The organism is uncultured Bacteroides sp. (assembly GCF_905207245.1).
Classification (GTDB): domain Bacteria; phylum Bacteroidota; class Bacteroidia; order Bacteroidales; family Bacteroidaceae; genus Bacteroides.
Genome location: NZ_CAJLKP010000008.1, coordinates 57,672 through 115,342, shown reverse-complemented (window position 1 = coordinate 115,342; position 57,671 = coordinate 57,672). Strand labels below are relative to the sequence as shown.

48 protein-coding genes (2 of these 48 cut by a window edge) are annotated in these 57,671 nt (G+C 39.8%); 12 read left to right on the top strand and 36 right to left on the bottom strand.

Translation table 11 applies throughout. The features are described from left to right. The 4 genes from QZ135_RS04570 to QZ135_RS04555 all read right to left on the bottom strand — a co-directional run. On the bottom strand, positions 1-935 hold the 5' portion of the coding sequence (locus QZ135_RS04570) for a phage tail sheath C-terminal domain-containing protein (RefSeq protein ID WP_294606290.1). 886 nt of this gene lie to the left of the window's left edge; only the first 935 of its 1,821 coding nucleotides appear in the window; its start codon is at positions 933-935; its stop codon lies beyond the left edge, outside the window. A gap of 44 nt (positions 936-979) precedes the next feature. Further along, the gene (locus tag QZ135_RS04565) at positions 980-1,873 is read right to left on the bottom strand and encodes a hypothetical protein (protein ID WP_294606288.1); all 894 of its coding nucleotides are present in this window, start codon (positions 1,871-1,873) and stop codon (positions 980-982) included. Positions 1,874-1,887: 14 nt separating this feature from the next. After that, positions 1,888-2,418 carry a Pvc16 family protein gene (locus tag QZ135_RS04560; protein ID WP_294606286.1) on the bottom strand — a complete coding sequence of 177 codons (531 nt, stop codon included), beginning with the start codon at positions 2,416-2,418 and terminating at the stop codon, positions 1,888-1,890. A gap of 134 nt (positions 2,419-2,552) precedes the next feature. Then, a complete protein-coding gene (locus QZ135_RS04555; protein ID WP_294606284.1) occupies positions 2,553-4,316 on the bottom strand; it encodes a helix-turn-helix domain-containing protein in 1,764 nt (587 codons plus the stop codon). Positions 4,317-4,559: 243 nt separating this feature from the next. On the opposite strand from QZ135_RS04555, the gene QZ135_RS04550 reads away from it, so the two are divergent. From QZ135_RS04550 to QZ135_RS04530, 5 genes are all read left to right on the top strand, one after another. After that, entirely contained in the window at positions 4,560-5,000 is a 441-nt protein-coding gene (locus QZ135_RS04550; protein WP_294606282.1) for a MarR family transcriptional regulator, read from the top strand. Further along, the gene (locus QZ135_RS04545; RefSeq protein WP_294606280.1) at positions 4,978-6,303 is read left to right on the top strand and encodes a TolC family protein; all 1,326 of its coding nucleotides are present in this window, start codon (positions 4,978-4,980) and stop codon (positions 6,301-6,303) included. Before QZ135_RS04550 ends, QZ135_RS04545 begins: the two co-directional genes overlap by 23 nt. 23 nt (positions 6,304-6,326) lie before the next feature. Beyond that, complete coding sequence (locus QZ135_RS04540) at positions 6,327-7,394, top strand: HlyD family secretion protein (protein WP_294606278.1); 1,068 nt, start codon at positions 6,327-6,329, stop codon at positions 7,392-7,394. 12 nt (positions 7,395-7,406) lie between these two features. Next, positions 7,407-9,002: an MFS transporter gene (locus QZ135_RS04535; RefSeq protein WP_294606276.1), complete on the top strand. Its 1,596-nt coding sequence runs from the start codon at positions 7,407-7,409 to the stop codon at positions 9,000-9,002. An 884-nt stretch (positions 9,003-9,886) separates the two neighbouring features. Then, a complete protein-coding gene (locus tag QZ135_RS04530; RefSeq protein ID WP_294606274.1) occupies positions 9,887-10,123 on the top strand; it encodes a hypothetical protein in 237 nt (78 codons plus the stop codon). Between the two features lies 1 nt (position 10,124). Here QZ135_RS04530 and QZ135_RS04525 read toward each other — a convergent pair whose 3' ends face one another. Next, positions 10,125-11,129: a class II fructose-bisphosphate aldolase gene (locus QZ135_RS04525; protein WP_294606272.1), complete on the bottom strand. Its 1,005-nt coding sequence runs from the start codon at positions 11,127-11,129 to the stop codon at positions 10,125-10,127. A 280-nt stretch (positions 11,130-11,409) separates the two neighbouring features. After that, positions 11,410-12,417 carry an endonuclease/exonuclease/phosphatase family protein gene (locus tag QZ135_RS04520; RefSeq protein ID WP_294606270.1) on the bottom strand — a complete coding sequence of 336 codons (1,008 nt, stop codon included), beginning with the start codon at positions 12,415-12,417 and terminating at the stop codon, positions 11,410-11,412. A 258-nt stretch (positions 12,418-12,675) separates the two neighbouring features. Here QZ135_RS04520 and QZ135_RS04515 point away from each other — a divergent pair, with 258 nt between their 5' ends. The 3 genes from QZ135_RS04515 (at position 12,676) to QZ135_RS04505 (ending at position 16,696) form a co-directional block, all read left to right on the top strand. Continuing rightward, positions 12,676-12,930, top strand: a complete 255-nt coding sequence (locus QZ135_RS04515; protein ID WP_007212861.1) for a type B 50S ribosomal protein L31 — start codon at positions 12,676-12,678, stop codon at positions 12,928-12,930. Between the two features lie 216 nt (positions 12,931-13,146). Continuing rightward, positions 13,147-15,051 carry a HAMP domain-containing sensor histidine kinase gene (locus tag QZ135_RS04510; RefSeq protein ID WP_294606268.1) on the top strand — a complete coding sequence of 635 codons (1,905 nt, stop codon included), beginning with the start codon at positions 13,147-13,149 and terminating at the stop codon, positions 15,049-15,051. Between the two features lie 124 nt (positions 15,052-15,175). Further along, positions 15,176-16,696 (top strand): M48 family metallopeptidase, encoded by a 1,521-nt coding sequence (locus QZ135_RS04505; RefSeq protein WP_294606266.1) that lies wholly within the window; start codon positions 15,176-15,178, stop codon positions 16,694-16,696. 68 nt (positions 16,697-16,764) lie between these two features. On the opposite strand, the gene gcvT is transcribed toward QZ135_RS04505, so the two are convergent. From gcvT to QZ135_RS04490, 3 genes are all read right to left on the bottom strand, one after another. Beyond that, on the bottom strand, positions 16,765-17,850 hold the full coding sequence (gcvT, locus tag QZ135_RS04500) for a glycine cleavage system aminomethyltransferase GcvT (RefSeq protein WP_294606264.1): 1,086 nt from the start codon (positions 17,848-17,850) through the stop codon (positions 16,765-16,767). Between the two features lie 19 nt (positions 17,851-17,869). After that, on the bottom strand, positions 17,870-19,093 hold the full coding sequence (gene pepT / locus QZ135_RS04495; protein WP_294606262.1) for a peptidase T: 1,224 nt from the start codon (positions 19,091-19,093) through the stop codon (positions 17,870-17,872). A 138-nt stretch (positions 19,094-19,231) separates the two neighbouring features. Beyond that, positions 19,232-20,644: an amidophosphoribosyltransferase gene (locus tag QZ135_RS04490; protein ID WP_294606306.1), complete on the bottom strand. Its 1,413-nt coding sequence runs from the start codon at positions 20,642-20,644 to the stop codon at positions 19,232-19,234. 170 nt (positions 20,645-20,814) lie between these two features. Between QZ135_RS04490 and QZ135_RS04485 the strand changes: the two genes are divergently transcribed. Beyond that, on the top strand, positions 20,815-22,212 hold the full coding sequence (locus tag QZ135_RS04485; RefSeq protein WP_294606259.1) for an MFS transporter: 1,398 nt from the start codon (positions 20,815-20,817) through the stop codon (positions 22,210-22,212). A 116-nt stretch (positions 22,213-22,328) separates the two neighbouring features. Continuing rightward, entirely contained in the window at positions 22,329-23,648 is a 1,320-nt protein-coding gene (locus tag QZ135_RS04480) for an ATP-binding protein (RefSeq protein ID WP_294606257.1), read from the top strand. Between the two features lie 118 nt (positions 23,649-23,766). Here the strand turns inward: QZ135_RS04480 and QZ135_RS04475 are convergent, their stop codons facing one another. The 22 genes from QZ135_RS04475 to QZ135_RS04370 form a co-directional block, all read right to left on the bottom strand. Continuing rightward, positions 23,767-24,354, bottom strand: coding sequence for a sugar transferase (locus QZ135_RS04475; RefSeq protein ID WP_294606305.1), 588 nt, complete (start codon positions 24,352-24,354; stop codon positions 23,767-23,769). After that, on the bottom strand, positions 24,354-25,574 hold the full coding sequence (locus QZ135_RS04470) for a DegT/DnrJ/EryC1/StrS family aminotransferase (RefSeq protein WP_294606255.1): 1,221 nt from the start codon (positions 25,572-25,574) through the stop codon (positions 24,354-24,356). Before QZ135_RS04470 ends, QZ135_RS04475 begins: the two co-directional genes overlap by 1 nt. 16 nt (positions 25,575-25,590) lie before the next feature. Continuing rightward, on the bottom strand, positions 25,591-26,346 hold the full coding sequence (locus QZ135_RS04465) for a YjbH domain-containing protein (protein ID WP_294606253.1): 756 nt from the start codon (positions 26,344-26,346) through the stop codon (positions 25,591-25,593). Next, entirely contained in the window at positions 26,343-27,167 is an 825-nt protein-coding gene (locus tag QZ135_RS04460) for a glycosyltransferase (RefSeq protein ID WP_294606251.1), read from the bottom strand. The genes QZ135_RS04465 and QZ135_RS04460 overlap by 4 nt, the downstream gene beginning before the upstream one ends. A gap of 2 nt (positions 27,168-27,169) precedes the next feature. After that, complete coding sequence (locus tag QZ135_RS04455; protein WP_294606250.1) at positions 27,170-28,297, bottom strand: hypothetical protein; 1,128 nt, start codon at positions 28,295-28,297, stop codon at positions 27,170-27,172. 117 nt (positions 28,298-28,414) lie between these two features. After that, positions 28,415-29,374, bottom strand: a complete 960-nt coding sequence (locus tag QZ135_RS04450) for a glycosyltransferase family 2 protein (RefSeq protein WP_294606248.1) — start codon at positions 29,372-29,374, stop codon at positions 28,415-28,417. Between the two features lie 3 nt (positions 29,375-29,377). Continuing rightward, positions 29,378-30,454: a glycosyltransferase gene (locus QZ135_RS04445; RefSeq protein ID WP_117706634.1), complete on the bottom strand. Its 1,077-nt coding sequence runs from the start codon at positions 30,452-30,454 to the stop codon at positions 29,378-29,380. Then, entirely contained in the window at positions 30,447-31,586 is a 1,140-nt protein-coding gene (locus tag QZ135_RS04440; protein WP_294606246.1) for an EpsG family protein, read from the bottom strand. The genes QZ135_RS04445 and QZ135_RS04440 overlap by 8 nt, the downstream gene beginning before the upstream one ends. Before the next feature lie 101 nt (positions 31,587-31,687). Continuing rightward, complete coding sequence (locus tag QZ135_RS04435; protein WP_294606244.1) at positions 31,688-32,218, bottom strand: acyltransferase; 531 nt, start codon at positions 32,216-32,218, stop codon at positions 31,688-31,690. 4 nt (positions 32,219-32,222) lie between these two features. Beyond that, entirely contained in the window at positions 32,223-33,206 is a 984-nt protein-coding gene (locus QZ135_RS04430; RefSeq protein WP_294606242.1) for a glycosyltransferase, read from the bottom strand. A 120-nt stretch (positions 33,207-33,326) separates the two neighbouring features. Next, complete coding sequence (locus QZ135_RS04425) at positions 33,327-34,400, bottom strand: aminotransferase class V-fold PLP-dependent enzyme (protein ID WP_117706642.1); 1,074 nt, start codon at positions 34,398-34,400, stop codon at positions 33,327-33,329. Between the two features lie 44 nt (positions 34,401-34,444). Beyond that, entirely contained in the window at positions 34,445-35,788 is a 1,344-nt protein-coding gene (locus tag QZ135_RS04420) for a Gfo/Idh/MocA family oxidoreductase (RefSeq protein WP_294606239.1), read from the bottom strand. Between the two features lie 27 nt (positions 35,789-35,815). Further along, a complete protein-coding gene (locus QZ135_RS04415; protein ID WP_117706644.1) occupies positions 35,816-36,553 on the bottom strand; it encodes a LicD family protein in 738 nt (245 codons plus the stop codon). Positions 36,554-36,558: 5 nt separating this feature from the next. Then, the gene (locus QZ135_RS04410; RefSeq protein ID WP_294606236.1) at positions 36,559-37,017 is read right to left on the bottom strand and encodes a GNAT family N-acetyltransferase; all 459 of its coding nucleotides are present in this window, start codon (positions 37,015-37,017) and stop codon (positions 36,559-36,561) included. 6 nt (positions 37,018-37,023) lie between these two features. Further along, a complete protein-coding gene (locus tag QZ135_RS04405; RefSeq protein ID WP_117706648.1) occupies positions 37,024-38,307 on the bottom strand; it encodes an ATP-grasp domain-containing protein in 1,284 nt (427 codons plus the stop codon). After that, entirely contained in the window at positions 38,307-39,419 is a 1,113-nt protein-coding gene (locus QZ135_RS04400; RefSeq protein ID WP_044534995.1) for a DegT/DnrJ/EryC1/StrS family aminotransferase, read from the bottom strand. Before QZ135_RS04400 ends, QZ135_RS04405 begins: the two co-directional genes overlap by 1 nt. 20 nt (positions 39,420-39,439) lie before the next feature. Next, positions 39,440-40,885: a lipopolysaccharide biosynthesis protein gene (locus QZ135_RS04395; RefSeq protein ID WP_294606233.1), complete on the bottom strand. Its 1,446-nt coding sequence runs from the start codon at positions 40,883-40,885 to the stop codon at positions 39,440-39,442. A gap of 10 nt (positions 40,886-40,895) precedes the next feature. Beyond that, positions 40,896-42,209: a UDP-glucose/GDP-mannose dehydrogenase family protein gene (locus QZ135_RS04390; RefSeq protein ID WP_294606231.1), complete on the bottom strand. Its 1,314-nt coding sequence runs from the start codon at positions 42,207-42,209 to the stop codon at positions 40,896-40,898. Positions 42,210-42,230: 21 nt separating this feature from the next. Then, the gene (locus tag QZ135_RS04385; protein WP_294606229.1) at positions 42,231-43,283 is read right to left on the bottom strand and encodes an NAD-dependent epimerase; all 1,053 of its coding nucleotides are present in this window, start codon (positions 43,281-43,283) and stop codon (positions 42,231-42,233) included. Positions 43,284-43,346: 63 nt separating this feature from the next. Beyond that, positions 43,347-43,820 carry a UpxZ family transcription anti-terminator antagonist gene (locus tag QZ135_RS04380; RefSeq protein ID WP_294606227.1) on the bottom strand — a complete coding sequence of 158 codons (474 nt, stop codon included), beginning with the start codon at positions 43,818-43,820 and terminating at the stop codon, positions 43,347-43,349. 32 nt (positions 43,821-43,852) lie between these two features. Then, positions 43,853-44,401 carry a UpxY family transcription antiterminator gene (locus QZ135_RS04375; protein WP_294606226.1) on the bottom strand — a complete coding sequence of 183 codons (549 nt, stop codon included), beginning with the start codon at positions 44,399-44,401 and terminating at the stop codon, positions 43,853-43,855. An 879-nt stretch (positions 44,402-45,280) separates the two neighbouring features. Next, on the bottom strand, positions 45,281-47,437 hold the full coding sequence (locus QZ135_RS04370) for a glycoside hydrolase family 97 protein (protein WP_294606223.1): 2,157 nt from the start codon (positions 47,435-47,437) through the stop codon (positions 45,281-45,283). A 224-nt stretch (positions 47,438-47,661) separates the two neighbouring features. Here QZ135_RS04370 and crcB point away from each other — a divergent pair, with 224 nt between their 5' ends. Together crcB and eno are read left to right on the top strand one after the other, a co-directional pair. Continuing rightward, positions 47,662-48,033: a fluoride efflux transporter CrcB gene (gene crcB, locus QZ135_RS04365; RefSeq protein WP_294606221.1), complete on the top strand. Its 372-nt coding sequence runs from the start codon at positions 47,662-47,664 to the stop codon at positions 48,031-48,033. Between the two features lie 88 nt (positions 48,034-48,121). Next, positions 48,122-49,402, top strand: coding sequence for a phosphopyruvate hydratase (gene eno, locus QZ135_RS04360; protein WP_294606220.1), 1,281 nt, complete (start codon positions 48,122-48,124; stop codon positions 49,400-49,402). Positions 49,403-49,502: 100 nt separating this feature from the next. Here the strand turns inward: eno and QZ135_RS04355 are convergent, their stop codons facing one another. From QZ135_RS04355 to QZ135_RS04335, 5 genes are all read right to left on the bottom strand, one after another. Continuing rightward, entirely contained in the window at positions 49,503-51,755 is a 2,253-nt protein-coding gene (locus QZ135_RS04355) for a glycoside hydrolase family 3 N-terminal domain-containing protein (RefSeq protein ID WP_294606218.1), read from the bottom strand. 72 nt (positions 51,756-51,827) lie between these two features. Next, on the bottom strand, positions 51,828-53,183 hold the full coding sequence (locus tag QZ135_RS04350; protein WP_294606216.1) for a family 16 glycosylhydrolase: 1,356 nt from the start codon (positions 53,181-53,183) through the stop codon (positions 51,828-51,830). Between the two features lie 125 nt (positions 53,184-53,308). After that, positions 53,309-54,748 carry a hypothetical protein gene (locus QZ135_RS04345; protein WP_294606214.1) on the bottom strand — a complete coding sequence of 480 codons (1,440 nt, stop codon included), beginning with the start codon at positions 54,746-54,748 and terminating at the stop codon, positions 53,309-53,311. Positions 54,749-54,778: 30 nt separating this feature from the next. Then, entirely contained in the window at positions 54,779-56,359 is a 1,581-nt protein-coding gene (locus QZ135_RS04340; RefSeq protein WP_294606212.1) for a RagB/SusD family nutrient uptake outer membrane protein, read from the bottom strand. A gap of 21 nt (positions 56,360-56,380) precedes the next feature. After that, positions 56,381-57,671, bottom strand: the end of a protein-coding gene (locus QZ135_RS04335) for a TonB-dependent receptor (protein WP_294606211.1). Its footprint extends 1,928 nt past the window's final position; only the last 1,291 of its 3,219 coding nucleotides appear in the window; the start codon falls outside the window, past its right edge; the stop codon is at positions 56,381-56,383.

Sequence of the window (57,671 nt, the reverse complement as noted above, 5' to 3'; positions counted from 1 at the left end):
AACTGGCTGTCAATCTGCGAGAATTTTACTATATTGGCGTATACATCCGCATTCATAGTCCATGAGAACATTCCACCATCCAAATCCCTGTCACCCAAAACTGAAGTATTCAACCACGGATAGTAAGCCGCCCCATAAGACAAGTAATTACTGCCGATATTTCCTTGGAAAGTTTCTACACGGGTATCCAACGGACTATTGTCGGGATACTTAGGCGGCATATCCAAAATAGTAAAGCGGTTACCCATTTCTCCACAATGTTTCAGCATTAATTGTTGAATGTTACTGCAGGTCTCAGTTTCTACTGCCTCCGGTACTACAATCATGGTCACTTCCTGTATTTTCTTCAAAGCATTCAAAGCTATTTCCACTTTCTTATCATCCAGCTTATTTTTACTGTCACCATAATCTCCCATGGATACTACATAACAAGTGCTGCCGCCATTAGCAAAGAACAGCATCATATTGTAGTACAAAGTATATTTGTTTTCTCCATCTACATAGAAAGCATATCCGACAGGTGTGTCTTCTCCATTTCCCCCTGCTTCTGTTTCCGTACCAACATTGGCTGTATCGAATGTCACTTTCCCGGCTTCTCCCTCAGGACATACACAATATTTAAATATTTTGGATACAGGTTCTACTAAAGTTTTCTTCAATGTCTTCTTAGGTTCAGCCCTTTTCTGGCCTTCCGACAGATAGAAAAACTTTTTTATATCCACATTGAACTTCAGTTCCGGCGCTCCGCCAAAATACTGTAAATACTCCGTCATCGACGATATTTTCCAAGGAATACCAGTCAGATCATCATTCCCACTCTGAGCCTTTTCCGTTATGCCGATAAAAGCCGGAATAGCGGTCGGCGCTTCTACCACCGAGTTCGGAAAGGCGTTCTTCTCTATGATATAAACGCCGGGTGTTTTCATGTTTCCCATACAATTTTATTTTAGTAAGATTAAACCAGTATAGCCAATATCTTTTAGATATAACAGATTTCCCGGATGCAGCCCCGTTGTTTCGTTTGGAATTTCCCTGGCTGCGGACAGGAAATGAATCGGCTTACAATCCGTTTTTTCAGCGATTTATCAGCAAGAATCTTGGGAAGTAACCCAGACAGTTCTTTAAGTGGCAAACTAAAAAAGTCCTTCGGTTGTATATCTCTGGAAAACGCATTAGAAAGCTGTTTGGAGAGTTCTTCCGTCAGCACCTCAGACAGTTGAAGATCACAATCCTGATATTTTCGGCACACAATGGGGGACGTAGAAAAAAACCGCCACACCATTCCTCCGAAAGAGGGATTTGTGTGTTTTTCAGGAAGTGTAAAGAAAACCTTCCCTTTGAGATCTTCCAGCAAAAACGTCTTTGACTCGTCTATGTTCCCAGGACGGGGTACAAACAAGTATTCCCACCAGTAAGCTGCCTTACGAAAGCCAAGCAAGTATTCCAGTGGTATTCCAGCTTTTGCTTCTTCCAGCATCTTGTCTGTCAGCTTGATAGTAATGTGGCAAAAATAGGATATCTTCTTTTGTTCTTTCGTAGGCACAAGGGCAGAAATTACATCTATTTCCTGACTATCTTCCGACAAATCCAACCAGTAAAACGCTTGCGGACGATAATCGTCCAATTGCGTTACAAGAGCAAAATTGTTATCTTGTATCTGCAAAGCCAGCTCCAATTCATCACCACTTAGAAATCCGGCACAACCGTCTTCTATCAGAAACTGGCAACCTTTTTGGGTATGTCGAATCAACACTCCCCGATTACGCATCAGCCTTTCTGTTTCTGCCATAGGCCGAAACAGAAAGCAACCCGGCATGTCGCTATAGTAACCATGTACTACCCTTATATCAATGAATGTAACAAATCGCTCCATGTCCTTTCTTTATTTCAGAATTTTATATCCGGCTGTTTCATTGTTGTCCCGCTATCTTTCACTTCCTTCGCATCTATAACCAGTCTGCGCAACTTGCACATTACCGATGGATAATATTGCCCACCCAGTGTGGTCCAGATGTTATTAATATCCTGCGCCGACAACGTTACAATTTCTACCGTATATTTCTGCCCGTCCAGTTCGAAAGAGGGATGCGACTGGATAAAAAGTAATGCTTCATGCAGAACGGACAATGATTCGGCATACCGTTTCTCGTCATATATGGCAGCAAGCATCAAGTCCAAGTTCAGTAACAGCGGCGGATAAGTCCGCACATAATCCGAACCGCCACGACTGAAACCTGCTGAAATGCCTCCTGCCGTTTCGCGTTCGATGTTAACAAGTGACACAATCAGTTTGCAAGGCTTTTCATCAGTACTACTGCTGATAACTCCTACTTCTGCCACACCTTCGGGTTGCAGGAACTTCCGGCGAAGGTACTCATCCAAATAGGAGATATAGGATGTCATAATTTTCTTTATCATAAGCCGTTCCGTTTTTTATTGCTACAGGCGAAAATACGGAAATAGATTGAGAGAACAACAATTTAAAAGATTCTTGTTCGGTCATATTGTCCTCAATTTCGGTCATATTGTCACGAGAACTGGAAATCAACGCATTACAAAGTGCGTCTATAATCGTTTGGAGTCATCTTATACTTATTTTTGAACACCCTATTAAAGGTAGAAACACTAATTCCGCACTGTTCCGCTACAATAGCAATATTATATTCGGGATGCTCTTTTAGCAATTCGACGGCATACTCCAGACGTTTACTGTTGATGTACTCCGTTGAATCGGAATCCACATTCTGCTTCAGAATCCTTATCATCCGGTTTTTGCCCACACCTATACATTTCATCAACCCCTCGCGCGAGAAATCTGGATGGATAAATAACTTTTCGGTCGTGACGACACGGTCGAGTTTGCGGAACAAGGCTACATTCTCTTCTGCTTCTTTATCAATAATGCAGGAGCCCCTTATGCCATCTTGATCATCCGTAACTGGAACGCTTACCAGATACGCTTTGAGTAAACGGGCATTCTCTGCTTTCTGGGCTGCCAGTTCCTCTTCTGTCTTGTACAGAGTGTCACGGTATACAAGCAATTCCCGTATAGTAGCTGACATACCGATATTCTTTTCGTGGACAGTACGAGCATACTGCATATTCCTCACGAACAACACCAGCAAGATAACAAAGACTCCCCAGAAAGAGAGTAGTATCACATTGCGCATCCTCACTTGTTCTGTCTGTTCATGCAATTCAGCTTCCCGTTCATGCGTTTCATATACCGTGGCGAGTTCGATAGCGGAACTTTTCTGTTCCCGCGCCTTCAGGCTGTCCGTCAGAATAGCGAGTGCCTCATAATATTGTGATGCCAATTTGTAGTCTCCTTTGCCCTCATAGGCTTTGGCAAGCGAACGTTTCACCGCCATCATGTGATAATTAATGGTATCCTTGTTTGCGTATAGGAACGCTTCACGCGGTGTATACATTTCAATCACCTTATCATACTGTTTTCTGTCCATCAAATAGGGGACAATCAGATAATCATCTTTAGTGTATGCTTCCCCAATGGCCTTCCATGCCTCGTATGCCTCATCCGCTTCCTTTATTCGCCCCAACCGGGAGAGAACAACTGCCCGTTGCGCGTACATGGTTTTCTTCTCCTTTTCCGCCAAATTTTCAATACCGGGTTCTTCATTGGTAGCCTCGGTTACCACCTCTTCCAGTTCTTCCAGCGTTTGCAGCGCCTCCTCATAACGTTTGTCCCGTTGCTGTATAATAAGCAGCGAATTATAATTATACCGTAGATTGTCATACTTGTATTTATAGTCCGTCTGCTTCATCAGGGAAATAGCCTCCTTTATCATCTCGCAGCCCCGTAGCTTATCTTCCTGGTAATAAATCATCTTTCCCATATTGAAAAGGGCGATGGATTTCATCTCCATGTTACCACACTGCTCAGCTTTCTGCAATAGCATCCGTACATAACTGGCTTTCTTCGCTTCATCGTGCAAGCAGTCATAGCAGGAAATCATGCGGTGCACCTGCTCCATATATTCCTTATCGTTGTTGCGTACAGAATCGCTTGCCAACACCCGCTTATAGTATTTCAGCGCTTGCAAGTATTTACCTGTATTAAAATACAAATCGCCTTCTGTCACATCCATACGGAATTGTGAGTAGGTATTTCGCTTTCGAAGTTCTTTCATAATCTGCATAGCCTTGTCAAAATCCGAAAAGGTGTATTCATAAACATATTTGTCGGTTATCAGACTGTCCGGCAAAGAGTTATTTACTGTATGTGCATATGTTACGCTAAGGTCAGCTGTTACAATTAGCCACATAAATACGAGTATACGGTATAGGTTATTCATCTCTTTTTTACTCCCCAAATTCCTTTTTTATAAATAAATAAGCATTCACAAAACTAATAAAATTTTATTAATCCAGTAAGAATTCTTCAAAAACCTTTTCATTTTTTTTATCTTACCGAAAGAACAGTGGCCGACACGGTCGGAGTCTTTCAAGTCTTCGCCATAAATATTAGTCAAACATTTGACTAATTCAATTAAAAAGCTCTACCTTTGCACTCGAAAAAGAAATTAAAGAACACAACAATGGAGAATTACAACTCATCACGTGCGCTGATATTCCAAATGCTAAAGACCCGCATGGCATTCCGCCAAGCCCTGCAACGTGTTTTGAAGCGCAATAGTATAGATATAACCTTCGAAATGCTGCAAATATTGAGTTGCCTGTGGCAGGAACAAGGAGTCAGTCAGCAGATATTAGCCGAAAAAACCGCCAAAGATAAAGCCTGTATGACCAATCTGATGGCAAATCTCGAAAAAAAAGGCTGGATAATGCGTCAAGAAGCTCTTACCGACCGGCGTAACCGGCTTGTATATCTCACTCCCGCAGGAGAAGAAATATCCGACCGGATTCGCCCGTTAATCCAAGACTTCTATACCCAGACAGGCAAACAAATGGGAATAGAAAACCTCAACGCATGTTCCAATCAATTACAGACGCTTTATGAGATACTCAGTCAGTTTTAATATCCACCGCTTATTGCTTGCCAATATTCTTTTTGTAGTTCCACTGTGGACAGTTGCCCAACAACCCACCCGCTTGTTATCGGTAGACGAACTTTTCCGCTTGGGCACGGAAAACAGCCTACAGCTTGAAAAGACCAGAATGCAGGAAATCATTTCAGGTGAACGGGAAAAGTCGGCGCGCACAAACCTGTTGCCGGACATCCAAGTCGGTGCCAGTGCGGGAATCATTGGTCAACCGATTATTTTTCAGCGGGGAATGTCTCATCCGGTACACCCCGAAACACCCGACTGGTCACAGAATTACAATATCAGCCTGACACAACCGCTCTATCAAGGAGGCAAGTTACAAGGCAAAATACGGGCAGCCAAACTCCAAAAGCAAATAGCCGCTTTGAGCAGTGCTGATAATGAAGCAGAAATCAAGTTGGTGTTGTTGCAAAAGTACATGACGCTTTTCAGTTATTACAAGCAGCAGGAAGTTCTGTCGCGCAATATCGAAGAATCCGAACATCGCCTGAAGGATATCCGCCGGATGAAGCGTGAAGGTATCGTCACCCGTAATGATGAAATCCGTAGCGAACTGCAACTGACCAATGACCGCCTGGCCTATCAGGAAGCGGAAAACAGTATAGCCATCGCCTCACAACAGCTTGATATTTTATTAGGACTGGACGAATCGTTGCTGATTACCCCGGATACCACACTCTTGTATACCGCCGTCAACCTGCTTGACTATGATACCTATGTACAACTGGCATACAACAACTACCCCGGCATGCAGATAGCCCGACAGCAAAACCTTCTTGTAGAGAATGATATAAAACTCGCCAAAGCAGATTATCTCCCCAGTCTTTCATTGCACGCAGGTAATACTCTGGCACGTCCGCTCAGCAGCACAATGGCCGACTTGTACAACAATAACTGGAATATCGGCCTCAGCCTCACTTACAATTTGTCTTCTCTCTATCAGAACAAGCATAAGATGCACGAAGCCCGGCAGAGCGTGCAACTGCAGAAGTATGCCGAAGAGCTATTGATGCAGGACATCCGAATCTGTATCCGAACAGCCTACACCCGCCACAAAGAAGCCATGGAGCGGGTGGAAGCCCTCAAACTCTCCGTCCGGCAAGCAGAAGAGAACTACCGGATTGTACAAAACCGTTACTTAAACCAACTTTCTATCCTGACCGACCTGCTCGATGCAAGCAGCGTACGTCTTGATGCCGAACTGCAACTCACCGTAGCCCGCACCCAAACCATCTACACCTATTATGAGCTGCAACGCGCCTGCGGTACCCTTTAATTTTTAATTTATAATTATACCCCATGACCGATTTACAGAAGAAACATAAGCAACTCAGAAGACTAAAGATAAGGAACATCAGCCTTAACACCGTTTGCGTCCTATTGGCATTGGCCGGCATTTCGTGGACCGTCAATTATTTTTGGAAATACTTCAACTACGAAATCACCAACGATGCAATGGTAGACCAATATATCGCCCCGCTAAATATCCGCGTGTCGGGATATATCAAGGAAGTGCGTTTCACTGAGCACCAACCGGTACATGCAGGAGACACTCTCCTCATCCTCGACGACCGGGAATTCCGCATCAAAGTTAAGGATGCACAAGCCGCCCTGATGGATGCACAAGGAGCTAAAGAAGTTTTAAGTTCCGGCATCCGGACTTCGCAGACCAATGTAGCCATTCAAGAAGCCAACATTGCAGAAACCAAGGCAAAACTCTGGCAACAGGAACAAGATTACCGCCGCTACGCCAATCTGCTTGCCGAAGAATCCGTCAGTCGGCAGCAATACGAACAGGTGAAAGCGAACTACGAGGCTACCAAGGCACGCCACCAGGCACTGTTGCAGCAAAAGGAAGCCGCCAAATCGCAATACTCCGAAACGAACAAAAGGTCTACGGGTGCCGAAGCAAACATCCTCCGCAAAGAAGCAGACCTGGAAATGGCACAGCTCAACCTTTCGTATACCATAATCACCGCACCTTACGATGGCTACATGGGCCGCCGCACACTCGAACCGGGACAATTCGTGCAAGCAGGACAAACCATTTCCTATCTTGTGCGGGGCAATGACAAATGGATCACCGCCAACTATAAAGAAACACAAATTGCCCACATCTACATCGGGCAGAAAGTACGCATCAAGGTAGATGCCCTCCAAGGACATATCTTTCATGGCACCGTGACGGCAATATCCGAAGCTACCGGTTCAAAATACGCTTTAGTTCCCACCGACAATTCCGCAGGCAACTTTGTCAAAGTGCAACAGCGAATCCCTGTACGTATTGAACTGAACGACACCACTCCCGAAGAAATGGCACACCTCCGCGCAGGCATGATGGTAGAAACAGAAGCATTAAAAAAATAAAGAAATACGCTGATGGTAAAACTGAATCTCCCCCTGCGGCCTTGGGTACCGCAATGGTTGGGCGTCGTCACTATGTTTGTAGTGATGCTACCCATCATTATGCTCAATGGAACATATACAGGCAGTATGCTGGAGGTCAGCAACACCCTCGGGATACTCAGCGAAGACATCACAATGGGATATTATGCCGCTGCGGCAGGTATGGCGGTAGCCTATCCCATTATTCCTAAAATACGTGCTATTGCCACTCCAAAGACTCTGCTGCTGACCGATTTATTACTACAAATTATTCTCAGCTTCGTCTGTGCCCAGGTCGGCAATATGGATATTACGATTATTTGCAGTTTCTTTATTGGCTTTCTGAAAGCTTTCATCATGCTGGAATTCATCATTCAGATTCGCCCGTTCTTCAGCCCAAAGAATGTACGTAGCGAATTCTACGCCTACTTCTATCCCATCGTTTTTTCCGGCGGACAGATTTCAATGGCGCTGACGGCACAACTAGCCTACTATTATGAATGGCAATATATGTACTATTTTACCATTCTGCTGATGCTCATTGCCATTATCTTCATCTTATTATTCTTCCGGTATGCCAAGCGCCCTATGCGCATTCCATATAAGGATATAGACGGACGAAGTATGTTCATCATAGCAGCAGCATTACTATTCAGCATTTATGTATTTACTTATGGGAAGACGCTGGACTGGTTTGATTCCACAAAAATTAAAGTGTATGTTCTCGCCATTCCATTGCTGATTTATCTCTTTGTACAGCGACAGCACACACAAGAAAAGCCCTATGTCAGCCTAAAACCTCTACACCATCATAAATCTATCATCGGATATACTTTCATGGTATTGGTAATGTTTTTCAGTGCCAGCAGTTCACTGATCACCAACTATCTGAACAGTATTATCAAAGTAGATAGCGTACACGCCAACTCACTGAGCCTGTTGCTCATACCCGGTTTTATAATGGGAGCCATCATTTGTTTTTGGTGGTTCCGTTGGCAACGATGGCGGTTCCGCTTCCTCATTTCAGGAGGAATGTTCTGCTACGTCATTTATTTGGCGATACTCTATTTTGGCGTCACCCCCTACTCTACTTATGAGATGCTTTACCTCCCGGTATTCCTACGCGGGCTGGCAATGATGAGCCTCTTCATCGCTTTTGGTGTATATGTAGTAGAGGATTTAGACCCTAAACTGATGCTATCGAATGCTTTCTTCCTGATTTCTTTCCGCTCGGTACTGGCTCCCCCCATATCCGCCTCATTCTTCAGCAATGCACTTTATCATTTGCAGATGAAGGGAATAAATACCCTCTCGGAGAACATGGTACTGACTAACCCAGTGACTTCAGCACGCTACACTCAGGCGCTAAACAACGCATTGGCACAGGGACATGGATATAACGAAGCCAGCCAGATAGCCACCAATAGCCTCTACACCATCCTGCAACAACAAAGCTTATTGTTGGGAATAAAAACCATTATCGGGTATTTGTTAATCACAGCTCTGGTCATCGCAATAGTTTCCGCTTTCATCCCATTCCATAAGACACTGAAGGTGGCTGTGGTGAAGACGGGAGATGATATGGTATGATAGTTCATTCACTATCACTAAGTAGTAAAGCCACTACCTATAGGTAGTTTTTCAACCTAGTGGTTACTTCACCTGTTCAATTACCTCTCCTCTACTTTTACAGAAACAAAAAAGAAAATAAATCGATAGCAGGATTTGGCAGAATTGAAAAACACTATTAATCAAAAGATTAGCGCTATAAATAGAAAAACGATTTAAAATGGAGCCGAAACACTTGACTTCGCCTTTCTGATGTAGTATCTTTGTAGAAGTTTAAGAGCAGAAATCTAATATAAACCTAAAACTTTAGCAAATGGAAAAACTTATCTTCTCTTTTCTCGGAGTTTGCCGGAATCTGTTTCCTGAAACGTTCTATTCCAAAGAGTGCCGCAATATCCTTACAACAAATCATTATAAAGCGAATAAATCTGATAATATTTTCAACAAAACCAGATACCAACCATATAATCACCGTTAGCTTACTCCCAAACTATTTAAGCTGAATATAGCCAATTCAGGGGACTTCTATCCCAAATAACAACGAGTATATAAAGATAAAAAAGGCAGTATTTCCTCACAAGGATTACTGCCTTTTGTGTTGATATATATTCAATTTGGATTTTATTACCTGTTTTTGCGCTGTTAATAAACGCGGAGAACATTCTTAAAAAACATAGCCATTATTCTTTAAAAACACTGATTAGAGTTATTAATGGGGGAGTTATTATTGACTTAAATTATTACTTATCTATTAATACCTAAAATTCACTATTTTTCTCCTATCCATAGACAAAATCGAGTACATTGATTATCTCGTCATAATTCTCCCAGCTAAAGATACCTAGGTTAATATTTGCAGAACTTTCATACAGGAGGTAAAAGAATTCTGCCGGGTATTGGGAGACATGAAAATATATTACCACAACAACGACATAAAATATCTGAACCATTTTCTATTCGACCTCATCATAGGAGAAATGACTGTTGCCTACGGGCAGTTCAGAAATGCCGCACGCACATGCCTGATTTATGATGAATTTAGCATATTCCGGCAAAAAACAGACTTGATTACTCAAAGAGTATTAAAAAAGGCTGCCCTTTTTCAAGAGCAGCCTTTCATTTATATTCTAACAGACTTGTAGATTATTCAGCCAATTTATTGTCTGAACCCAGCACATTAAGAATTTTGTGCATGTACAGTTTTTCCATGTTGTCACGAGCCGGACCAAGATACTTACGAGGGTCGAATTCTCCCGGTTTTTCAGCAAATACCTTGCGAACTGCAGCAGTCATAGCCAAACGAGAGTCTGAGTCGATGTTGATCTTGCAAACTGCTGATTTAGCTGCTTTACGCAGTTCATCTTCAGGAATACCGATAGCAGCTTCCAGCTTGCCACCATATTTGTTGATAGTTTCAACTTCTTCCTGAGGAACTGAAGAAGATCCGTGCAGTACGATGGGGAATCCCGGAAGTTTCTCCATTACAGCATCCAATACTTCGAATGCCAAAGGAGGAGGAACTAAGCGACCTGTAGCCGGATCAACGTGGCACTGTTCGGGTTTGAACTTGTAAGCACCATGAGAAGTACCGATTGAGATAGCCAAAGAGTCACAACCTGTGCGAGTAGCAAAGTCGATTACTTCTTCAGGGTCAGTATAAGTATGGTGTTCAGCAGAAACTTCATCTTCTACACCAGCCAAAACGCCAAGCTCGCCTTCTACAGTTACATCAAACTGATGAGCATATTCAACTACCTTCTTTGTCAAAGCAACGTTTTCTTCGTAAGGCAGATGAGAACCATCGATCATAACTGAAGAGAAACCTGAGTCGATACAGCTTTTGCAAGTCTCGAAAGTATCTCCATGGTCAAGGTGAAGAACGATTTCCGGATGTGCGCAACCTAATTCTTTAGCATATTCCACAGCACCCTGAGCCATGTAACGCAATAATGTAGCGTTAGCATACTGGCGGGCACCCTTAGATACCTGAAGGATTACCGGAGACTTTGTCTCAACTGCAGCTTTGATGATAGCCTGCATCTGTTCCATGTTGTTGAAGTTGAATGCAGGGATTGCATATCCACCCTTGATAGCCTTCGCAAACATTTCTCTTGTATTTACGAGACCCAAATCTTTGTAATTAACCATTTTGTTTAAAGTTTATTGTTAGTGAATGAAAATTCTACGCAAAAGTAGTCATTATCTTCCAAAAGAAAGAACAGGTCGGGAATAAATTATCGCTTCCTACCCGTCAAAACAATTCTCTTTTAAAGCTATTGGATGATTTTAACAGAATATTGTAATCTCTATATTACAAACTCTTTTCATCTGTCGTTCTCATCCGCCTCTTTTGCGTTTCTCCTACTATAACAAAAAAACCGGAAAGCAAGTTTAACTTTCCGGTCCTCATTACACATTATTATATATACTACTTTTTCAAATAGATAATAGTAGGCAAATGATCGCTATAGCCGTTCAGCCATACACGACCACCATGGGTACGCAACGGAGAACCTTTATACTTGCCGTCCTGCTGAAAAAGATACTCGCGGATGAACACCTCATTATGATCGTACTTCAAGCCTTTTTTAGCTTTCAGCAGAGGTTTGGAGATTACAATCTGATCAAACAGGTTCCACTTGCCACGATAGAGCAGAGTTCCCACCCCTTTGTCTTCAAGAGTTTCCCACCAGGGATTATAGAACTCACCCTTCTTCACCTGTTTCGCATACTTGCGTGCGCCCAATGTCGCCATGCTTTCGTCCATAGGATCATCGTTCATGTCACCCATAACTACCAGTTTCAGCTTCTTATCTTCACGCATCAAGGAGTCTGTCAGAGCCTTTACCTGTTTGGCAGCATGCACACGCACCGGAGACTTGGCACCACGGGAAGGCCAGTGATTCACAATAAAGCAGATACGCTCACCTGCCATCTGTCCGTCCACAATAAGGAAACCACGCGTCAAATGCACCGTGTCGCCTTCAAAGGGAGTGGAAAGCACCAATTTGGAATTAGTAACAGTGAACTGTTCCGGATCATACAGCAAAGCACAATCGATACCCCGCTTGTCCGGACCTTCATAATGAACGAATTTATAATTGGAAATAGCCGGCTGACTTACCAAGTCCGTCAATACCCGGTTATTTTCAGCTTCTGCCACCCCAATCACGGCAGGCCCCTCGGGCACCCTGTCGCGTGATACCTCACTCAATACTTTGGCAAGGTTCTTTAACTTGGCCTCATACTTCTCAGCCGTCCATGCATAACTGCCGGAAGGCAAAAACTCAAGGTCATTCTTACCTGTATCATGAATCGTATCGAACAGGTTTTCAAGATTGTAAAACGCAACACTATACAGTTTCCGTTCGTTTTGCTGGGCACCTACCGTTGTAACGCAGAGCCATAGGGAAATTAAGAGAAGTAGCTTCTTCATGCTGGATATAAATTTAAATACCATGCAAAAATCTGAAATAAAAAGCGATAAACCTATTTTTTAAGGAGACTTTTTTCCAATCCAAAGAAAAGTATGCCCTTTAAACCAAAGTAGACTGCACCTTATGCAAAAATAAATCTGAATTTATTTTGTATTATCTGCGACTTGCACTATCTTTGCGCTCTGAAAAATAAGACCATTACACTATTTATTACCAAAATAGTAACCGAATATAATAATTAAAAAACAAATATTGAAATGAAAAAAGGTATTCATCCTGAAAATTACCGCCCGGTAGTGTTCAAAGATATGTCTAATGGTGACATGTTTTTGTCTCGTTCAACTGTAAATACGAAAGAAACCATCGAGTTTGAAGGTGAAACTTATCCGTTGGTAAAGATGGAAATCTCTAACACTTCTCACCCGTTCTACACTGGTAAGTCTACATTAGTAGATACAGCAGGTCGCGTTGATAAGTTCATGAGCCGCTACGGTGACCGTAAAAAGAAATAATTCTGCTTCATGAAAGCAAAAAAGGGGGATTTTGAAAAAAGTCTCCCTTTTTTGTATACATACATACACAAATACTAATGAATTTGCATATATTTGTGGTTCATAAAAGAAGAATTCCAAAATAACAGGACAATACTTGCTATGAGAAACTATCCGCATTTGATAGTAATACTCTGTACTTTTGTGTTCTCACTGCAAATAAAAGCACAGAAAGAAATGAAATTCAAATCGGATTCCATCCCTACTGTTTTTTCTGAATTAAAAAATTATTATGACCAACCGGATTTATATCTTTCACGCTGGAATAAGATAAAGAAAGACATCGATACCCAAAAGGGAGATAAAACAATAGACTTGTACTATTTATACAAGGACAGAAATTATTTTCACTACCAGCACGGTGAAGTAGACAGCATGAAGAAATACACTCCTATTATAAAAAATTTATCCCTCAGCCTTCATAATGAAGTCGAATTCTATAGGAATTGGAGTCTCTTATGCGAAGCTTCCATATATGCCAATGCTTCCGAAGAGGATATGAAAGAAATGAATAAGATGTACAATGATGCATTGGAAAGGAAAAGTGAAATAGGACTGGCATTCAGCCTGAATGAAATAGGTAATTTTTATGGGGCAAATAAAAATTATGCCAAAGCTTTACCATATATTACGCAAGCCATGCAACTATTTGAGAAACACGAGCTTTGGGATGAATATACTCCATTATGCTCCAATTACATAGTCATCCTAAAGAGTATGGATAAATTTCAAGAAGCTCAGAATGCATTTTATCATTTAGATTCGTTAGCTAACGCATCACTCATCGGCTCTACTGTCAATATGAGTATAGCCCGCGTCTTGATGATAAAGGATATGGCATCAGTGGTATTCACCGAATTAAAGGATACCGCTATCCTGCAAAAATACTTGACTGAGATGGAAGATTTATATCGAGAATCGCCATATGTAAACCGCATTTATTTATATGGTACCAAAAAAGAATATGCTGCATTAAAAAACAACTTCGATACACTACTCGCCTATCTGGACTCAAGTGCAGAATATTATCGGCAATCACATAACATGACAAACCTTAAAAGGGTATACAGTAAAAAAGCCTCTGCCTTGCACCAGGCTCACAGACATAACGAAGCATATCTTATGCTACGTAAATACGTATCCCTGAGCGACTCATTATATAAAAATGATACCCAGAAACAACTCAATGAGTTATCCACCCGCTATAATATGAATAAGCTGGAACTTGAAGCCAGAGATATAAGTTTAAAAGCACGCAATATGCAGTTCCTTTATGCTTGCGCACTGATTGTTGTATTAACCGGCGCTTTAGCCATCGGCATCCAGTTCTATCGTCATAAACTGAAGAACAACCGTTTACTGAGAAAACAAGCCCAGGAATTGCAGCAGGCTAATGAGAAAGCACAACAAGCTCAACTCATGAAGACAGCTTTCATCCAAAATATGAACCATGAAGTACGGACACCGTTGAATGCCATTGTAGGCTTCTCCGAATGTCTGGCAGAAATACCTTTGAGCAGACAGGAAACCAAAGAAATCAGTGCGACCATAAAAAAGAATAGTGATAAGTTACTGAAAATTATCAGTGACATGATTTCTATTGCCAATATTGACAGTGGGGACCAAACATTAACTTATCAGGATATTCCGGTAAACGAGTTTGCAAATAAACTGCTTCAGGAAATGCAAAAATACACTCAGCCGGACGTGAGATTTTACTATACTCCATGCCAGACAGACTATGTACTTTCGTCTAACGAAGACATCGTACATCAAATACTTATCAACCTGCTACATAATGCACTAAAGTTCACTTCAAGCGGTGAAGTAGAGCTAAGTTATGAGGTAGACAACAAAAATAACAAGTTGTACTTCCATGTGCGAGACACTGGAATTGGTGTAAAAAGCGAACTAAAAGAAAAAATATTCTCACGATTTTATAAAGTGGATTCTTTTGTGCCTGGTGCCGGATTAGGATTATCCTTATGTCGTATTCTAGCAGAGCGTATAGAAGCACAAGTATATTTAGATGATACCTACCATGGCGGATGTTTATTCACCTTCGAACATCCATTAAAGTAAATGGAATAGGAAATTCCCTATCACTTTGTAGGGAAAAGAACAGGAAAGAGAGAAAACTCTTTCCTATTTTTGTATCAGTAATTTTGATTACAAGTCAATAGTACGAACCGTAAAAAAAATCAACATGAAACGTCTTATCACTTTCGTCATTCTTGCTGTTGTCCTCTCTACGGCAGGATTTGCTGCCAAACAAAAAGATTTGAGCGGCCCGATTGCCATAAAAGGCGAATTAAAACAAACGTATGAAAACTACCCTGCCGGTACTCCCGTAGTTATCCGGAGAGTGGTAAAAATGAAAACAACCGATAAAGTCGGTTCCGACATCTTTTATGCAGCCGAAATCAACGGTATACAGATAGCAATTCCAGCCGAAAACATGAAAGCCGTTACTTTTCTGCCCCCTAAAACCAATCAGGAGTTTTGGCAACAAACATATTTGAAACAACATCTGTACGAATACTTCAATCAGTATGGATACCACACCAAGCTACGCCGGGAAGTAGATGAAGAATGCCGGGATTACCTATACAAACTGGAAGACATCGCTTATGACGACGACTTCATCACTTCATACGTACAAAATATCTTTGCGAAACTAACTGCCACAGGCATTGATCCCAATCGCAATGAACGTTTGAACGTACGTGTCATCCAATCTCCCGAACCGGATGCTTATATGTTGCCCAACGGAACCATGCTCATCAGCACTGGTTTGCTCTGTACTCTCGATTCGGAAAATGAACTCGCCGCAGTCATTGCCAGTGAAATGGCTCACTTTGTGCTGGATCATCAGATTAATAATATTTATCGTGCCGAACGCCGTGCCAAACGGGCAGCATTCTGGGGAACAGTACTCGCCGTTACAGCCGAAGCAGCTCTGGATGTAGCGTATTGGGACGATGATGACACCGCTTTAGGTGTAAGTGCCGTCGCCAGCATCGGAAGTATCGCCGCCCTATTGAATGTCAATGTGATCAACCGTTTGGGAATGAAATATAAGAATAACCAGGAATATTCAGCCGACAGGGTTGCCCGCGAATTGCTGGCATTCAGAGGTATGAATCCTGATGGTTTATCTTCCGCGCTTGCCAAAATTATCGGATTCTATAATATGCAGAACCGTGGCGATAACCTGCTCCGGTATGGCAGTATTGACAACTTAAGAAAACGAATAGAAAAGTCCGGCAAAGCAGAGAGTCAGAGCAGCCGACCTTACATCAGGACCATGTCGGATATTGTGACTTTCAATGCCGCCATGAACATGGCAGACCAACGTTATGATGACGCAATACGATTAGTTCAAAAGAACATCAACAACAACCTCGCTTCAGATCATGATTATATCATCCTGGTAAAATCTCAAATGGCACTTTACAATACTGAAGAAGTGAATGAAGAATGTGCCACCCTGCTTTGGAAAGCCAGAGAACTGGCAGGAGATAATCCCAATCTCGACATATACAAGCAGGAAATCCTATTGCTTATGCGCATGAATAAACAAGCAAAAGCAGCCAGTACACTGAAAGAATATTTAGGCCTGCTTTCCCGTTATCAAAAACAGGGAGTACAAGCAGAAGACGAAGAATGGGCAAGCAAAGAGATTAATTGGGCAAATCAATTATTAGATAAAATCAGTAGACTATAGAAGTATAGCAAGGACGCCTGAATCTAATCAATTCAGGCGCCCTTGTTCTTTTAATACAATTCTATGATTTACTTGCGGAATGGCGGACGAACCACCACTGCTTTCAACTTACGTCCACGCATGTCAATACAAATTTCCGTACCTATTTTGCTGTACTCCGGCTTTACATATCCCATACCTATACCAATCTTACGGGTTGGTGACATGGTGCCCGAAGTAACCACACCGATAGCTTCACTATCTGCACTGAATAATTCGTACCCATGACGCGGAATACCACGATCCACCATTTCGAAACCAACCAGCTTACGGACGGTTCCTTCTGTCTTCTGCTTCTCTAATGCCAGGCGATTGGTAAAGTTCTTACCTTCCACAAATTTGGTAATCCAACCTAATCCGGCTTCAATGGGCGATGTCGTATCATCCAGATCATTGCCATACAGACAGAAGCCCATTTCCAAACGAAGGGTATCGCGGGCACCCAGACCGATTGGCTTTATACCAAACTCTTCGCCTGCCTCGAACACAGCATTCCAAATCTTGTTGGCAGCTTCAGGGTAAAAATAAAGTTCAAAGCCGCCTGCACCGGTATAGCCTGTGTTAGAAATAATCACGTCTTTCTCACCGGCAAACTCACCATGCGTAAAGGTGTAATAAGGAAGGGATGACAAATCAATACTCGTCAGTTTCTGCAATGCAAGAATGGCTTTCGGGCCCTGCACAGCAAGTTGGGCCATGCGGTCGGAAGCATTCTCCAACTCGGCACCTTCAGTATTGTGCGAAACACACCAGTTCCAGTCTTTCTCTATGTTTGAGGCATTTACTACCAGCAGATATTTCTCCGGCTCATAATGATAGACCAACAAATCATCTACAATGCCACCATCTTCATTTGGGAAACAGGTATATTGCACCTTACCCGGGGTCAGGGCAGCCACATTGTTAGAAGTCACTTTCTGAAGAAAAGCCAACGCATTCGGACCTTTCACCCAGAACTCTCCCATATGGGAAACATCAAATACACCGACAGCATTACAAACAGTCAGATGTTCATCAATGATGCCGGAATATTCTATCGGCATATTGTATCCCGCAAACTCGTGCATCTTAGCACCCAGCGAGATATGTTTTTCAGTAAACGGAGTGGTTTTCATGTTTTAAGGTATTGAATTATTATTTAGCAGCAACAAGTTCGGCAATCTTCACGATAACGTTCATCGCTTTCTCCATGTTCTGGATAGGAACGAATTCATATCGTCCGTGGAAGTTCAGACCACCTGCAAAGATATTGGGACAAGGCAAACCCTTGAAAGAAAGCTGCGCACCGTCCGTACCGCCACGGATTGGCTTCACATTCGGCTTCACGCCTACAGCTTCCATTGCATCAAAGGCAGTATCGATGATATGCATCACGGGTTCAATCTTCTCACGCATATTATAGTATTGGTCACGAAGTTCAAGTTTGGCAATACCTTCACCATATTCAGCATTGATTTTCTGAACAAGCTGTTCAATCTCTTTCTTGCGAGTTTCAAAACGGGTACGGTTATGGTCACGAATGATATAGGCAACCGTAGTCTGCTCCACATCACCGTTAAAACTGATGAGATGATAGAAACCTTCATAACCTTCGGTATGCTCCGGCGTTTCATGTCCGGGCAACATAGCACAGAAACGGTTGGCTACGCGAATAGAGTTAATCATCTTATTCTTGGCATATCCCGGATGCACGTTGCGGCCTTTGAAAGTTATTTTGGCAGACGCTGCATTGAAGTTCTCAAACTCCAATTCACCGGCTTCGCCGCCATCCATTGTATAAGCCCAGGCGCAACCGAACTTTTCTACATCAAATTTATGTGCTCCCAACCCGATTTCTTCATCCGGATTAAAACCAATACGGATTTTGCCATGCTTGATTTCAGGATGTTCCTTCAGATAAACGATTGCAGAAACAATCTCTGCGATACCGGCTTTATCATCTGCTCCCAGCAATGTTTTACCATTGGTGACAATAAGATCTTCACCTTTATGAGCCAACAGTTCAGGAAATTGCTCGGGAGAAAGCACTACCTTCTCTTCTTCACAAAGCACGATGTCCGAACCGTCATAGTTTTGAACGATGCGGGGTGATACATCCTTGCCACTCATATCGGGACTGGTATCCATGTGTGCGATAAAGCCAATAGTAGGTACCGGTTTATCAATATTGGCCGGAAGGGTGGCAAACAAATAGCCGTGTTCATCCAACGTTATGTCTTCCAGACCTAAAGATTCTAATTCTTCTTTCAGATACCTGGCAAATACCATTTGCCCAGGAGTACTTGGAGTCACCTCAGTCTCTTCACTGGACTGGGTGTCGAAGCTTACATACTTCAAAAAACGTTCTACTAAAGCCATATTAATAATGTTTTAATGTGAGAATGTGCCAATATGTTCACATCAGCACATCATGTTCTGCCGTAAAGGTAGAAAAAGGGGCGTGAATAGCCAAGCAATTCACACCCCTTTTTACAAAATGTTAGTATTTAGAGTTACTTAGAAGCAACTGCTACCATCAAAACAATGTGTACAAATCTTACATTTCGGCAATCCGATGGCTTCAACCAAAGTTTCCAGTGTATTAAATTTCAGAGTAGTAAGACCAAAACGTTCGGCAATGATGCTGACCATCTTCTCATATTCCGGTGAACCGGTGGTAGCATACTTGTCCAGATTCTTATCCGCATCTCCTTCCAATTCTTTAATAATACGACGGGTAATCAGCTCCAACGGACTCTTGGAAGCCGTAAAACCAACAAACGGACATGCATAAATCAACGGAGGACAAGCAATACGGATATGTACTTCTTTTGCACCATATTCATATAGCACTTTCACATTATCACGAAGCTGCGTACCACGCACAATCGAGTCATCACAGAACAACACCCGCTTGCCTTCCAGCATAGCACGGTTTGGTATAAGTTTCATTTTTGCCACCAACGAGCGCATTTCCTGCTTGCTGGGAGTAAAGCTACGCGGCCATGTCGGCGTATATTTGGAAATGGCACGATGATAAGGCACCCCTTTTCCTTCGGCATACCCCAATGCCATACCAACACCTGAATCGGGAATACCACAAGCGCAATCCACCTTGGAATCATCCCGTTGTCCCATCTTCAAACCACTGGTAAAACGTACATCTTCCACGTTGCGACCTTCATAGCAAGAAGTAGGGAAACCGTAATAAACCCACAGGAACGAGCAAATCTGCATTTTCTCCTCCGGCTTTCTCAACTGTTCCACTCCGTCGGCAGTCAGGCGAACAATTTCACCCGGACCAAGATAACGGTCTATTTCATAATCCAGATTCGGAAAACTGCTCGACTCGCTGGTTACAGCATATGCACCATCTTTCCGTCCGATAACAATCGGAGTACGTCCCCATTTATCACGGGCGGCAATGATGCTACCATCTTCCAACAGCAACAGCATAGAGCAAGAGCCTTTGACACGGCGGAAAACATTTTCGATACCTTCTACAAAGTTTCTGCCTTGTATAATAAGTAATGAAATAAGTTCAGTTTGATTAGTATTGCCTGAGCTGAGTTCAGCGAAGTGCATGTTTTGAGAGAGTAGTTCCGCTTCTATTTCTTCCAGATTTACTATTTTGGCTACCGTAGCGATGGCGAAGCGTCCGAGGTGGGAGTTGATAATGATAGGTTGAGGGTCTGTGTCACTGATGATTCCTATACCGGCATTTCCTTTGAATTTGTCCAGTTCATCTTCAAACTTGGTTCGAAAATACGTACTTTCCAGGTTGTGTATGGATCGGGCAAACATGCCCTCTTCTTCATCATACGTGGCAAGTCCGCCTCGCTTGGTTCCTAAATGTGAATTATAATCTGTACCGTAAAATAAGTCCGTCACACAGCTCGCTTTGGAGACTGTCCCGAAAAATCCTCCCATAAATTCCTTATATTTATTATTGATTTTAGTATTGACGGGCACAAAGGTACAAAGAAGTTTCTTCTCCACATTACTTTCCGACGAGACAATTTCTAAAAAAACTTATTTTTATGCACATTTCCGAACACCGGATTAGACACTTTGTTTAGTTCGCAGATAAAATAATTTATATGATTCAAGATGGAAAATCTCAGAAAATAGAGGAAACAGACGGGTTGCCATTTCCGCGGCGTATATGGGCTGTAGTTGCTGTTGGCTTTGCCCTCTGCATGTCAGTACTCGATATTAATATCAGTACTGTAATACTCCCTACCCTTTCACACGACTTCGGCACTTCTCCTTCTGTAATCACGTGGATTGTCAATGGTTATCAATTAGCAATCGTCGTGTCTTTACTTTCATTTTCCGCTTTGGGTGAGCTATTCGGATATCGTAAAATTTTCCTCTCCGGCATCGCTTGTTTTTGCATAACATCTCTCATGTGTGCTCTTTCCGACTCTTTCTGGACACTGACAGTTGCCCGCGTTTTCCAGGGATTCAGTGCGTCAGCCATAACGAGTGTGAATACTGCTCAGTTACGCCTTATCTATCCTAAAAAACAAATTGGGCGGGGCATGGGTATTAATGCGATGGTAGTTGCTATTTCGGCTGCAGCAGGACCATCCGTTGCCAGCGGTATTTTATCGATAGCTTCCTGGCATTGGTTGTTTGCTATCAATCTGCCGTTAGGTATCATTGCGTTGGTATTAGGTATCAAATATCTGCCCCGACGGGAAGAACTCTCCAAACGGAAATTCGATATCATAAGTGCCATTGCCAATGCTATTACTTTCGGATTACTGATTTATACACTGGATGGTTTTGCCCATCACGAACGCTATGATTATCTGATTATTCAATTAGTGATATTAATTGTTGTCGGTACATATTATGTACGCCGTCAATTAGGTCAGGCATCCCCACTACTTCCATTGGATTTACTGAGAATCCCCATATTCAGACTTTCGATATTAACCTCCATCTGTTCGTTCACAGCACAGATGCTGGCGATGATTTCATTACCCTTCTTTTTGCAAAACACATTGGGACATAGTGAAGTAATGACTGGATTGTTACTGACTCCCTGGCCTCTTGCTACGTTATTTGCAGCACCGGCTGCCGGTTATCTGGTGGAGCGTATCCATCCGGGAATACTGGGGAGCATCGGTATGGGAATATTTTGCATCGGACTTTATTCGCTCTCTACGTTGGATGCAGAATCATCCATCCTCAGTATTTGTCTGCGATTGGCAGTCTGCGGCATTGGCTTCGGACTTTTCCAGACACCCAATAACAGCACTATTATCGCCTCTGCACCTACGAAGCGTTCGGGTGGAGCCAGTGGGATGTTAGGTATGGCACGGTTAATGGGACAGACTTTGGGGACGACTCTTGTGGCTCTTCTATTTAGCTGGGTGGTGGGAAGTAAGAGTACGGAGGTGTGTTTGATTACAGGAAGTGTGTTTGCGCTAATAGCGGCAGTAGTAAGCAGTTTGAGGCTGTCGCAACCGTCGGTGCTAAAAGAATAAAAGAATATCAGAAACAGAGATGTAATCTTGTATGTTTCCATAAAATCTCCTATTTTTGTAACCACGGTTAATTTAACCGCCGTGAAATTGACTATCGTTATCAAAGAAAACTCATTATGAAATTCTACAATCGTGAGAAAGAGCTGGACGAACTGCAAAAAGTACGCGAATTAGCTTTTTCAGAACATTCAAAGTTAACTGTTCTGACAGGACGTCGACGTATAGGCAAAACAAGCCTGATATTTAAGAGTTGCGAAAACACTCCTACACTTTATTGGTTCGTTAAACGGAGCAATGAGGCAGATTTGTGTTCTACATTTGCAGAAACTACTTCTCAGGTCTTAAATATATCCATCCCTGGAAAAATATACAATTTCACAGAACTCTTTGAGTTTGTCATGGAGCAAGGGCTCCGTAACAAATTCAATTTAGTCATCGATGAGTTTCAGGAATTCTATAACATTAACCCTTCCGTCTACAGCGGCATGCAAGATATTTGGGATCGATTCCGTACTAAGACGAATATCAACCTCGTCGTCAGCGGTTCTGTATACACATTAATGGAGCAGATATTCAAAAATGCCAAAGAACCATTATATGGAAGGAGTGACAGAGTATTGAAATTGTATCCCTTTACCACTGATGTTATTAAGCAAATACTACGTGATTACAAGCCCGACTACACACCTGACGACCTACTGGCACTTTATACATTTACCGGAGGAGTTCCCAAATACATTGAATTATTAATGGATGCCGGGGCAACAGACATGGAAAGTATGGTTGACTTCATGGTACAACCGGATTCTCCTTTCATCGATGAAGGAAATACTTTATTGATACAAGAATTTGGTAAGAAATATGGCAACTACTTCTCAATTATAGGAGCCATTGCCGAAGGGAAAAATACGATTTCCGAAATGGAAGAAAAGTTGGAAATCAGTTTAGGAGGATATCTGAAGCGCCTGGAAGAAGATTATAGCATAGTCGCTAAAAAGCGCCCCATTCTCTCTAAAGAAGGGACACAAACCGTAAGGTATGAAATATCCGACCCATTTTTACGTTTCTGGTTCCGGTATTTCGATAAATATCAGTCATTGCTGGAGATACGGAACTTCAGTGGATTAAGTAGCATTATTAAAAGAGACTATCCTACTTATTCAGGTTTCATGTTAGAGGAATATTTCCGCCAGAAAATGATAGAAAGTGGGGAATTCCTGAATATCGGTTCTTGGTGGGAAGCTAAAGGCAATGCTAACGAGATAGACATAGTGGGAATTTATTTATTTGAGAAGAAAGCACTTATTGCAGAAGTTAAGCGGTTACGGAAGAATTTCAAACCTGAATTGTTCCAAAGTAAGATAGAAGCGATTCATAAAAAAGTGCTTTTCAAATATGAGATTGAGGAAAAATGCTTAACGTTGGAGGATATGTAATAAAAAAAGGTCGAAATCTTTATCTGTTTCGACCTTTTTTATTACACCATTCAAGATTACTTCTTCCAAATATAATATGGAACAAATAGCCATTTCATTATCTCAATGGCGCATCTTATCAACGAACAATGCTCCATATAGTCAAAAATATAATCTTAAAATATTCCGTTACTGACCGGTGCTCAATATATTTCATATTGTAGCGTATCTTATCCGGAAGTATCAGTTCTACATATGCTTTATCTGCATCCTCAGCCTGCCCTAATATTGTATTTTCATCTACATATTCTATAGATGCATAATCGGTAATTCCAGGACGTACGGACAGAACCTGTTTCTGTTCTTCCGTATATAAATCTACATACTTTCGAACTTCCGGACGAGGACCTACCAAACTCATATCCCCTTTCAAGACATTAAATAACTGAGGTAATTCATCCAACTTATATTTGCGGATAAAGTAGCCAATACGGGTAATTCGAGAATCATGTCCACCTACCGTTATCAAACCTTGCTTATCTGCCCCAATACGCATCGAACGGAATTTATATACATAGAAATCCTTGCCATTAAGCCCGACACGTAATTGCTTGTAAAAACCACCGCCTTTACTTTCAAGACGAATAGCAATATACAAAAATAAGAAAACAGGAGACAGGAACAGAATTCCTAAGAAGGAGAAAAGGATATCAAAAAGGCGAATCATCATTTATCACCGCACACTTTATCATATGCAGCCTTTACGGTCTTAATAATGAAAGATAGTTGTTCCTCATCCAGTTGCGGATAAATAGGCAAGGAAATCTCTCCCTCAAAATTCTCATAGGCTTGGGGATAGTTTTTTATATCATATCCTAATGAGTTAAAGAAAGAAAGCATCGGCATCGGGATAAAATGGACATTCACAGCAACTTCACTTTTGGCTATCTCATCAATCATACGATCACGCTGTTCTTCTGTAAATCCTTTGATACGCAACGCATAAATGTGGTATGAGCTCTCTTTCTCCCCATCTACAGAAGGTGGCAGAACAGCCCAATCACAGTCCGCAAATCCTTTCGAATAAGTGTTGAACACCCTTTTACGCTCTTTCAGCAGTTCCGGATATTCCCGTATCTGGGCCAGACCGATAGCTGCATTTACATCAGCCATATTTATTTTCATTCCCAGGCCAACTATGTCATAACGCCACCCACCGGCTTTTGATTTGGAAAAAGCATCTTTAGTCTGGCAATTCAGGCTCATCATACGGAGTTCTTTATAAAGTTCCGCATTATCAAATGGTTCGGGTAGATTCAGGCAGATGGCTCCTCCTTCCGCAGTCGTCACATTCTTTACAGCATGAAGAGAAAAGATGGCAATATCTGTTTCACATCCTGTACGTTGATTCTTACTATAATAAGCGCCCAAAGAGTGGGCAGCATCATTCATTACAAGAATACGTCCCAATTTCTCCTGCGTTGGCGAAGTTGCATGAAATAGATTCCGTATTTCGGGCTCATTAACGAGTTTCATTATACGGTCGTAGTCACAAGGAAAGCCTGCAATATCTACCGGAATAATTGCTTTAGTCTTGGGCGTAATTGCTTTTCGAATAGCATCCACAGAGATATTGAAATCCTCTCCGGAATCTACCATAACAGGCTTTGCACCTGCATGAAGGACTGCTAATGCCGTAGCACTATATGTATATGCCGGAACGATTACTTCATCTTCAGCAGTTACTCCCAACCAACGAAGCATCATAATAGCTCCCGAAGTCCATGAGTTTACACAAAGCACTTCTTTTGCATTAGAGAATACTTTTATTTCTTCTTCCAATGCTTTTACTTTAGGACCGGAAGTTATCCAGCCGGAACGTAACGAATCAACGACTTCGTTGATGACCGCCTCGTCAATATAAGGGGGCGAAAATGGAATTTTCATAAACTACTATATCGAATTATTTTAAATGAATCAAATATGTAAGTCCGCAGGAGAAATATTTCCCTTTCTGCATCATTGCTTGTACTAAAAAATGATGAAAGAGAAGATAATTCATTCCTATCAAAATATCATGTGAATCATATTCAACTATTAATTTTAAATCAGATAACATGGAAGGGGAATAAGTTATCCCTCCGGCAATGCCATTCAGATGGTAATCATTACGGCGATTATAAAGATAAGATATATGCAGTCCTAATTCTTCTTTATTTACTGGAATATGTTTTGTCATTGCAACATAAAAGCGAGAAAAATATCCATTACCACCATCACCCGAAGGCATTATCTCTCCACCCCTACTTTCTGTAAACGGATCAGATGTGCCTAAAACTACTGCTGGCATATATTTAAAGAATTGTTCTTCTTTCAAAACCCTTAATCGAAGAGAGAAATACCGATCCTGATTAGTGAACTTTCCCATTTGAGATTGTACTCCCCATTGAGGAGTTACCCTAAAAAGGGTACAAGTATATGCTATTTCTAAACAAGGGAAAATGGTTACATTCAAATAGTAATTATATGTATTATAATTAAACCGAAGAGGAGTTAAATTCTCATTCAAAAATCCCCCACCAATCATAACGGTTTTATCTTGCTGCATTTCCGCCGAAGGAGAATGCAACAACCCTGTAACTCCGTAAGAATATTGAGGAAATAGATATACCGAATAACTACAAAAAAACAGAAGTAAACAGAGATTTCTAAATTTCATCTAATCCGATACAAGAATTTCTTCAAGAATGGAGGAGTAAGAGTCATTATAAACATCAAAAATGAAAAGAGATAAGCAGACCAGTCATAGTGAAGAGCCTTATTAATCATAAACCGATCTGTCAGCATTTTCTTCGCCCGCTTAAAACCATTTCTTCTGTTCTTATAGAAATCGTCAGTGACACGAAAGAGTAATACTGTTTCATCCAAATTTGCAAAAATGCATCCGTTCATAAATCCATCAAACCATAGCATGGTGTCTTGGTTCTTGCGGTATTCATTCCGATAGCCTTTAGCTTTATCAAAAAAGGATTTTCTAAACATTACAGCGGGATGTGCTAAGGGATCACGATATCTAAAGAATTTAAAACATTCTTGATGAGTCAAGGGATATGTGACAACTTTACCATTTCTTTCAGACTGTTCGTTTATCTCTTCAATACAACCTCCTACAATATCTACTTCAGGATGCAACAGTAGATAATTCATCTGATTCGCGAATCTACTAGGTAATGAAATATCATCTGCATCCATGCGAGCTATGTACTCTATATTCTCTTCTTTGCACAGTGCTAGTAAATCATTTAGCACAACAGCGAGCCCTCTATTCTCAGGAAAATAAACAATATTCACCCTCTTTTGCTGTTCGTACTGTTCTAAACACTTATATAGCTTTTCACCAATAGAACCATCTACCCCTATATATAGTGTTATATTCTTATAAGATTGATTTAGAATACTATCTACGGACAGCTGCAAGAATTCAGCCTTATCATTCTTATAGACAGATAAAAGTACAGCTATATTATAATCTTGAAACATTCTTAAGCATTAATATCTACTACATACAATCCACGATGCCCTTCAAAAGCAGCATCAAAACAAATCTTTGTTCCATCTCTACTCCAACGTGGGTGTAAATCGCATCGTGTATCATTGTCATAACGAAATGGTGCAAACACCCGTGCAACCACTTCTATCTGATTGTCTCGCATAATACGTATAGATGCAATTCTCGTTCTATCAGGATAACTGTCCGTCACCACCAACTTACCATCTGGGGAATAGCTTGGATGCCCATCTACACACAATTCTTTCCATAGATGTTTATATTCCCTTGTTTTATCTTTCATCAGATAATAGCCCGGTCCACTTCCATGTTTATTCTCAAAAGCAAGAATCTCTTCATCATTCTTCCAATAACAATGACTCACCATATCATCATCACTAAGATTATACATTTCAGTACCATCCATATTGCAAGTCACTAATCTAGAATATTTTCGATGATTGTTAAACCAACGATGTAATACCATAAACCGTTTACCATTAGGGCTAATCATTAAATGATTCACTTTATGTTCTGCCCCTTCCATTTCTTTACGAAATTCAAAGGAAACAAAATCTTCGTATTTCAATAAAGGAATTATTGTCCCAGATTTCAAATCAATTTTCCAAATGCAAGTATCATCAGGCAACTTTTTATCCTTAGTCATTTCATCTAAATTAGCATATCCGTAACCTTTACGCAATCTATGCAGACGAGTAAAATCAAGCGATAATGCAGTAGTACCATCTATAGATACAGAATAAACTGGACAGTCAATCACCCGCTCTTCTCCAGATTCCACACTAAGTATTATCGAACAAAAATGCCCTTCTCTAAAATCATTGTATATTACTTGTTTATCAAAGTGGGGACCTAACCATTGTAACATGCATCCTTGCTGCACATTCCAAGAATGACTATTTCCTATTTTTTTAACGAAATTATTACTTCGTATATCAATTAGTAACAAATCCACTGGAACTAAAGGAGCAACTTCGCTCCATGTATTCTTAGCTTTCATACAAAGCATATATTTTCCTAAAGCATCCCAAGGGGATTTATCATAATAACCAAAAAAGTACTCAGATCCATCATTAGGGGATATTCTTACAATATTTCCCAATGACTTTGTCTTAGGAGATATCAAATACATCAACAACTGGTATCCTCTCTTCACTACTTTTTTAATAGTAGGGAAATTATTCAGTTGATTATTTATCAATTGCTCGATTAACATTACTCACATTACATTTTTTAAGCGATTAATAATAATGTAAAAGAGAGATGGCGAAAATAGATAAACTATAGTGGCTATTTTTACATAGGAAGGAAAATGTAATAATAAATTAACCATATTACATTTATAATTAACATCACTTTTTAATCTATTGTACATTTCTAACTCCCCTCCATGTGCAAACTGATTAAGAATAGCTAACTTCGCTCTCGGGATACCATATCTTTCCAATTGAACATAAAAAGCATTATGACTCCGACAATAATAATTACAAGCTCTTTTCATCGAGTCTATCACTTGTACACGAGAATATGATATTCTTTTTGAAGAAGATTGCTGATACTGTCTATAATAATACAATGGTTTATTACAATATACCGCATTATTACAATGACACAAATACTTCCAAGTAAACTCCTCATCTTCACCATATTTTAAATCCAACGAGAATTTTATATGAAACTTATCTAAATAAGTTCGTTTATATAGAAAAGCTGCAAAAGTAAAATCAGAATTATTATACAGAAATCTTTTATAAACTTCATCAATCCCGAGAATTTTCTCAGAAGTTTTATGAATTAAACTAAAATCCATGATATTATTTGTATAGCGACAAAACGAAGTATCTGAATTAAAAGATTCAATAGTATTTACTAAGTAATTTAATGTATCTTCATGAATTAAGTCATCTCCATCTAAAAAAAACACATATTCACCTTGGGAACATTCTAATCCAGCATTTCGTGCAGAAGAAACCCCTTGATTATATTGGTCAATATATGTTATTCTTATTCCCTCATTTATCCTCATCCACTCACTTACAATAGCATCTGTCCCATCAGTAGAGCCATCATTAACCAAAACTATTTCAAAATCAGAAAAAGACTGATTTTTGACAGAGTAGAGACACTCTATAATATATTTTTTACAATTAAAGAATGGAATAACAACACTTACTTTCATAATCTATAATAATGAATTTAGAGATAAAAAATCCCAATACAATTTTATTATTGAATTAAAGGAATGATGAGCAAGATAATATTCTCTAGCATATTTATTAAAAGAAGTCCTATTAGGATTAGAAATTAAACTGTTAATTGCGTCAATAAACTGAGATGCAGTATTGCACTCAATGGCATAATCAGAACTAACAATATAACCTTCAAAAGCCTCTTTGGTTCCAATAATAGACTTACCATACATAAAAGCTTCAGCTGTTTTCGTTTTCATCCCACCACCACTAAAAATAGGAGCTATAACAAAATCTGCATTATAGTAAAGTTCTGACAAATCTGGTATATATCCATAAACCTGATAGTTCTGATCCAAATTAGAAGAGAAAATACGATCCATATTCTTACCTACAATTATCAACTGTTCATCTACAAATGGATGTACATAAGCCAAATACCATTTCATACCCTCAACATTTGCAAAAAAGGAAGAACCTACAAATAAAGCAATTGGTTTTGAAGAATATATATATTTGGATATTTGTAAAGTCTTTACATCAAATACATCTTTAAAAAAAATAGGAATAATTAAATCAGCATCACGTTTATAATAACGTTGAAACAAAAGACGATCTCTATTATTTAATAGAATGTTATAATCAGAATATTTTGATGACAACTTTTCATTGTATGTCAAAAGAATATAAGTTGCAAACTTTGACAAGCCAGATACTTTAAGTTGTTCCGCAGCATATTGTCTTTCTACATTATGATAAAAACTAATAATACGAATATTAGGATATTTTCTTTTTACTACTTTAGCTAGCTTACCAAGTAAAGATGAAGACAAAAAAACGACATCAATGTTATTAGTCTCAATTGAGATCAGAATCCTTCGCCGACATTTTCGACTTAATCCTCCTGTATACAATAATATTTTATCCCAAAAATCTGTATTATCTAATCCCTCCTCAAAAAAAGAGCTTTTATATAGAGATTTCAAAACTTCTATATTATTCAAGTTAACAACATCAGCACCAGAGCTCGCTTTATCTGACAAATATCCGATATACAATAAATTACTCATATTTTTGTTTAAGATATAGATACGAAGGATATATAATTATTTTTACAGGTGAGTTATCTAAATAACTAGATGAATATCCATCATCTGCCAAAGTTCTAAAATATGTCTTTCTAGCATTAAGCATGAAAAAACAAAATGAAAAAATAAAGAAGAAAGAACATACAAATTTTCGTATTCTTGATTTAAGAATTATAATTTCAACAAAAGCAATTGTCAAAGGAAAAGCTAGCAAATTCAAAAAACGATCAAAATTATGCGGAGAAGATATATTGAGAAACAATACTATTAGCATGGGAAAGATAAAATTCATAAAACCTTTAGGTTTAAAGGTACCGAAATATATATAACAAGCTACTATTACTAATAACAACATTTGAAGAAAGAAAATTGAAGAAATCGTAAAACCATGGAGAGAATTGCCATACATATCTGTTTTATGTAAAAGAATAAGAACAAGATAACTATAAGTTCCTAAATATTGAAGCAAGATATTCAGCATATTCATCACATTTAGTTTTCCTATTAGCAAAGCTAGAATTGAAAGTTTCAACAAGCTCCTTTCTTGTAAAGCAAATGGTAAAAAGAAAACAAATAAAAACACTGTTGAAAGATGAAAGAATAAAGATAATATAATAATGAAAATAGATAATTTAAAACGTTGACACAAAAATAACGAAAATCCATAAAAGAACAAACTAATAGAAACTGCTTGTTTCAAGGTTTCTGTTATCTGAGTAAATAGTAAAAATGTTGTAACACCTAAAAATATTATCAAAAATAAATTACCATTCGAAAGTTTAACACTTCTAAATACCAAATAATTATCAATAGATAGAAAATACAAATAATAACTAAGTAAAGTCCATACTAAAGATAAATATTGTACATTCCCCAGAATGCTAACCACAACTCGAGAAACAATATCAAAAGCTATATATGTAATATTAAGGTTGAAAAAAAAATTAGAATCGAACACATTCTTACTCACATACTCATCATAAGCTTCATAATAACGAACTACATCTGTTTCTAAAATTAAGCTAGTTGACTTCTGAGTAAAAGCTAATAAAGCAAAAAAGAGAGAGATTAGGAAGTATAAATACCGCCTCTCTTTCCTTGAAAAATCTTGCATAATTAAAACTAACAGAGAGAATAAGAAAGAAAAGAAAGGAGATATAACAAATATAACACACAGAACTAATATATAAATATAAGATTTAGACAAACGCATAATTAACTAAAAAGTGGATGAAAATTTAGTTTATAAGACAGTTTATTATGCCTTTTACCTATTATTTTAGCTGGACAGCCAGCAACAATAGAATTAGGAGGAACATCTTTTGTTACTACTGAACACGCCGCAACCACAGCTCCTTTACCTATTTTCACATTAGGAAGAATAGTGGCTCTTGATGCTATCCATACATAATCTTCAATAATAACATCTCCACCAATTGTAGCATGCATATCATCATTTATGTCATGTTCAAGTGTCCATATATTTACTTCTCTTGCTATGTCTACATTATCTCCAATAATCAATTGCCCACCACGCCCATCTAATAATACCTTAGAATTAATAACAGAATTCTCTCCTATTGAAATATTTCTTGGATGTAAAATAGTAACTTCTCTTAAAACACTTGCATGTTTGCCTATAGAACTAACCAAAGAACTAATAATAAAAAATCGAAATCTCCTAAATGGCAACCACATAAGTATTGGCAGGAGAACTCGCATAAAATAAAACTTCAGCAATATCATAATACTAATGCTTCAATCTAATATATTTTTTTACCATAGAAATAAGAAATGGAAAACGCAATATGCTATATAATAAATTATATTGCATAGATAAAGAATATAGCGGTTTAAAGGACGGAACAAATAATTTATATCGAATAAGATTCAAGTTGTACTCTTTCTGCAATTTTCTCTTTAATCTAACATTACTATCTAAAGAAGGATATTTTTTTTTCACTTTATCCAATAAATACAACCTTAATTCAGATGAAGATAAATCGAAACGAAATCTATTTATTAAATTTGAATTCCTACAAGCACTACCTTCTGCAACTCTATAAATTGCGGTAATAGAATTCAAATAATAAATATTACTTTGGAGCAAAATTCCAATCCATAGCTGAGTATCCCCCATAAAAAAATATGAAGACTTATATAATAAATCATCAGAAGTTATAATAATTTTATAAAGTTCATTTCTGAATAAAACAGTATTAGTCTGGACCCTATATTTGTTCCCATCAATAATAGATAAAATAATATCAAGTTTGTCTTTGGGAGAATACTGAAAATTATCAACGAAAGCATTATCCCTATTAATATAGTACTGAAAATTAGTATGCACCATTCCATATTCAGGATGCGTTTCCAGAAAATCAACCTGTTTTTGCAGTTTTAATGGATCAACCCAATAATCATCTCCTTCACAAAATGCCACATACTTGCCATGTGTATGTTCATCCATTATACGCGCTAAAGAACCATCACGCTTAGAATATTGATTCTCTGTTTCAAAAATAGGCTTTATTATATTAGGATATTTTTCAGCATATTTCCGGATGATAGTTACAGTTCCATCCGTAGATGCATCATCGTGCACAATTACCTCAAAACGAAAGTTCGTTTTCTGCATAACAAAGCCTTCCAAACATTGTTGGATATAAGACTCATGATTATAGGCCGTACATCGAACCGTAACCATTAAAGCCTCAGTATCTTTTTCTTCCATCTATTTCGCTTATATTTTACAGCAACCAGTAGTAGTATCCACACATATCATATGACTACTTGTATAATTGCTTATTTTTCATGTTCTACTAATTTTGTCTCTGTCCTTTCATTACAACTTCTAAATAAATCCTTTCTTTTGCAAATCCACAAATGCATCTATTAATTTGTCATAGTCCTCTATCACCAAATCTCCAATATGCCCCACACGAAAGATAATGTCTTTCATACTACCACCATTAGGACAGACCCACATTCCGTACTCATCTTTCATTTTCAGAAAAATGTCGTATGCCCCAATAGTTATAGGGTGTAGTGGGGTTACTGCATTAGAAAGAGAGTCAGATACAATTTCAAATGGCAATTCTTTTATTCTTTCACGAAAATAATTTGCCAATGTTGCAGTTCGCATGATTTCAGCCTCCACCCCGCCATTAGAATCAATCTCTTTTAGTCGCGCATTTATCTGTCGGAGAATATTGACAGCCGGAGTCCATGGAGTTTGTCCGCGCTCTTGATTTTTTAATGCAATCTTCAAATCAAAATACTGGCATATACATTTAGTACTGTTCACACGCTCAATAGCTCGAGGAGACAAACACATCACTGAAACACCCGGAGGGCACGCCAAAGCTTTTTGTGAGCCTGTTATCATGACATCGACTTCCTGCTCAGCCATATTGAATGAATCTGCAAGAAAAGTAGAGACACAATCCACTATTAGGAATACACCATTACGCTTACAAAACTGGCTAATAAGATCAATATCATAATGCGCTCCTGTTGATGTTTCAAGTTTGTTAACAAGAAAAGCAGTATATCCTTGCCTCTCAAATGGTGCAAGATGTTCACTTTTTAATGCTTTTCCTAGATCAAGTTTGATTTCTACAAAAGGAATTTCATGGAGTTTTAGTAGCTCTACAAAACGAGTGCCAAAACTACCACCATTAACAACTATAGCCTTGTCACTTGAAGTCAAAGTATTCATGACAGCAGTTTCCATGCCACCTGAACCAGAGCAAGTAAGAAACACAGCGCGTGAATCATCAGTTGCCTTGGCAAACTTCTTTATTAAAATTTCATTCTCTTTCATCAGTTCTGAAAACTCTGCCGTACGAAAATAAGGTACTTGTTCTGCACCTATTGTCCGTACAGACGCACTTGACTGCACAGGACCGACTGTAAAATTGATCATTTTCTATTTAGATTTATAAAAAACACCCATTTTTTATTATGAGGTCATATTATATAGAAATTCTTTCGTTCACTGAATTGTTGCATGACCCTTGCCATCCAAATACTCTCTTTTCTTCCGAGTCTTGCTGAAGAAAAACGCTTATTAAGAATGCAAGATACAAACTCTTGAATTTCATAACGCAAACCAAAACCATCCCACTTATAGAAGAATTTTTTGTTCTCATTTTGATCTTCATAACGTAACTCAAAGTAATCTGTCTTCCACCATGGAGCAGGTACGTAAGCATATCCTTTTGTTCCAGATATTATAAGACTACCTTCAGTTTTCACGCCAAGACCAACTTTGAATGAGCAAGTTGCCTTAGGATAGCGAAATATCCCCTTTGTATATACATCTACACCATTCTCTATACGAGAGTAGATATGCAGATCCTCATAATCAACACCCATTAACTTAAAGATTGGAAGCAATGGATAACTACCCTCTTCAAAAAGAGCTCCACCTGCTTGTGAAGCATCAAATTCACGCCCTCTCCTGTCTAGCAGTTGGGAAAGTGAAGCCTCAATATCTACAACTTCACCTATTAATCCAGATTTTATAATTACCATCAGGTGGTTAAATGCCGGACAATGAGCAGTTTTGTTCGCTTCTATCAGAATTATTCTATTCTGTTCAGCTAACTCATAAAGTTCTCTGGCTTGTTCACCATTTAACACCATCGGTGTTTCACAAAGTACATGTTTATGAGCTTTTAACGAATTCTTTATATAATCATAATGAAATAAATGTGGTGTCGCTATATAGACTGCATCGACAAGAGCATAGAGTTCATCAACCGACGTACATTTTTTTATTCCATTAAATTCTGTACAATATTGTTCCACCACACTTTCATGAATATCATACGCAGCAATCGTTTTCACTCCACTCACCACAGAAATTTCTGATGGAAAGCGTTTGGCAACACGTCCACATCCAATAATACCCACTCTTACAACTTCTTGGCTCCCTTCCCGCAACATCGTGGATGAAATGCCTTCCGTCCGTGGCAAATACACTACTTTACAATATTCATTGAGGTAGTCAAACTTACCCTCCCAGTCTGAACCAATAGCAAAGATGTCCACTCCATAATTTTGTATGTCATCAATTTTTTGTCCGACATAATTCTCTATAATAATTTCATCTACCAATCCCGTATTCTTCACAGCTTCTACCCGTTCTAATACATTGTTACGCACATTGAGTTTACCTCTGTCACGGTCAAAGCTGTCATTAGTAACACCTACTATCAAAAAATCCCCTAGTTCTTTTGCACGACGCAAAAGATTTATATGGCCTTCGTGCAAGAGATCGTATGTTCCATACGTTATTACTTTTGTCATAACTTAACCGTATTATGGAAAGCATTATTACGCTAAAAACTCAACATAATCATAATGGGGTATTCTATGTTCTATAGGAGGTAAATCCATATAATTACCATAAAAAGCACTGAGAAGATTATCAGGGCTATTTGGACCTAAAAAATCAATACCATCAAATCGTATAGTTTTTAAGGGAAGTACATCATCAAGTTCCATTTTTCGTTCAGTCAACGTCATACCAAAAATTTCTTTACTCGAATCTGTGATAATAATCTCTTCCAAATATTTATTTAACTCTTTTCTTTTTAGCTCAAATATTTCATTTGATAAACATCCAACTTTATTGCGTTTTTCCAAATATGCTATATGCTCTTTTATAAGAAAAGACTCTAGTTCACACTCTTTCATCTTTATCGCTTTATAAAGATCTATACTTAGCCCTTTATGAGAATAAACATTGTCTTGCGGAAACCGTTCACAACTTGCTACTGTTTTAATATCCTTGACATGTGACCAACTATGAAAATACAATGGCTCTGTATCTCTATTTTCTAGAAACATATCCTTAGGAAGTTCTTTTTTTAACACCTCCATAGCAAAATCATAAGTATCATCAAAAAGAAATATATCAAAATCATCATCCCAAGGGATGAATCCATGATGTCTTACAGCACCCAATAGGGTTCCAAAAGTGATCATATAAGGAATATCATGCTTTTCTAGAATTCTGGCAATAACAGTTCCCATCTCCAATAATCGTTTTTGCACTCTTTTTATATCCATAATTGCTATAGTTTGTATTCCATTATCATTTTTTTCTCATTAGCATGAATGGTATTAGACAGGGTAAAACCTATGTTAGTATAGACTCTAAAAGCTTTTTCATTACATTTATCCACAGTCAGAAATACCGTACCATTGCCGTACATAATCTTCGCTTTATCTATGAAAAACTTTATTAAGCATGTTCCAATTCCTTTCCCTTGCAATTGCTCTGCTACAATGATAACCTGTATGTAAGCACATTTATTAGTAACATCATTCATATAGCCACTTATCAAGCCCGCAATTTCTTCATTGTCTTTACAGACAAATGTTATACCCAAACGATTTAACCTCTCCGCATATGATTTTATATCTACATGTTTTGAGAATGGGTCAGGCAGCAAAGATTCATTGCACGAAATAAAATCACTAATTATAGAAACGGTCTCCTCAGCTATGGTTAACTCTTCAATTGTAATCATAAAATCCTACATTAATACATCAATCATATCAGGGCTAAAGACCGGAATATTGAGTTTCGTTTTGATATTTAATCTCTCAGAATTCGAATCATCAATAAAAATAGGTTTGTCTGTTTTAATATAGTCCGACTTATCATCTTCCTTTGAAATATGGATAATTTCGTCAAAAAGATGATTAAGTCTGAAATCTTTCAATTCATCTTCCAAAGCAGTCCCTTCGTGTTTGCTCAACAAGAATATCTGCTTTTTCTCGTTTATACATTTATACAAAAATTTGACAAGCTCTATATTTATCTCACTCCTATTCATAATAAGACAGTCATCATAATCACAATAAACAGAATTAAAGCTAAGATTTGTTTTATATTTGCACTCCAAAGCTCTATCAAGTTCTACATTGTAATCATTCTTAAAAACTTTAACTTTATAGCCAAAAGCATCAAACAAAGAAAGAAGTGCAAAGTTTACACCAACAGCACGAGAGAGTAACGAAGAACCTCCTAGTCGAGATGCAATTTCAAGTAAACACAAATCTCCGTATTTATTATATTTAACCTGATAAAACCATGCTCCTTGAAATCTAATTTTTGAATTAATTGTAGAAGCAAGTTTTTTAAATATTTTTTGATTTTCAGCAAAATAAGTGTTAACACTTATACCATTGCTTATTCTATTTCGCTTACGGGCTCCACTATACAACAAATTTCCGTCTTTGTCTGTAAAACAATCAACTGTAAACTCCTCGCCAGGAAGATATTCCACGACAAGCATATCTTTTTTACCTTTAAGATATACATCAACCTCTTCTTGAGTATGGAGTTTTTTAGTACCTTTTGCACTATATCCAACAATGGGTTTTGCAAAGACAGGAAAATCTTCTGCAGGAATATTATTAGGCCTACTATAGACTTTAGGAACATTCACTACCTCTTGCAAATTTTCATACGTGAGTTTCTTTGAGAGGCATATTTCTGTGGTCTTAGATGGAGATGCTATAACCTTACACCCAAGCTCTTCTTCATGTAATTTTGTTGCTGTGATAACCGTATCCATCGCTGGATATATAGCATCAATATTACGCTCCTTTACAATCTTCTTTAACGCCGGAATAAACGCTTCATCTGTGACAAAAGGAATATCAGAAATATAGTCTTCAAACACAAACTTTCCATGATCATCAACCGAACTTGCTCCGATAAGATTGAAATAGGTAGAATACTTAACAGAACTATATATATCTAAAGCAATCTCTGAACCACAAGGGAATACAAGAACATTATATCTCTTCATCAGTTTTTTGCTATTATTTCAAGAATTCGTCGTACGTCATCAACTGAGAGTGCATGATGCATTGGCAAGCATATAACACTATCAGCAACTTTATGTGCCACCGGCAAATTTTCAGGTCGTGCAGATTCCAATCCCCTATAGGTAGAGAATTCGCTTATCAAAGGATAAAAATACCGTCTACCCAACACATCTTGCTCTTTCATCTTGAAATAAAGTTCATCACGAGTCATTCCATATTTTCTGGCATCTACAAATATTGGAAAATAAGAGTAGTTGTGAGATACACCAGGCATATCTTCCATAAAGTTAATGCCGGAAACTTTCCTCAAAGCTTCACGGTAACGGATAGCCACCTGACGACGAGCCTCTATCGCAACATCAACTTGCTTTAAATTAAGCAACCCATAAGCGGCACGGATTTCATCCATCTTACCATTAATGCCCGGTGCCACAATCTCCGTTTCTCCCGCAAAACCAAAATTCTTCAGATAATCAATACGTTTTTTCATCTTTTCATCGTGACAAATCAGTGCACCACCTTCTACAGTATTATATACCTTAGTAGCATGGAAACTGAGCGTTGACATATCACCTGCATTCAGTACGGATTTTCCGTTCATCTTCACACCGAAAGCATGAGCAGCATCGTAAATCACCTTCAAGCCATATTTATCAGCAATAGACTGAATACGCTCCATATTACAAGGCTTACCATATACATGAACCGGCATAATTGCTGTAGTTTTAGGGGTAATAGCAGCCTCTATCTTTTCAGGATCAATATTACAAGTATCCAAATCAATGTCTACAAATACCGGCTTAATGCCATTCCACCACAAAGAATGAGTAGTAGCAACAAAACTATAGGGGGTGGTTATCACTTCACCCGTAATGCGCAATGTCTGTAAAGCTACTATCAAGGGCAACGTGCCGTTCGTAAAAAGACTAATGTAAGGCACCTCCAAATATTCGCATAAAGCTTTCTCCAATTCCTGATGATAATGCCCGTTATTAGTCAGCCACTTGCGATTCCAAATATCCTGAAGATAAGGCATAAAATCGTCTAATGAAGGAAGTAAAGGAGACGTAACCGTAATTACTTTATTTTCCACAATAAAAATTATTTTTAATTTTACTTTTGTTTTAAGAGAGTAAGTACCAGTTGCTTTACCTCAAGATATTCAGACAAATGAAGTCGTCCATAAATAAGAAGTGCTAACGACAATCCAATAATAATCTGAATAGGAAGAAGAAGATAGTAAGACATCGGTATAAAAGACAAACTCCACATAACTCCTGCTACTATAATAGAAATAATAAACGTAGGAAAAATATCCTTTATCTGTTCTATAGCTGGATATAAAATTAGACCAGCAGAATAGTAACTATTCAAGAAATAAGCAAAAAAAGAAGTAAATACATTACCTACTAGCATCCATTCAATGCCAAAGAATATACCAACTACTATGGGAACAATGGCTATGATTTTCTTTATAACTTCTAATTTAAAAAATAAATCAGAGCGGCCTTTTACCTGAAGAATATTCAAGTTGATGGCATGAAGCGGATAAAGCATCCCAGAAAAACAGATTATTTGTAAAAAGTAAACTGCTTGCAACCATTTCTCACCTATAAGAATAACAAGCAAAGGCTTTGCTATTGCTACCAATCCCAACATACAAGCAAAGGTTATCAGCATAGTGATCTTTATCACTCTACGGTAAGCGTCCCTCAGACGCTCTGGTTCATTTTGGATGGAACTCAGAACCGGATAGCTAACACGCTGTACTACTGAAGTTAAATTGCTAGAGAAGATAGAATTAAATTGTTCAGCACGAGTATACTGTCCCAATTGAGCAGAAGTATAAAAACGACCTATAACAATATAATAGATATTTCTAAAAAATGTATCCAGTAATCCGGAAAGTAAAAGTTTAGAGCCAAAACCAAACAGTTCTTTAAAACTCTGTAAGGAGAACTCAAACATAGGTTTCCATTTGGTATAAACCCACAAAAATAGAGTGTTAAGAAACTGACGTGACAACTGTTGTCCCACAAGACTCCATATTCCCATACCCGCAATAGCCATTACAATACCTATTCCCCCACTACTGACAGAAGATATCAAAGACACTTTTGTCTGTGTTTTAAAATCAATATTACGCACCAATTGTGTACGTGGTATGATAGCCAAAGCATTGATGATAAGTATCCAACCTATCACTCGAGTTATCTCGATCAACTCCGGTTCTTTAAAAAAAGCACTGATGACAGGAGCAGAAAAAAACAAAAAAATATAAAGTATAATACTGACCAACAGATTAAAATAAAAAACAGTATTATAATCTACTCTTTCCACTTTAATCTTGCGTATCAGTGCATTGGAAAAGCCACTGTCAATAATAGAATTAGAAATAGCTATAAATATAGCTATTATAGCCATAACACCATACTCTTCGGGGGTAAGAAGTCGAGCCAGCACAAGACCGACTAAAAAAGTAATACCTGAACTGGCAATATTATCTATAAAACTCCAGCCTACACCACGAACGGTTTTCTGTTTTAAAGAATCTTCCAAAAGACAAGTATTATTTCCCTATACAACTATATTCTATCCCCGCTTCTATCAGTTCTTTCTTCTCATATATATTTCTTCCGTCAACTACCACAGCCTTTTTCATCGTCTTCTTCACTACCCCCCAACTCGGCATCCTAAACTCCTTCCACTCCGTCACCAACAACAACGCATCCGCATCCAGCACCGCATCATACATATCCGTAGCATAAACAACCTTATCTCCTATCCTACGCCTACATTCATCCATCGCAATCGGATCATAAACCTTCATGTTTGCGCCAGCCTCCATCAACTTATCAATCAATACCAATGCCGGAGCCTCCCTCATATCATCCGTTTCAGGCTTGAAAGCCAAACCCCATAAAGCGATCTGTTTACCTCTTAAATCCCCATTATAATGCTTCAATAACTTCTCAAAAAGAATACTCTTTTGCCTCTCATTCACCTCTTCCACAGCTTTTAACACACGCATCGGATAGCCATTCTTTTCCGCAGTCTTTATCAACGCCTTTACATCTTTCGGAAAACAAGAACCACCATATCCACAACCGGGATACAAAAATTTACTGCCAATACGACTATCCGCACCAATACCTTTGCGAACCATATTTACATCAGCACCAACCAACTCACAGAGGTTAGCAATATCATTCATAAAGCTAATCCGTGTGGCCAACATAGAATTTGCCGCATATTTTATCATCTCGGCACTCGGAATATCAGTAAATATCAACCGATAGTTATTCATCATGAAAGGCTTATAAAGACGTTCCATTATAGTCTTAGCTTTTTCCGATTCCACACCTACCACCACACGGTCAGGCTTCATGAAATCATCTACCGCATCACCTTCTTTCAAAAATTCAGGATTGGAAGCCACATCAAACTCTATCTTTACATTACGTTTATCAAGTTCTTCTTGAATGGCCGACTTTACCTTTTGTGCAGTACCCACCGGAACTGTACTCTTAGTCACAACCAGCACATACTTATTCATATTACGCCCAATGGTACGCGCAACCTCCAACACATATTTCAAATCAGCACTGCCATCCTCATCAGGAGGGGTACCGACCGCACTAAATACAACTTCCACTTCATCCAGACATTCCTTCAAGTCTGTCGTAAATTTCAGACGACCAGCAGTATAATTGCGATGCACCATATCCTCCAAGCCCGGCTCATAAATAGGAATAATGCCTTTCTTCAGACTTTCTATCTTACTTTCCTGCACATCCACACAAGTCACATCAATGCCCATCTCAGAGAAACAGGTACCTGTCACCAAGCCGACATAGCCAGTACCAACTATTGCTATTTTCATATTATCTTAGTTTACTTTTGATTACAATTGATAAAAAGAACGATACCAATCTATCGTTTCCTGAACTCCCTCTTTAATCGGCTTGTCAGGTTTAAACCCTAATTCATTCTGCAAAGCCGAAGTATCCGCATTCGTTTGATAAACGTCGCCCGGTTGCATAGGAAGGTATATTTTCTCTGCAGGATGTCCGATAGCTTCTTCGATGGCCTGAATAAAGTCCATAAGTTTCACCGGATGAGAATTACCTATATTATATATTTTATATGGAGTAGTAGAAGAACTGGGATCAGGGATTTGAGCACTCCAGTCCGGATTAGGAGAAGGAGTGTGGTCTATCACACGAAGGACTCCTTCAACAATATCATCAATATAAGTAAAATCGCGCAACATATCACCATTATTGAAAACCTTTATCGGCCTCCCGTGCAACATGGCATCGGCAAAAAGGAAAGGTGACATATCCGGACGTCCCCAAGGACCGTAAACCGTAAAGAAGCGCAAACCGGTAGAAGGAATACCATATAAATGGCTATAAGTATGAGCCATTAATTCATTTGACTTCTTTGTTGCCGCATAAAGGCTTACAGGATGCGCTATACTGTCTTTTTCCGAAAAAGGAACTTTTCCGTTCAGACCATAAACACTACTGGAACTAGCGTAAATCAAATGCTTAATTCCATAATGGCGGCATCCTTCCAGTATATTCAAAAAGCCATCTATATTACTTTCCACATAAGCATAGGGATTTTCTATAGAATAGCGTACTCCTGCCTGAGCTGCAAGATTCACAACCTTGTCAAAATGTTCATTGGCAAAAAGCATCTGCATTGCCTGTTTGTCCTCCAAATTCATGCGGACAAACCGGAATTTCTCATATGTATTGCTTTGAACAAACTTATACCAGTCAACAGCGCTTTTATCAATGCCTAAAGTCCCCAAACGCCCATACTTCAGATTGATATCATAGTAGTTATTGATATTATCAAGCCCTACCACCTCATCTCCACGAGAAAGCAGGTGCCTACAAACATAGGAGCCAATGAAACCAGCAGCCCCCGTAACAAGAAATTTCATATAAAATAAGGATAAGTATTAAAGAACAAACACAACAAAGAGATCAGCTATAGATTTATCAGCCTACAACTCTGTGTTTGCATGCAGATATGAATCATTTTCCACATTCTGCAATTCATCGGAAATATTTTGTTGTTCAGCCGTTAACAAACCACCCCAGCCACTCATAATCTTATGTGCTTCTTGCGCCAACTCCTCATCAAGCGTTTCCCCATAGCAAGCCACTAATAGCTGACATTTCAATAAAGAATCCGAAAGTTTTCCAAGAACTTTCCCGCTACGGTCCAATAGCTCCTGAACCTTTTCTTCTTTATCTCCATGATTATAAATCGTAGCACTATAAGCTTTCAGAAGAGTGATACAAAGAGTCGCTTCTTCTTCATCATTCACGGATTTCTCACCGTGCAAAGCTTCCGCCTGACTGTATACTTCTGAATTTAATTGATATAAACGATCGGCATAAATGGGTTCACCATCCATACCAAGATAAAGAAGCTCATGCGTGAGTTGACGCAAAGCATCGATTTGAGACTTCATATAATTATGAATTATAAATTAGAAACTATGAATTATTCTTCTGTTATAGGAACAATAAGAGAGGGATGAATAAAAGTTGTAGCAACCGCCATAACTCCCTGAATAGATACGACTACACGACGATCACCTTTCACTCTGATAAATACACCTTCAACGCCTTCAAAAACGCCACCGGTGATGCGAACGCGATCACCCTTCTGCATAGAGTATTCTGTCGGCGGCAAATAAATGACTTGCTGATCATAAGAACCGGCAATGGCTATAAAATGACGCATCTGGACTTCGGGAATAACGATAGGCTGCCTGGTTTCACGATCCATGATGTAACGAAGAGGAAGAAGAATGGCATTCTCTTCCTTTATTTCATCAATCCTTTTTCGCGTGGCGCGGATGAATATCAAATTATGTATCGCCGGAACAAGCTTACGAATCCTTTGCTCCCTTCGCATCACATACTCATAACGCATCGGAATGAAGTTTTCGATATTATTCCGGTCCAGGAACTCTTTCAAAGCAAGCTCCCGGCTATAGGTGATGCGCAAAGCGTACCAATATATTTCTTCGTTATTTGATTTGTTCACGTTAAAGGGGGTTCAGAAAAGGATATTTCTTGGGGACACCGGGGGAAAGACACCCCTTCCGGTTAAAACGTTAATTCGTGATAGCGAATTTAATACGTTCAATGGCCAAAATTTGCTCTCCCTATCGCAGGAAGTACAAACAGACACTCTTGAAGACTGAAAAAGCTGATTTAATAGGAGAAACACAGTTTTCGACTTCTTATAAGCTGTAAACGAATGACTTAAGCATCAAAATGCACATGAATCATCCATTTAACGTGCGCAAAGATAAGAGGGATTTTCGAAAGAACAAAATGTTTTATAAAGAATTCCTAAATACATCACTCATAAAGCACCCATTTACACCATAGAGCATAGTGTTTAGAGAATATCATGATACATTCAGATGATAATTTCCATAGAAGAATACGCTTTTATCCATTGTTTATGAATAAAGTAAGCTTATTGTATATATGACCACAGATGTGGTTCACGTACTTCACATTTATGAAGCAAGTGATTCACATATATAACTCTTCTTAACCACATCCGTGGTTGTACTATGAATATAGGAACTTTCATAAGAAACAGGGCATAGGAACATCAGGAAGCAACTGTTTTAGTTTGAAAAGCATGGAACATCAGCTACCAAAAGCCGACTTTCGACAAAGCAAAGAGTGTAGGCAAAACTTACCTACACTAAATAAATTTGCTTCCACCACCGTTCTATTGCCGATGAACAAGGAGATACAGAGGTTAGTGTAAGCGTGTAGGTAAAAATGAATACAAACTCTTAGTAGAAAAAATGCCCCGCAAGAACCCTGCGGAGCATATCTAATACCTAATAAAAAACTTCTTTCTACCCTAATTTTAGGGGTTTTCTCAATCTGAGACTATATTTTATCTCCATTTCTTCACAGTCTTCTTGTCTGCCGGTGTAGCTTCAATCAAACTGAGAGCAAAACCACCACTACGAGCCAGTTTCACTGACATCTTAGTCTTATTGGTTACAATACCTTTCTTTATCTGATAAGAAGTAGGATTCTCTTTGTAATCGGCATCATTGCCATCAGCATAAAGAGTGGCTACATATTGTTTGCCCGGTTCCAGAAAGTCCAAAGTAAAGTTGGAAGTACGTGCATTCTCATCAGTAATACCACCTACAAACCAGTTGTTCGTGCCTTTAGCCTTACGAGCTGCCGTAATATAATCACCTGGTTCTGCTTCCAGATATTTACTATCATCCCAATCCACAGCTACATCTTTGATGAACTGGAAAGCATCCATATGTTTCTCATAATTCTCAACCAAATCGGCAGCCATCTGCAACGGACTGTATAATGTTACATAAAGAGCCAACTGCTTACAGAGAGTAGTCTGTACCTGTCCATGAGGCAGGTCACCCATAAATTCCAATTTCGTATCAAAGATACCCGGAGTATAATCCATCGGACCGCCAATCAGACGATTAAACGGAAGTAAAGTAGTGTGGAACGGTTTACTGCCACCGAAAGCCTCATATTCCGTACCACGAGCAGACTCATTACCAATCAGGTTAGGATAAGTACGGCAAAGTCCGGTAGGACGTACAGCTTCGTGAGCATTTACACAAATCTTATAATCAGCAGCTTTAGTCACAGCATAGAGATAGTGGTTGTTCATCCACTGGCCATAGTGATGTTCACCGCGAGGAATCATATTGCCTACATAACCACTCTTTACTGCATTGTAACCGTTGTCTACCATAAACTGGTAAGCTTTATCCATGTGGCGTTCGTAGTTGCGCACGGAAGCGGAAGTTTCATGGTGCATCATCAGTTTCACACCTTTGCTCTTGGCATAGTCATTCAGCATCTTCACATCAAAGTCAGGATACGGGGTCACAAAGTCGAATACATAATCTTTGGAATGACCGAACCAGTCTTCCCAACCTTCGTTCCAGCCTTCCACCAACACTTGGTCAAGACCATTCTCGGCAGCAAAGTCAATATAGCGTTTCACATTTTCATTGGTAGCACCATGCTTGCCATTGGGTTTGGTTTTTGTGTAATCCGTTTCACCCAGTTTCACGGAAGGAAGATCATCCGTATAAGCCCAAGTGCTCTTACCGGCAATCATTTCCCACCATACACCTACATATTTCACCGGTTTAATCCAGGAAACATCTTCGTAAGCACAAGGTTCGTTCAGGTTCAGTGTTAACTTGGAAGCCAGAATGTCGCGAGCATCATCACTTACCATAACCGTACGCCACGGCGATTTACAGGGAGCTTGTAAGTAGCCTTTGTATCCTTGTGCATCGGGAGTCAGCCAGGATTCGAAGACAAAATTCTTATCATCCAGATTAAGATGCATACATGAGTAATCTATTAAAGCTGCTTCATGCAGATTGATATAAAGACCATCGGCGGTCTTCATTTGCAGGGAAGTCTGTACGCCCGTCGGCGAGAAGGTGGTTTGTGAAGAGTTAGGAGTTATAGCTCCATCCATCAGACCACGGATTTCAGAAAGTTTAGATTCTGTATAGTCATATTCCTGCGTATCATAATCGCCCGGTATCCAGAAAGCCGTATGATCGCCAGTCATAGCAAACTGGGTATGTTCTTCCTTGACAACGAGATAGTTCATATTCTTAGACAACGGAAATTCGTAGCGGAACCCCAAACCATCGTCAAAAAGGCGGAAGCGGATAATCATATTACGGTCTTGCGCCTTTTGATTCAGCGTCACAGCCATTTCGTTATAATGATTGCGGATTTGTTTTACTTCGCCCCATACCGGTTCCCAGGTTTCATCGAAAGTGGAAGTCTTGGTGTCTGCCAGTGCAAATCCATTCATCAGTCCCGGATCATCTTTCAGTTCCAAACCGAGTTTAGAGGGGTTGATAACAGTCTTGCCTTTGTAGGAAAGTTCATAGATCGGTTCACCTTGTGCGTTCACTGAAAAGTTCAGTTGCAGTTGTCCGTTTGGAGAGGTAATACCCTCAGCCATCGCCCAATTGCTCACTAATAGAAGGAGCAGGAAAGAGAACAATTTGATTGCTTTCATGTTTTTCATGATTTGAATATGTTAAAATTTTAATCGTGATGCAAATATAAGGAGGAAAAGGTATGCAACAGAAGGAATTAAATTAAAATATAGATGCTTTAATGGCAAACGTTTGCATAAAACATTAACCAACTGAATTTTAAAGAAAAGGCTACCTTCTGAAAATATAGATGGAATTAAAGTCGTATCTTTGCCGCCATTTCATAAATAGTCCGATAAATCAGCTTAAAACAATGACTAAAATATTATTATGTATCTTTTTAGGAGGGGGTACAGGGAGTGTACTCCGATTTTGCATACAGGAGATGTTGCATGAACGGATTATCCCCTACTCTTTCCCGTGGGCTACGTTCACCGTCAATATTCTGGGAAGTTTTCTGATCGGGTTGTTCTATGCCTGGTCTGCCCGTTTCAATCTTGCCACTGAATACCGTGTACTGCTAACTACCGGTTTATGCGGCGGCTTCACTACTTTTTCCACTTTCTCAAATGATGGAGTAACCCTCTTAAAACAAGGGTTATATGGATTGTTTTTCACCTATTTTATATTAAGTATCGTATTGGGGGTACTGGCAGCAATAGCAGGAGGAGCAATGGGAAAGTGACGAGCTACAAATAATAGACATCTTTTCTGAACAAAATCCGCCCTTTTCTTGTTCCTTATTTAAAATAATTACAAATAAGAACATAATTATGAAAATAGAAAAGATTATCGGACGCGAAATCCTCGATTCAAGAGGAAACCCCACAGTAGAAGTAGATGTAATTCTGGAATCAGGCTTTATGGGCCGTGCTTCTGTCCCCTCCGGTGCTTCTACAGGTGAACACGAAGCTTTGGAACTCCGTGATGGCGACAAGCAACGTTATGGAGGTAAAGGCGTGTTGAAAGCTGTAGAAAACATCAACAACGTCATCGCTCCGCAATTGATCGGAATGTCTGCCCTCGACCAGATGGGAATCGACCATGCCATGCTGGCACTGGACGGAACAAAAACAAAATCTAATTTAGGTGCCAATGCTATTCTCGGCGTATCCCTCGCCGTAGCAAAAGCAGCAGCAGCCTACCTTGATATACCTCTGTACCGCTACATCGGTGGTACCAATACTTACGTGATGCCCGTACCGATGATGAACATTATCAATGGCGGTTCGCACAGTGACGCTCCTATCGCTTTCCAGGAATTCATGATACGCCCCGTAGGTGCGACTTCTTTCCGCGAAGGTCTGCGCATGGGTGCCGAAGTATTCCACGCTTTGAAGAAAGTATTGAAAGACCGGGGTCTGAGCACTGCCGTTGGTGACGAAGGCGGTTTCGCTCCTAACCTGGAAGGTACGGAAGATGCTTTGAACAGCATCATCGCCGCCATCAAAGTTGCCGGATACGAACCGGGCAAAGACGTCATGATTGCCATGGACTGTGCTTCTTCCGAATTCTATAAAGACGGTATCTATGATTATACCAAGTTCGAAGGTGAAAAAGGCAAAAAGCGCACAGCCGACGAACAGATTGACTATCTGGAACAACTCATCAACCAATTCCCCATCGACTCCATCGAAGATGGAATGAGTGAGAATGACTGGGAAGGTTGGAAGAAACTGACCGACCGCATCGGTAACCGTTGCCAGTTGGTAGGTGATGACCTTTTCGTTACCAATGTCGATTTCCTGGCTATGGGTATTGAAAAAGGTTGTGCAAACTCCATCCTGATCAAAGTAAATCAGATTGGCTCCCTGACCGAAACGTTGAATGCCATTGAAATGGCTCACCGCCACGGATATACTACTGTAACCTCCCATCGTTCCGGCGAAACGGAAGATGCAACCATTGCCGACATTGCTGTTGCCACCAACAGCGGACAAATCAAGACCGGTTCACTAAGCCGCTCCGACCGCATGGCAAAATACAACCAGTTGCTCCGTATTGAAGAAGAACTGGGAGCCAATGCAGTTTACGGTTACAGACGTATCAAATGAACCACCAAAAAATTGTTAGTAAAATAATTATTGTATCAACAGCAAGAGGGGCGAACCATCACGGTCCGCCCCTCTTCTTCTTTAACCTTAGAATCACCAATCAATCTATCACCTTAAAGAAAACTTCCTCTCCGGATTGGCTGTCGGACGCTACCCAAAGACCGAAATCTCCAGGTTCTACAACTTTTGCCATATCAATGTTCCAAAATGCAAGTTCACTAATGGGGAGTTCGAATGAAACACTTTTCTTTTCACCCGGTTTCAATGTTACACGGGTAAAACGTTTCAGTTCTTTTACCGGACGAGTCACGGAACCGACCTTATCTTGTACATACAATTGAGCTACTTCCGTTCCTCCGTATTTACCTGTATTCTCCAAATCAAATGACACTGTCAACACATCATTCTTCTTCAATGCAGCAGAAGAGAGTTTGACATTGCTATACTCGAATGTGGTGTACGACAAACCATAACCAAACGGGAATAAAGGATCAAAACCAGCATCCATATAGAAAGAAGTGCATCCCAATGATGTTTGTCCTGCCTCAACAGCAATGTCATTCAGCAACACTTCATTCCGTGTAGCCGGTCGACCGGTATTGTTATGAGCATAATATACAGGAATTTGTCCCACCATTTTAGGGAATGTAACCGGCGTTTTTCCACTCGGAACGGCTTTGCCCCAAAGCAAATCGGCCAGTGCAGGACCACCCATCGTACCCGGATGGAACGAGTAGAGAACAGCAGCAGATTCTTCCACTTCTTTGCTGATAGTCAACGGACGACCTGCCATCACGACAGTCACGACAGGTTTGCCAGTCTTAGCCAAAGCGGCAATCAAGGCTTTTTGGTCTCCTTGTAAATCAAGGTCGGCAAGGCAGTGAGCTTCACCAGAAAGAATGGATTCTTCACCCACAAAAGCCAGAATAACGTCTGCGCGTGAAGCGGCTGCGGCTGCCTTTGCCACACCTGCCGGGTTCTTCTCGCGGCTATATGCCAATCCCGGTTCATAAATCACCTGCACTTTGTCTCCCACCATGTCCTTAATAGCATTCAGCGGAGTTTGTGTATGAGCCTTTTCGCCATCAAATACCCATGTGCCCATCTGCTCATAAGGTGCATTAGCCATAGGACCTACTACTGCAACAGTTTTCACTGATGATTGTAGCGGTAATACTTCCTTGTCATTCTTCAACAGGATAGCAGATTCGATAGCTGCCTGCTTAGCTGCCTCCAAGTGGGAAGGAGCATACATGACGGATGGCTGTTTCTCATCCACATAAGGATTGTCAAACAATCCCAAACGATACTTAATGCGCAGGATATTGCGTACAGCCTCATTGATAGTGCTTTCTTTCACTTTTCCTTCTTTCACCAATGCAGGCAGTTCTTTCACAAAAGTATAACTCACCATCTCCATATCAACTCCGGCATTAACGGATTTCATAGCTGCTTCTTTAGAATCAGCCGCAAAACCGTGGCTTATCATTTCGCTGGCAGAAGCCCAGTCCGTCACTACCAAACCATCGAAACCCCACTCACCACGAAGCACATCTTTCAGGATAAATGTATTTCCTGTAGAGGGCACTCCGTCATTATCATTGAATGAAGTCATGAACGTAGCTGCACCTGCTTTGGCAGCAGCTTCGAACGGTGGCAAATAGACATTGCGCAGGAGACGCTCAGGAATAAATGTGGAATTGTAGTCACGTCCGCCTTCGGCTGCACCGTATCCCACAAAATGCTTGGGACATGCAGCTATCGACGTGGGATTATTCAGAGAGTCACCCTGAAATCCTTCTACCATAGCAGCACCCATCACAGCGGTCAGATAAGTATCCTCGCCACATCCTTCGGCGATACGTCCCCAACGGGGGTCACGGGCAATGTCAATCATCGGTGCAAATGTCCAACGGATACCCACAGAAGAAGCTTCGATAGCCGCTACCCGTGCACCGTCCTTTGCAACCTGCGGATTGAACGAAGCCGCCTGCCCCAACGGAATAGGGAAAATGGTTTTAAACCCGTGAATGACATCGCGTGCCATCAGCAAAGGAATACCCAACCGGGATTCCTCTATCGCAACGCGTTGCAACGCATTAATGCGTACCGGATCTATCTCATTTAAAATAGAGCCGACTTCACCTTTCTTTATTAAACTGCTCATATCTTCGATGTTGCCATAAGAGGAAATCTGATTCATCTGACCGATTTTCTCTTCAAGAGTCATTTTGGATAAGAGAGATTCTACTTTTTTCTCGGTTGCCGCATCACCTTTATTGGTTGCCACTTGAGTACAAGAGACAAAAGGTAACAGAAGCAAGCAAGCTGAAAAAATCCTTAGTATTTTCATGGATAAGCCTAATTATATGTATTATTACCTAATTCATTATAAATTTGTTATTCATATCACTAATTGCTTAGTTCATTTTTTCTGGAATATGCGTATATAATCCACTTTCATTGTTATAGGCAAGGCGCTCTCATCTACACCTTTATATCCGCCCCAATCACCACCCCATGCAAGGTTGAGAATAGGATAGAAAGCATAAGTGAACGGCCATACGTTTTTGCCGGTACCCTCATTCCTGAATGTCATCAATTCTGTTCCATCTACAAAGAACTTCAGATAGTCGGGAGTCCACTCACAAGCATAGATATGAAACTCAGACTCTGCCGTAGCAATATTGCGAGATGCAGTCTTCTGAGTATTTATGGTATGATTGTAAGCTGCGCAATGAATGGAAGACGACACGATATTCGCATCAACACCCACTTCTTCCATGATATCAATCTCACCACAACCCGGCCAGGGATTAGTCGAGAAATTGTTGTTCACCGGCATCATCCAGAAAGCAGGCCAAGTACCCTTGCCTTTGGGAAGCATGATACGAGCCTCAAAATAGCCATAAAGCCATCCTGTATTTACGTTAGCATAAACACGACCCGAGTAAATCTTACCGTCGGAACCTTTAAAACAATTTATGTTCAATTTACCGTCTATTAGTTCCGTCACACGCTTACCGTCCGCCGAACCATTCACGTAACTCTGAAGTTCATTGTTTACCCAACCGGGCTTTTGTACTTCGTGGGTCCAGTTACTGCCAAGGGATGTACCTTCGTTAAACTCATCATGCCAAACTAGGCGATATCCTTCGGGGGTGTCTATCTCACGGTCTTCAGCCGACTCTTGAGTGACAACTACTGTTATCTTCTCCACACCCGAAACAATATCCAAAGTTCCATTCCGAGAAATTTTGTCTTCATTAGGCTTTGTCGAGATACTCACCGTTTGGCTATCTTTCTTTTCAGCCTTTATCCAGTTATCGTTAGATTTCACGCTCCAATCAGCCACAGCCGAAACAGACAATGTGATATTCTCGCCACTAGAATTAGAGTATATCTCACGTTGTGAAACAGACATTGGGGCATTTTGGGTCACGGGTATCATGATACGTTTTGTTCCCGACTTTACAACAACAGAACCATTACGGTTAGTTGTTTTCTTATTTGCTTTTACAGAAACAGTAACCTGTCCCTTAGTCAAAGAAGAATCAGACACCTTAGCTGTCACCCAAGAACTACAATCATCACTGGCAAAAGCAGTCCATTCGCCACTGCTGCAAGTAACATTCAGTATATACTTTCCTTCAATCGCAACAGCTTCCACTTTTTCGGGTGAACATGTCAACATAACATTATCAGGTTGCGGATCATTATCGCTGTTTCCACAAGCTATTAATGCTAAAAACAGTAGAGACAAAAAATAATTATACTTCATTGATTATTCTTTTTCATTATTCAATCATATATCATATAATAAGACCTGCCATATACGAATATTTGAATTATTTTATCACGTGGAAAGGCTTTAGCCTTCCCACGCCATCTATATATTGATAAATCTTAATGTTTTTGAAATATGATGTCCTTTACTATCACTTTCGTATCATCAGGATTACCTCCAAAGTCAAGGACCAATGATATGGCATGCATAGCCTCTGGCGCTTTCTTTTCCGAAACCCAGAATTTATAATCCGTATCAGCCTCAAGCTTTATTTGTTCGGCAAAGAAGTAATTATTATCATGCTTAACTGGTTCTCCATTTTCATCTACCTCATCCGTCTGTACTAATTTCACAGTTACGCCTCCTATTGCTTTGTTGGCAACCAATGTAACACAGAAATCATAAGTGGTTTCCGTATCAGCCGTCAAGTCTGTATTGAATAGAACTTGATTTTGCCACTGCAGTGCAGTTGCCAACGGGAATATAAATGTATAAGCTCGTCCATCAACCGTCATTTCAGGATTAGGTCTTCCACTCCAATCCTCATTGGCATAATAAAATGAGTTAGTAAACGTAGCGCTATTCCAGATATTGTCCTCACTATCGATTGCTACCCAAGTCGGTTCCGGTGTATCATCTGGCACTTCAGTTCCATCATCATTAGCATGATCTTTCAGTACAAAACTTTCAATACTGACTTCCGTATTCGCCGCATTTCCGCCAAAATCGAATACAACCTTAACATTACTAAAATCAGTTACCGGTATCTTTTCAGGGTCTGCACTATAAATTTCAAGATCCGATCCCCACAATGCTTTTGGTTCTCCCGCATCAAGAGCGAAATTCTTATCCATAAGAATAATATTATCGTTATCAGCTTGACAGATTTTCACCTTCACGTTTTTATGTGCCGTAGAAGAGGTGACAATAACAGAAAAATCATAATGCTTGTCTGCGGAAATAGACAGACCGGTATTAATTGCCATCTGAGCCTGCCACTGGTCAGTTGTAGCCTCAGGAAGAGTAATAGTATAAGCTCCCTTGGATAAAACACATCGAGGAGCATCTATCATATTCCATCCCGGAGCATACCAAAATGCAGGATTATGTGCCGGATTATCATTATTACCGGGATTATTCGGGAGTTCCAGTCCCTTGAAAAGATTGTAATTACTATCTTCAACAAAACCACCGAAACCAGTCATCTTTGTCTTCTCTACAACAAAAGTTTTCACAACAGTACCATCACTGATTCCATTAGCATTCTTCACTTTACATTCTACAGTATATGAACCTTTCTTACGATAATACTTTGAAAGACTAAATGCCGACGAATAAGATGCACCATCAATAATCCAAACCGGAGTAACTCCAGGAGCGGAAGTAAATTCAAAATTCGCATAATTGGTTGACTGGTCTACAGTCACTTTAAAATTGTCAGCATAATCTGAAGCTTGGGGGAGATTTCCATTTGCTCCCGTAAAATCTTCGGGCGAACATGCAGTCATTGCCAAACCTGCAATCAACACCCATGCCATATGTTTAAAAATATTTTTCATATCGTTTATTATTTAATAAAGTTATGGACACTATTTATAATCGTTCTGAACCAAGGCCGGATCAGAGTCCAACTCACCTTGTGCAATGGGAATATATTTCTTCTTCGGAGTCCAGGAATTAGTACGATAGCCATATTCATCGGGAACAAGTGCTGTAGTAGCCTTATTCTTGGATGAAGCTCCGTTGATGCCTTCAGCGCGTACCAAGTCAAAATAACGTTTGCCTTCGCCCACAAACTCAAGACGACGCTCGGTCAGCACATCGTCCACAGTAACTGAGGAAAGTTCCGCCAGTCCGGCACGGGTGCGAACTGCATTCAACCACGTCTTGGCTTCACCGGTTGCACTGCCGCCAGTGCGAAGGGATAATTCAGCGGCATTAAGCAATGTTTCTGCATAACGATAATAACGGTAATTGTTATTATAGTTCAAATTCTGGTCGAATGGAGCACTCTTAAAGTTCCGGTCATACGGACGATACTTTTGCAGCCAAATATGGGTATCCTGATAACGATCGGTATACTTCGTACCACGCACATCCCAGCAAGTAGCGTCGCGACGTTTGTCTGTACTACTAAACATCTCATAGGTCTCAAGGCGCATAGGCAAAAATCCCCAACCTTCACCGGTCCATTCCGGGTCAGCAGTAAATGTATTGGGTGAAATCAGTGTAGGAAGCACAGTACCACCAATAGCCAACGGACTTCCCCATCCACGCTCAGAGTTAGTCTGTTCGTAATTGATTTCCCAAATAGACTCGTTATTCCACTCACCGGTTGTTTCCCAAATAGCAGCATAATTGGGATTCAGCACAAAATTAGGGTCTGCAATAATTTCCTTCATATACCCAAGAGCTCTTGCAAAGCGGCTCTCATCATTCTGGTACATCACCATTTCAGCATACATCATATAAGCCATTGCCTGCGTGACGCGCCCCAATTGTCCTTCATCATCAACAAGCACTCCCCCCTTCATGGTCTTATAATATTTCATAGGCAGTCCTTTTGAGTCTATCACAGCTTCCAACTCTACAATCAGTTCATTGTAAACATCATCAGCCTTGTATTGTGGAGCTGAATAAGGAGGTTTCGAGAGATTCTCCAAATAAAAAGGAACATTACCAAAATAATGCCACAACATATTATAATAGAACACACGCAAACAACGCGCTTGCATCTCATAGCTCTTACGATTTTCTGTCGTAACATCAGTAGCCCAATCCAGATATTTCAGCAAGTCATTGCAACGCTTAACACCCGAATAGTCCACAGTCCAAAGGGAACTGAGCGTATTGTTCTCATTACCTTCATAATTGAAAAGCATGTGCCAATTCTGCATATCAGTCTTAGTGGCACCTCCTACCCAGAAATTGTCACCCATGATTTCAGCATCGATATTCAGGGCATTATACTGCCCCAATCCCCAGTCGGCCCAATGAATAGGATCATAAGCCGCAATCAGAGCTTCCTGAATATGTTCATCCGTAGTATAATAATCTTCCAAAGGTTCACCAGTGGGATTTTCCACCTCAAGGAAACTGTCACTACAACCGGTAGTCAGCATCGTGGCGACAGAAAGTAAGCCTATTGCTAATATCTTTATTGTTTTCATATATTTCTTGATTTTTTTAGATTAGAAAGAAACGTTTACACCTACTGTAAAGGTACGAGCCTGCGGATAAACACCACGATCGATACCAAGAGATTTAATGCCGTCGGGACCGGAAGAAATTTCAGGATCAAACCCCCAATACTTTGTCCAAGTCACAAGATTCTCAGCCTGTACATAAACACGCAAACGTTCGATGGTAAGTTTACGAGTAAGAGCTACAGGCAATGTATAACCCAAAGTTATATTCTTAAGACGAAGGTAGGAGCCATCGCATACATATAAGTCAGATACCATCCAGTTCGTAGCATCACCCACTGCCAGACGGGGGTACTTATTGGAAGTTCCCTCACCGGTCCAGCGGCCCAGCATCCACGATGGGTAGTTACCAGAAGCAACATCTGTACGATAAGTCGCATCAAAAACATCGGCACCAGCTACACCTTGGAAGAAAATATTGAAATCAAAGCCCTTCCAGTCTGCATTAAAGTTCAAGCCATAGGTCCAGTCGGGAGTACCATTACCAATATTGGTACGATCATCGGCAGAAATACTTCCGTCACCGTTCACATCTACAAAGCGTGTATCACCGGGAACTGCATTCGGCATTATCATAGCTCCATCCTTGTTGACATAAGCACGAATCTCGTCCACATTCTGGAACACACCATCAGTCTTATAACCGAAGAAGTACGGGAAAGGTTGTCCGTTTGAACCTCGTGTACCGCCACCGGATAACCCCTGAATGCCGTCAAAATCCATATAACCGGTATCATTACCTAAGTTCTTCAATGTATTTTTAAGATAAGTAGCATTACCCTTGACAGCAAATTTAGCATCTGAAATATTCCATTTGTAGCCAATTTCAAACTCAAAACCACTATTTTCCATATCACCCACATTGCCCAAAGGCTTGCTTTCACCTACATAACTCGGAATAGGCATTTCCATAATCATACCATTAGTTTTCTTTATATAATAATCAGCACTGAACGTCAATGCGTTATTAAAGAATCCCAAATCAATACCAAAGTCGGTCTGCTCACTTTCTTCCCATTTCAAATCAGGATTAGCCAAGCGCTGAGCTTTAGAGCCGATATACTTGACGGCATCCCTACCAAGAAGCACATTGTTGCCCATAGCCGTAAGTGAAGTATAACCGAACTCATCTATATTATCATTACCATTCTTACCCCAACTGGCACGAATTTTTAAATTGGAAAGCCACTCCCGCGTATTTTCCATAAAAGCCTCATTCGTCACATTCCAGCCTGCTGATACAGAAGGAAATGTACCATACTTATTGTTAGGACCG

Bases quoted from the DNA above. Each gene is read 5' to 3' on its own strand.
- QZ135_RS04410 (WP_294606236.1), bottom strand. From the start codon at position 37,017: ATGATTACAATTGAAGAGTTAACCATAGCTGAGGAGACCGTTTCTATA.
- QZ135_RS04350 (WP_294606216.1), bottom strand. From the start codon at position 53,183: ATGAAGTATAATTATTTTTTGTCTCTACTGTTTTTAGCATTAATAGCT.
- QZ135_RS04540 (WP_294606278.1), top strand. From the start codon at position 6,327: ATGACCGATTTACAGAAGAAACATAAGCAACTCAGAAGACTAAAGATA.
- QZ135_RS04530 (WP_294606274.1), top strand. From the start codon at position 9,887: ATGAAAATATATTACCACAACAACGACATAAAATATCTGAACCATTTT.
- QZ135_RS04555 (WP_294606284.1), bottom strand. From the start codon at position 4,316: ATGAATAACCTATACCGTATACTCGTATTTATGTGGCTAATTGTAACA.
- QZ135_RS04445 (WP_117706634.1), bottom strand. From the start codon at position 30,454: ATGAGTAATTTATTGTATATCGGATATTTGTCAGATAAAGCGAGCTCT.
- QZ135_RS04385 (WP_294606229.1), bottom strand. From the start codon at position 43,283: ATGAAATTTCTTGTTACGGGGGCTGCTGGTTTCATTGGCTCCTATGTT.
- QZ135_RS04535 (WP_294606276.1), top strand. From the start codon at position 7,407: ATGGTAAAACTGAATCTCCCCCTGCGGCCTTGGGTACCGCAATGGTTG.
- QZ135_RS04525 (WP_294606272.1), bottom strand. From the start codon at position 11,129: ATGGTTAATTACAAAGATTTGGGTCTCGTAAATACAAGAGAAATGTTT.
- QZ135_RS04415 (WP_117706644.1), bottom strand. From the start codon at position 36,553: ATGGATATAAAAAGAGTGCAAAAACGATTATTGGAGATGGGAACTGTT.
- QZ135_RS04440 (WP_294606246.1), bottom strand. From the start codon at position 31,586: ATGCAAGATTTTTCAAGGAAAGAGAGGCGGTATTTATACTTCCTAATC.
- QZ135_RS04520 (WP_294606270.1), bottom strand. From the start codon at position 12,417: ATGAAGAAGCTACTTCTCTTAATTTCCCTATGGCTCTGCGTTACAACG.
- QZ135_RS04490 (WP_294606306.1), bottom strand. From the start codon at position 20,644: ATGGGAGGATTTTTCGGGACAGTCTCCAAAGCGAGCTGTGTGACGGAC.
- QZ135_RS04450 (WP_294606248.1), bottom strand. From the start codon at position 29,374: ATGAAAGTAAGTGTTGTTATTCCATTCTTTAATTGTAAAAAATATATT.
- QZ135_RS04515 (WP_007212861.1), top strand. From the start codon at position 12,676: ATGAAAAAAGGTATTCATCCTGAAAATTACCGCCCGGTAGTGTTCAAA.
- QZ135_RS04475 (WP_294606305.1), bottom strand. From the start codon at position 24,354: ATGATTCGCCTTTTTGATATCCTTTTCTCCTTCTTAGGAATTCTGTTC.
- QZ135_RS04565 (WP_294606288.1), bottom strand. From the start codon at position 1,873: ATGGAGCGATTTGTTACATTCATTGATATAAGGGTAGTACATGGTTAC.
- QZ135_RS04405 (WP_117706648.1), bottom strand. From the start codon at position 38,307: ATGAAGAGATATAATGTTCTTGTATTCCCTTGTGGTTCAGAGATTGCT.
- pepT (WP_294606262.1), bottom strand. From the start codon at position 19,093: ATGGCTTTAGTAGAACGTTTTTTGAAGTATGTAAGCTTCGACACCCAG.
- QZ135_RS04425 (WP_117706642.1), bottom strand. From the start codon at position 34,400: ATGATCAATTTTACAGTCGGTCCTGTGCAGTCAAGTGCGTCTGTACGG.
- QZ135_RS04560 (WP_294606286.1), bottom strand. From the start codon at position 2,418: ATGATAAAGAAAATTATGACATCCTATATCTCCTATTTGGATGAGTAC.
- QZ135_RS04380 (WP_294606227.1), bottom strand. From the start codon at position 43,820: ATGAAGTCTCAAATCGATGCTTTGCGTCAACTCACGCATGAGCTTCTT.
- gcvT (WP_294606264.1), bottom strand. From the start codon at position 17,850: ATGAAAACCACTCCGTTTACTGAAAAACATATCTCGCTGGGTGCTAAG.
- QZ135_RS04355 (WP_294606218.1), bottom strand. From the start codon at position 51,755: ATGAAAATACTAAGGATTTTTTCAGCTTGCTTGCTTCTGTTACCTTTT.
- QZ135_RS04480 (WP_294606257.1), top strand. From the start codon at position 22,329: ATGAAATTCTACAATCGTGAGAAAGAGCTGGACGAACTGCAAAAAGTA.
- eno (WP_294606220.1), top strand. From the start codon at position 48,122: ATGAAAATAGAAAAGATTATCGGACGCGAAATCCTCGATTCAAGAGGA.
- QZ135_RS04465 (WP_294606253.1), bottom strand. From the start codon at position 26,346: ATGAAATTTAGAAATCTCTGTTTACTTCTGTTTTTTTGTAGTTATTCG.
- QZ135_RS04390 (WP_294606231.1), bottom strand. From the start codon at position 42,209: ATGAAAATAGCAATAGTTGGTACTGGCTATGTCGGCTTGGTGACAGGT.
- QZ135_RS04485 (WP_294606259.1), top strand. From the start codon at position 20,815: ATGATTCAAGATGGAAAATCTCAGAAAATAGAGGAAACAGACGGGTTG.
- QZ135_RS04435 (WP_294606244.1), bottom strand. From the start codon at position 32,218: ATGATATTGCTGAAGTTTTATTTTATGCGAGTTCTCCTGCCAATACTT.
- QZ135_RS04340 (WP_294606212.1), bottom strand. From the start codon at position 56,359: ATGAAAACAATAAAGATATTAGCAATAGGCTTACTTTCTGTCGCCACG.
- QZ135_RS04510 (WP_294606268.1), top strand. From the start codon at position 13,147: ATGAAATTCAAATCGGATTCCATCCCTACTGTTTTTTCTGAATTAAAA.
- crcB (WP_294606221.1), top strand. From the start codon at position 47,662: ATGACTAAAATATTATTATGTATCTTTTTAGGAGGGGGTACAGGGAGT.
- QZ135_RS04345 (WP_294606214.1), bottom strand. From the start codon at position 54,748: ATGAAAAATATTTTTAAACATATGGCATGGGTGTTGATTGCAGGTTTG.
- QZ135_RS04420 (WP_294606239.1), bottom strand. From the start codon at position 35,788: ATGACAAAAGTAATAACGTATGGAACATACGATCTCTTGCACGAAGGC.
- QZ135_RS04505 (WP_294606266.1), top strand. From the start codon at position 15,176: ATGAAACGTCTTATCACTTTCGTCATTCTTGCTGTTGTCCTCTCTACG.
- QZ135_RS04545 (WP_294606280.1), top strand. From the start codon at position 4,978: ATGAGATACTCAGTCAGTTTTAATATCCACCGCTTATTGCTTGCCAAT.
- QZ135_RS04460 (WP_294606251.1), bottom strand. From the start codon at position 27,167: ATGTTTCAAGATTATAATATAGCTGTACTTTTATCTGTCTATAAGAAT.
- QZ135_RS04550 (WP_294606282.1), top strand. From the start codon at position 4,560: ATGGAGAATTACAACTCATCACGTGCGCTGATATTCCAAATGCTAAAG.
- QZ135_RS04370 (WP_294606223.1), bottom strand. From the start codon at position 47,437: ATGAAAAACATGAAAGCAATCAAATTGTTCTCTTTCCTGCTCCTTCTA.
- QZ135_RS04470 (WP_294606255.1), bottom strand. From the start codon at position 25,574: ATGAAAATTCCATTTTCGCCCCCTTATATTGACGAGGCGGTCATCAAC.
- QZ135_RS04430 (WP_294606242.1), bottom strand. From the start codon at position 33,206: ATGGAAGAAAAAGATACTGAGGCTTTAATGGTTACGGTTCGATGTACG.